The sequence below is a fragment of the Leptolyngbya sp. CCY15150 genome, from assembly GCF_016888135.1.
Taxonomy (GTDB): Bacteria; Cyanobacteriota; Cyanobacteriia; order RECH01; family RECH01; genus RECH01.
On record NZ_JACSWB010000113.1, the window covers coordinates 57,672 to 106,048 of the forward strand.

Genomic DNA, 48,377 nt, shown 5'->3' on the forward strand with positions numbered 1-48,377 from the left:
CTAGACGGTTCATGGGCGATAGCTCGTGGGTGACGATGGATGGTTCCTCTATAAAAGTGCTGGGTTATGATCCATGATGCAGCAACCAGGTTACACAAGAGACGGATCAATCCTGAAACGCCTAGGCAAGGTGCAGTTAGTCATGAGTCCTAGCTGAATCATATTTGATACGACTTATAACTTCAATATCAACGAAGCGCCAAGTTTTTATGAAGTAACTTTACTTGATCTTTAAACTAGACCTACCGTAGTTCTACTTAGTGTGAGGAAAAACCTGTCTTCTTGCTGGTTCTTATGCGAGATTGAGCCCAAGGCTGTGTGAGGTTGAGCCATAAGATAAGGGCTGGGCGATCGCCCTCGGGACAATCCGGGGGGTGTTTAGGTAAAGGCACTAGTCCATAGGCTGGTTTCTAGAAGCCTGCATGTCGGTCTCAATGACATCTAGAGTCTTCATGGCCAGACGTTTTGCCTCTAGTTTCCAGCCCCAGCGCTGCACGGAGAAGGCTACGTAGAAGCCAATGCCCGTCGCTAAAAAGTCGAGGGGTTGGGAGGCAGAAATGCCAAAGAGCAGGCCTAATCCGCCAATGCCCCAAAATGGGAGTGCGACCAGTTGGCGGTTGTTTTCAACTAACTTGGCCGGCAGACTTGTGGGAATCTGGGCAGCGATCGCCGCCCGCACGTCTTGCTGTTGAGGATAGGGCACGGTTAACCCAAATTTTGGCCGTAGTTTTTCGATTTTGCGTGCTTCAGTGCTGTATTCGGTCAATTCATCCTCAGCCATCATGACGAGCTGCTGTGCATAATCCATGGCGGTATACCAAACCCTTTGCATGACTATCCTAGGGCTGAGGTGCCCCATCCTTCAAGCGTTAAGCGGAGAGGCTGCGAGATAGAATAGACATGGACGCAACCCCTAGTTTTAGCCCATGATCAACAACACAGACTGATGCAATGTTCAGAAAGGTCGTAATAACACGTATGAACTTCTTGCAAAACTAAGTCAAAATTAATACAGACATAGTTCCTGATTTCATTCGCGACAAAGCTTTATCATTAGCATCTGCGCACCTATCCCAAGCATTGCCTATCATCACAGTAAGCTGATCATGGGCTTATAAAGATTATCCCTTGAACCCCATACCTGATGACCTGCTTGGCATCATCAGGATTCCTGTATAGTAGTAAGACTACGTAGGAATTTAGGGGCGATCGCCACCCAGATTGTAAAGCCGTGACACGCTGCTTCCATAGTTGTACTGATTTATAGATGAGGGCAGTTGTATCAAAACTGGTTGCGTACAGCGTTTAGTCTATCAACCCACTACGATTGTAGAACTACCATCTGCGTGACGTGTTTGCGGCACCCTATATACTGATTGTCCTTGTTTATGTCTGATTTGCACTCCCATTTAACGGCTGACATCCTCGTGGTGGATGATATTCCCCATAACCTTCGCCTGCTCTCTAGGATGTTAGACATGCAAGGCTACAATGTCCGCTGCACCACGAGCCCTCGCATGGCCTTACAAGCAGCCAAGACCAAGCCACCTGACCTATTGCTGCTGGATGTCAAAATGCCGCAGATGAGCGGCTATGACCTATGTCAACTGCTGAAACGGGATGAGCAAACCCAGACAATTCCGGTCATCTTCATCAGTGCGCTGGATGAGCTGGCTGATAAGCTGCGGGGGTTTGAGGTGGGAGGGGTTGACTATGTGACGAAGCCGTTCCATGAAGCGGAAATCCTAATGCGGGTGAAAACGCAAATTACGCTGCAGCAGCAGCGGAAACAGCTTTTGGATCAAAACCAAAAGCTCACCCAGGAAATTCAGAAACGGCAGCAAACGGAAGTGTCGCTGCAGGCCAGTGAAGAGCAGTATCGAAATCTAGTCGAGCAGACCAGTGACTGGATCTGGGAATGTGATGCAAATTTGCAGTTGACCTATACGAATGCTCAGATTGCTTCTATCCTGGGGTATTCACTGGAGAGGGCAATCGGGCTTTCCTTCCACGACCTAATGGCGGAGGATAGCTATGAGAGCTTTGTGGATGCCTTGAAGCACTTATCGGGCGATCGCGCTTCGACGCAGCTTGAGGTGGGTGTACGGCACGTTTCAGGCGATATTGTTGAATTTGAAACCAGTGGCTTGATGCGACTCGATCCCCAGGGAGTTTTACAGGGCTATCGCGGGATTGCTCGCGATATCAGCCGCCGCAAGCAGGTGGAGCATGAAATTCGCCAGGCACTCAGCCGCCAGAAGGAAATCAACGAGTTTAAGTCTCGATTTGTGTCGGTGATTTCCCACGAATTTCGCACACCGCTGACGGTGATTCAGTCGTCAGCCGATATCCTGCAAAATATTCCCTGCACCGAGAGCGATCGCGAAGAACTGCTGACGCGGATTCAGGCGGCCGTCAACCATATGACGCTGTTAGTGGATGATGTTGTCGTCGTCGGGCAGGCTGAGGCCGGCAAGCTAAAATCTGTGCCGACCCGGTTAAATTTAGAGCAATTTCTGCGAGATCTACTGCGGGAGTTTGAGGTGTTGACCCAGCCTAACCACAGGATCGACTTTTCTAGCACGTCGGCGTCAATTGAGCTCTCCGTAGATCAAAAGCTATTGCGCCAGACGATTACGAACCTGGTATCTAACGCCATTAAGTATTCTCCCGGCGGTGGGGCGATCGCCATTCATCTCAAGCGGCAAAACCATGATGCCATCATTGAGGTCAGCGATTCTGGGATCGGTATTCCTCCTGAGGATCAAGAGAACCTGTTTGAATGCTTCCATCGAGCTCAAAACGTGGGCACCATTCCCGGCACTGGCATTGGTTTGTTTATTACGCGGGAATGTGTCCGTTTACACCAGGGTGATATTGACGTGCGCAGTCAAGTAGGACAAGGCACAACCTTCACCATTCGGTTTCCCATGGAGCCAGATGATGTTCCAGATGATTTAGTTTAGCTCTCTGTCTTTAGGGGGTGGTGAAAGATGGATGGTGATTTTTCTTTGAGCCCAGAAATCTGGCTTGACTTCACCTCATCTTCATAGTGCAATCGGTCAATCATCCGGCGTTGCCTGATTAAGACGATGAAATTAGGGTATTGCTGAACCAGGAGGTGAACCTCCTAACTACAGGATCTAAACCTCTAGGCAAACTATTGCGGAATCATCCTGCTATTCAGCAAAGGTGATGTCAACGTTGACTTGGGATGCTTGAAAGATTGTCCTGGAGCCAGGTTCAACATGACATCGCGATTGGTATTGGCTAAGCTTTGACCATGGTCTGGTATGGATCATGGCTAGATCTGGGTACCCTTCTAAAGAATCGACGGATAGAAACGGTAGGAAACGTTCATGGCAGTCATCGTCGGGTTGATTAAACTAACGCTGTATGGGCTGGTCTTCTGTACTCCCATTCTAGGAGTATGGTTGGTCTCCTCCTTGGTCGCGTTTACCAATGGCCCCATGGGGCTCACCATTTTTTCTGGACTGCTCTTTTTTCCACTGCTGCCTATTCTCTGGGATTTATGGGCTCAGCGCAAACGGCGATCGCAGCCCGGTATTCTCACATGGGGCGATCGCATTACGCTGCGTACCTTGGTGTTAAATGTCGTATTCATCTCAGCATTGTTGGCGTTAAGGCCAGAGACGGCTTTCCTCGCCCTTGCTACTCGGGGTGATTGGATGCTCGATGGGCGATCGGGGCAGCCAGTAGAATGGGTGCGGCAATCGTTGTTTAAGACAGCCGGTGGCTTGGAATGGCTTTACTCATCCGTGCGCCAAAATCCCTATCACCAAGATGCGCCAACGATTCGCCCTCGCCCTACGGACTTAGGACAGACCACCTCCCCAAGGCAGCCTACCAGTTCAGAACAGACCGCCTCCCCAAGTACACCGTCGGTGAGTCAAGCTGCCTCGAACTGGCCTTGGACTGGGATGGGTTTACATCCAGCAGTTGCCCAGATGCCAGCCAATGTTGAAACCTCGATTGCATCTGTAGCTCAATACATTGCTCAGCAAGAACCTGATCCCATGCTGCGCATCAAGGCTCTCCATGATTACGTTGCTGATCGGGTTGCCTATGATGTGCCTGCATTGCGGAATCCTAGCACCCGCCCGCCCCAGGATGCGACTACGGTGTTTCAAACCCATAAAGCTGTCTGTGAAGGTTATGCCAGACTGCTGGTTGCCCTAGGGGAGGAAATTGGCGAAACGATTCTCTATATTTCAGGAGATTCTCGCAGTTTGAGTAACGACTTGAGTGGTCAAGGTCATGCCTGGAATGCAGCTCAGATTAACGGCAATTGGTACCTTCTAGATGCCACCTGGGACAGTGGTTTTGTGGATGATACGACCTTTACCAAGGCCTATAAAACAGATTATCTATTTCCGCCGGCAGATGTGATGGTGATGAGCCATTTACCAGAAGATCCAGCTTGGCAACTGTTGGCTAAACCCCTATCCATTGGCGAGTTTTTACGCCAGCCGATGCTGCGCCCTAGCTTCTTTGCCCAAGGACTACGCTTAATCTCTCCCGATCGCTCCCAGTCCCATGTGGAACGAGAGGCCACGATCCAGCTCGAAAATCCTGACCAACGCTGGATCATGGCGTCCTACCGCCGCAAAGGCAGTCAGCAGCAAGAGCGATGTAATGATGAAACTTCCCAAGGGCCAACGGTTACCTGTGCCTTACCCAGTGCTGGGACGTACCACGTTATGCTATTTGTTGGCGATGAAGCCTATGGATCGTATTCATCTGTTGGACAATTTGAGTTTAACCGCCAGTCTTAATCCTTGATCATTGGGTCGTGCTCAAACTTAGTCAGGATAGTGGAATGAAATCTCTGATTCTTAAGGTTTCCAGTGATAGACAGCATGACATCTTGAAGACCGATCGGCTAAGTGATGGGTGGAAAACAACGAGGATCATGCAGGCTAGCCTTTTCTGGGGCGCGGGGAAACCAAAAGGCGGTGCGTTTGCAAACTTCTACCAGCATCAGCATGACGGGCACTTCAATCAAAACACCAACCACCGTTGCCAGGGCAGCTCCGGAGTTAAGACCAAATAGAGTGACGGCCGTAGCGATCGCCACTTCGAAGTGGTTGCTTGCGCCAATCAAGGCGGCTGGGGCGGCGTCTTCGTAGACCATATTCAGTTTCTGAGCCGCTAGATATGATAGCAAGAAGATAAAATTAGTTTGCAGAAATAGAGGAACTGCAATCAGTACGATATGAAAAGGATTGCGAACAATCAGATCGCCCTTGAAGGCAAAGAGTAAAATCAGCGTGATCAGCAGGGCAATAACGGCAATGGGGCTGAGGTAGTTCAAAAATACCTGCTCAAACCAGGCTTTGCCTTTATGACGTAAAATCCAGGTGCGAGATAGGGCTCCTGCCAGCAGCGGCAATCCCACATAGATCAGCACCGATAAGACAATCGTTTCCCAGGGCACCGTCAGGTTATTGGCGGCTAAGAGCCAGCGTCCTAGGGGAGCATATAGGAACAGCATAGCCAAGGAGTTGATGGCCACCATCACTAGGGTATGCCCCTGGTTGCTAAAGGAAAGATAGCCCCACATCAGCACCATGGCCGTACAGGGGGCGATGCCGAGAAGAATCGTGCCAGCGATATAGGAGTCGGCGATCGCTAGGGGCGTGCCTCGCACCAGTTCTGACCCTTCGATCAGGGGACGGAACAGCCAGCCTAGAAAAAATTGGGCGAAGGCTACCATGGTGAAGGGCTTGATGAGCCAGTTCACAACGAGAGTGAGCATTACAGGACGAGGGGTTTGGGCTGCTTTCTTGGCCTGGGAAAAGTCAATCTTCACCATGATGGGATACATCATGAAAAAGAGGCAGATGGCAATGGGCACAGAGACTTGATAGATACTCATCGCGTCGAGAGCCTCGGCGATCCCTGGAAAGACTCGTCCTAGGGCAATTCCAGCCCCAATGCATAACAAAACCCAAAGGGTGAGATATCGCTCAAAGGCGTTGAGGCTACCCCCAGCCTGGACGGCAGGGCTTGGACGATCCGGTTTCTCTGTGGTCATGCGGTCACCCATGATATAAACGATCCAACATCATCAAGCGGTAGCCCCAGGTAGGGCCGTCGATCGCTTGGCAGCAAACGTTGCGATCGCTGCCGATTACAACCAGCTCAGCGATCGCTTACTCTTAGTCAAATCAAAAAAAGTTGTTTTGTCAACCATGTCCCAACTTGAGAGCATGGGAGCACCTAGGGAGAACGGCAGTCTGCTCCTCGGGTTAATCATCGCTGCAGGATCGAGAGGGGCGCGGGGTAGCCTGTCTTAGGTTGGATAGATACTGTTCTAGTCGGGCAATTTCAGGGAGGTTGAGGCTGTAGTAGCTCCATTTACCCTCTTGCCGCGATCGCAGCAGTCTGGCTTCTTTCAAGGTTTTGAGGTGGAAGGATAGTTTAGACTGGCGCACCTCTAAGCGATCGCATAAATCGCATACGCAGAGTTCTTGCTGGCGCAGTAAATCTATAATCTGGAGGCGTAGGGGATCAGAAAGGGCGTGAAACCCTGAACAGGCACTGGTGTTGAGTTCAATGAGGTCTGACATAAGCCCATTTTCCCGACGATAGCGTCTCTATCCTAAACGTCTTTATCCCAATCCCACCGCCCAACATGCTGCCCAAAAAACAGCGATCGCCCTGGAGGTGCCAGAGCGATCGCTTGAGGTTATATCACAACCCGATGATGCTTAGGAGGCGGCTGCCGCTTGGCGCTCCTTAGCTTCCTTAATCACCTCTTCTGCCACATTGCTGGGGCAAGGTGCGTAGTGATCAAAGGACATGGAGAACTGACCGCGACCAGAGGTCATGGTACGCAGGTCGCCGATGTAGCCAAACATTTCGCTCAGCGGTACATCTGCCCGAATCCGAGAACCCGTGGGGGTGGGGTTTTGGGACTTGATCATGCCCCGGCGACGGTTTAGGTCACCAATCACATCACCCATGTAGTCTTCTGGCGTGAAGACATCCACATCCATGATCGGCTCTAGCAGTTGAGGGCCAGCCTTAGGAACGGTTTGGCGATAGGCAGCTTTAGCCGCAATTTCAAAGGCGATCGCCGACGAGTCAACTGGGTGGAAGGCTCCATCGGTGAGAGTTACCTTCAAATCTACGCAGGGGAACCCTGCCAACAGACCCTTGACAATGCTGGTCGCAAAGCCTTTTTGAACCGCTGGCCAATATTCCCGAGGTACGTTACCACCGGTCACCTTCGATTCAAACTGGAAGCCGGTACCCGGTTCACCCGGTTCGATGATGTAGTCGATCTTGCCGTACTGACCAGAACCACCGGACTGCTTCTTGTGGGTGTAGCTGTCGGCAATCTGCTTGGTGATGGACTCGCGGTAGGCCACCTGAGGACGACCCACTTCCACCTCAACACCATAGGTACGCTTGAGAATGTCAACCTTAATGTCAAGGTGAAGTTCACCCATCCCTTTAATGATGGTTTCACCACTCTCTTGATCGGTTTCCACTTGGAAGGACGGATCTTCCTGCACCATCTTGCTCAGGGCTAAGCCCATCTTCTCATCACCACCCTTCACCTTGGGCTTCACGGAGATGGAAATCACCGGCTCAGGGAAGACCATGGGCTCAAGGGTGGCAGGATTTTTGGGATCGCAGATGGTGTGACCGGTCTGCACGTTCTTCATGCCCACGATCGCCACGATGTCACCAGCTTGCGCTGTATCGACTTCTTCACGAGAGTTGGCGTGCATTTCCACCAAGCGACCAATCCGCTCGGTTTTGCCGGTAGCTGTGTTGAGGATGGTGTCTCCCTTCGACAGCCGACCGGAGTAGATGCGCGTAAAGGTCAGGGCCCCAAAGCGGTCATCCATAATTTTGAATGCCAACGCTCGCAGGGGTTTTTCGTCATCCACAATGGCAAACTTACCGGTTTCATTACCCTCAAGATCAACCTCAGGCTGAGGCGGCACTTCCATCGGGTTGGGCAAGTAATCGACCACGGCATCTAGGATGAGCTGCACACCCTTGTTCTTAAAGGAGGAACCGCAGTAGGTGGGGAAAAAGGCCAGCTCACGGGTGCCCTTACGAATACAGCCCTTGATTTCATCAATGGTCAGCTCTTCACCCTCTAGGTATTTCTCCATGAGAGTGTCGTCTTGCTCAACCGCCAGCTCAATTAGGGCTTCCCGGTAGGTTTCGACATCATCCACCATATCGGCAGGCACGTCTTTGATGTCGTAGTTCTTGGGATCGCCAGAGTCATCCCAGATCCAAGCCTTGCGGGTGAGCAAATCAACCACGCCGCAGAATTCAGTTTCTCGGCCGATGGGCAGCACCATCACCAACGGCTTAGCCGCCAAAATGGTCTCAACTTGCTTGACGACGTTGAAAAAGTCAGCGCCGGTTCGATCTAGCTTGTTGACATAGATAATCCGAGCGACCTTAGAGTCGTTGGCATAGCGCCAGTTGGTTTCAGACTGAGGCTCTACCCCACCTGATCCGCAAAATACACCAACCCCACCGTCTAGAACCTTTAGGGAGCGGTATACCTCAATGGTGAAGTCTACGTGTCCAGGGGTGTCAATAATGTTGAGCTGGTGATCCTTCCAAAAGCAAGAGGTTGCAGCCGACTGAATCGTGATGCCGCGCTCTTGCTCTTGCTCCATGAAGTCTGTGGTTGCCGCACCATCATGCACTTCACCAATTTTGTGGATTTTTCCCGTGAGACTCAAAATTCTCTCGGTCGTGGTGGTCTTGCCCGCATCCACGTGGGCAAAGATACCAATATTTCGATAGCGCGCGATGTCTTTCTTCATGTCTGATCTCTAGTTCAGTGCGACAAACGATTGTAGGCTCACAGTTAAGGATGACTTAAACGGAGGTTAGGGTGCTTCCATAATCAGCAGAGGGTAGGCTGTAGACGGTAAAAAACCGGCAGCCCGATCCGGCCTTCAGCAATCGTATGAATTATTAAATAATTGTAATGGAATCAAGGCACATCAGGGCTGTTTTCACCGCTTTGGGTCAGCAATCTGAAATGGGTGACCCTAGAACAACGGATACTCGTTAACCGTGAGCGTGTCTAGATACTGGGGAACCATGGGAGGGGGTATTTTTCGCATACTCTTTTATAGTAGCGGCCCATGGGAAAAACGGCGAGGGTCTGCCGTGTCCTGGCGTGATTTTAATATCGAGTAGGCTGAACTCCTTCTTTGCTGTACTATCGTAGACCTTGCTGGTTTACAGGTTTTGGGATGCTGTAATGTTCAGCGTCTCTCAGTATACAGACTATTGGATAGGTAGCCATTACCAATGCTTGGATTTGCCGTCATTTTGGTGGGCTCGCTATGTTTGGCGGCGCAGAACGTATTACTACGGGTTATTTTCTCTGAAAGTCCTATTCTTGGGCAAGGGGTGTGGGGTGGCTTCATTCCGCCGACAGTGGGCAATTCGGTGCTGGTGCTCCAGATGCGATCGCTGCTGATTTTGCCGGTGATGCTGATCCTGGCCCCATGGTTTTATCCGGGTACCCAGCAGGCCTTGAAGGCCTTGGTGAAGCCTGATCAGCGATCGCTCCTGTGGCGATCGCTGATCAGCAGTACATTTTTATTTCTGTCCCTCACCTTTTTGTTTATTGCCATCGCTACCATTCCCGCCGGGACAGCCACGGTGCTGTTTTTCACGCATCCGGTGATCACCGGGCTGGTTTCTTGGCGGCTGTTTGGCGATCGCCCCAGTTGGATACGGTTGACTATGACCGGCACGGTGCTCATGGGTAGTGTGCTGGTGGTGCCGATAGCCGGCGCAATCAGTCCTGACCAAATGTGGCTGGGCGTGGGTGCAGCGCTGGCAGCCTGCGTGACCTACTCGATTCAGGGCGTCTTGGCCCAGACCTGCTTCCGGACAATTCACCCCGTGCCGTTTACCGTGGTGAATTTTGTGGTGATGGCGGTGCTCTCTACCCTGGGGTTACTGCTGGTGACCATTGACGTGCCCGCCGAGTCCTGGGGTGTCCTGTGGGGCATTAGCGCCCTAGCGTCGGCCCTGACCCTAGCAGGGCAGTTGCTCTACAACGTCGGCATTCATCTGGTGAGTGCGGCTCTGATGTCGATTGTGGCGGTGAGTAATCCGGTGTCCACCACGTTGATGGCCTGGATCTTTTTGCAAGAAACCCTCACCCTGCGCCAGGGTATGGGCGTGGGCATCGTGGTTTTGAGTATTGCCATTTTGGGCTACGAAAAAGCCCAGCAGTCCCAGGTACGTTCCAAGGGCTAGGAAGACAGGGGCAGGCCGGCCTGGCAAAGCGGACATTGATCCGGGGCGATCGCGTCCATACCCTCTAGGGGCATGAGAACCTCTACAGGACAGCCCAGATTGACCTCAAACAGACCTTTGGTGACTAAAATGCCGACTCCTACCGGCTCGGCGTCCGCCTGCCTGACAATCTCCAGCAGTTGCTTAGCGGTGCCGCCGGTGGTGGTAATGTCATCCACAACCAAGACGCGATCGCCCTGGCTGAGCTGAAAACCATCAATCAGGTGATAGCGGTGCTGGGTTTGCCGGGCGATGACCACCGGTACCCCCAAGCGCTTGGCCACCTCAAAAGCCAAGATACTGCCCGCCTCATTGGCTCCCAAAACCCAATCGAGGGGGCGATCGCTAAACCGCTGGGCCAAGGCATCGAACACAAACTGCACCTGATCTGGCTGCTGGAAGAGCTTAATGCAGCGAAAAAAACGGCGGGCATGGAGACCACTGGCAAGCTGAAAATGCCCCGTTTGCAGCGCTCCGGTTTGTGCAATTAACTGCTCTAGTTGCACCCTAAACTCTGGGGTCATCAGCATCTCCTAGCAATGAAGGTATAAGGAATAACGGCCGGGCCCGTGGGGGAGACATGCAGGCCAGCACCGCTCAACACCATACCCTAAGACCTATGTGGGGCCAACCTGCTGGCTGCCCTGCTTTGAGAAAGCCTCAACTAAAGGTAATGCTGAATACAATTCCATCCGCCGTTCAAATTCAAGATATGGGGAATAGTTTTGTCGGGCAATCACGATGACGTGGCCTGGGCACAAAAGCAAATCATTGTACGAACAGGTGAGCGGTTAATTCCTATGAAATTGAGTCAACTTCGGCTTCGCAACTGGATGGCATCGGGTCTAGTCATTGCTGCTCTGGCAGGGGTCTCTGCATGCCAAACCCCGACAGAAACGCCCACAGCCGTAGAGGATACGGAAGCCACCACCGATACGGCGGAAGCGACGCCAGAATCGCTAACCACGGTTCGATTTACCCTATCTTGGCTCCTGCAAGGCGTGGATGCACCTCTCACCCTGGCGATCGAGCGTGGCTACTTTGCTGAAGAGGGCTTGGATGTACAAATTGAGCGGGGGTATGGCTCAGCAGATACATCGAGCAAAATTGCCGCCGGTCAGTATGACATGGGCTTTGGCGACATGTACTCGATGATTGAGTTCAACGAGCGCAACCCTGACGACAAGATGATCGTGGTGGCTGTGCCCTATAACAAAGCACCCTTTGCGATTGTTACAACTCAAGATAGCGGCATCAACTCCGTCCAAGACTTAGCTGGAAAAACCCTAGGAGCACCAGCAGGGGATGCGCCTCGTCGCCTATGGCCGGTGCTGGCGGAGGAAGCCGGCATTGATCCCAACTCTGTGGAATGGGTCACCATGGAGCCCAAGTTACGAGAAACTTTCTTGCTGCAAGGCAATGTAGATGCGATCAGCGGTTTCATCTATTCCATGATGCCGTCCCTGTTAGCCGGGGGCAAAACGATGGATGACCTGAATATCTTTTACTACAAAGACAACGGACTTGATTTTTATGGCAACGTTGTTTTGTTGAGGGAAGATTTTCTATCGGCTAACGAAGAAACGGTGCGGGCCTTCTTGCGCGCCTACATTCGCGGCATTCAAGATATGCTCGTTGACCCAGAAGCTGGCCTAGCAAGTGTGGTGGCAGCGGGCGATGAGCTTATGGATCCAGATGCAGAAAAACTCCGGCTGCAAATTGCTTTGGATGAACTGCTGGTGAATGAGGAGGTGGAATCTCTGGGCTTAGGTGCGGTGGATCCAGCTCGTTTGGAGGCTACCATTGCCCAAACCGTGAAGGGATTTGAACTCACGGCTACGCCAGATATTGATACTGTCTTTACGGCCGACTACCTGCCGCCCCTAGAAGATCGGCAAGTGCCACCTGCATCAGAGCGTCAGCCTCTAGAGTAAAACGTTAGCGTTGGGATCACGTACAGCCCCGGTCTAGGTTGTGGCTACTGGGGCTGTCGATCCATCAACCTCTTCCCAAACACAGCAGCGATCGCGTCCTTTTGCCTTGGCTTGGTAGAGGGCGCGGTCAGCCCGCTCAAAAATGTCTTCAACGGCTTTATCCTGAGGATTGTAAGCCGCAATGCCAATGCTCACGGTGAGGGAGATGGGATCAGTTTTGGTGGGAATCGAAAGCTGGCTAGAGATGGTGCGGAGGCGATCGCCTACCTGTCGGGCTATGTTGAGCGGGCTTTCTGGAAGCACAATCACAAACTCTTCTCCGCCGTATCGTCCGAATTGATCCACCTGACGGAGCGATCGCTGAATTGCTTGCGTGAGCGACTTTAAAACCTCATCGCCCACCATATGGCCGTAGGTGTCGTTGATCCGTTTGAAGTGATCGACGTCCAGCATCAGTAAGGTGAAGACTGATCCATAGCGCTGCGATCGCTCAAACTCCCGCTTGGCAAGGTCAAACAAACATCGTCGGTTGAGCACCCCGGTTAATGAGTCGATGGTCGCCATGCGCTGAACCTCTGAAAGCACGAGCTGAAGTTGGTCTCGGGTGTGCTTCAGCTCTAGATGGGTGCGGACGCGGGCCAATAATTCGGCGGAACTAAATGGCTTGGTGACATAGTCCACAGCGCCTAGTTCAAACGCCTTGAGTAGGTGATCTTGCCGATGGCTGGCCGTCAGGAAGATAATGGGAATCTCTCGAAACTCTGGATTAGCCTTGAGGGTTCTACAGACATCCAAACCGCTCATATCAGGCATCATTAAGTCTAGGACAATCAGGTCAGGGCGTGCTGCCTGCACACGCTCTAGGGCTTGAGGGCCGGACGTAGAAAAGGTGGTACCATAGCCCGCCTCATCTAACATAGTCCCTACAATTTTAAGATTTTGGCGGAGATCATCGACAACCAACACCAGAAAATTCTGGGGTTGGAAGGAGGAGGTGAGGGATTCTAAATCGGGACTTTGCATCGTCTTAACCCAAACAGCAGGCACTGAGGCGGAACGGTAGACTATCTATTGTGCCATTTCCGCCACTGCCTTGTCCTGCGCCTCTTCGCTGAACGAGCGGGAGACACAACGGGCCTGACTAGAGTAGGTAATATCCTAGACTATGACTAGAGAGACCTAGTCTAAAGCATCACGGGTCTATACTGTCCGCACTGAGGGGAACCATTTCATCCGCCAGCGTCAGCCCCAACAGCATGGGTTCATGGGGAGCAATATCTGCACCCGTGAGCCAGCAAACCTCTGGTCGGCGGGCGATCGCAGGGACAGTGAAGCGAATCTCGCCCTGCGATCGCGGCTTTGGAGGACGATCTGCCCGCTGTTGAACGTAGTCCCACAAAACGTCTCGAATGAGTGCCTGATAGCCCTGTTTATCAGCCAGTTGCTTCAGACGCTCTTTTAGATCGCGTTCAAGACGAATACTGGTCACCTCCATGTCTGTGGTAGAGGTGCGGTGTGGGATAGGGTTCACAGAATGCATGAATGGACGTTACCTCACGGTGGTTCAAAGACTGGGTTTGTATTACAAGTGTAGTATCTTTGCGGTGAAATGCAAGTAGATGATAGCTGGTTGCCAGGATAGCTCGTTGATCAGAGGGCACTGAACTGGATCAACAGCCTTGTGTCGAGAGTACCAGACTATCCATCTGAAGGATCATGGTTGCGATCGCCACTCTGCTTATCTACATCATTTTTAAGTAAGATAACTTCAGTTCGGGTTAAGGGAATTTTTCAGCTTGTTGGACGAAAGAATCAAGCTCTTAGTCTACGAGAGAATGAGGCTTTCAGCTTATCCCGAACTCAGGTTAAGATAATCAGCCTAGGCAATGTTCACCTCTTCATTCTTCGTTCTTCGTTCTTCATTCTTAGCGCATCTACCCCGGAATCCCAGTAGTTTAACTCGATACCCGTCTACCAGATTCGATTTGCTCCGTGGGATGCAAGATAACGATTTCTCCCTCATCTAATCCCGATTGGATTTCTACCTCAGTGCTGCGTTGTCCAATCGTGACAGCGCGCTGCTGGGCTCGGTTATTATCCACCACAAACACACACCAACCAGGCGTATCAGGCTCGGAGGAGGGGCGATCGCACCGTAGCAGAGCACTCACAGGCACCTGCAAAACAGATTCGCTCTCCCACACCACAATTTGGGCATCCACACGATAGCCATCACCTAGAGGCACAGCCTGATCAAAATCAGCAATAATATTCACCCGCTGCTCCTCCACCCCTAGGGCAGAAACCTGAGTGAAGGCCGAGGGTTCAACGCGGCGCACTGTGGCGGTAAGTCGATCGGGGCCACCCCAGCGATCGACCCATACGGGCGCACCCACCGGCACGCGCACTGCGTCAGTGGACAGCACGTCAATCACCAGTTCAAGCTGTTGCGGATCTCCTAGCTCTAGCAGGATCGTGCCAGCCTCCACATAGCCTGCACTTTCCTCAAACACCCTCAGGATGTGCCCGGTGGTGGGTGCTGTGATCCGCGTGCGATCGGCGGTGTCGGCAAGGTTGGCGAGTTCCGCCTCCAGGCTAGCGATCTGGGCGCTGTAAACATCCACCAAGTAGTCTGGATCCTGTTGCTCAGCTTGGAGAATCATCAACGTATCTTGGGCTGCGGCCACCTCGGTGCTGGCTGCTTCAGCTTCTCGCTGCAGGGCTTCTAGTTCCCGAGCCCTAGTAGCCTCTAGCAAGTCTGCTGATTCCAAATCCTGGCGAGCGATCGCCCCCCGTTGGTACAAATCATCCGCCCGTTGGCGATCGCGCTGGGCCTGTTCCAGAGCTGCTTCAGCTTGAGCAATGCGGGCCTCGGCCTGGCGTTGAACCGCTTGGGCCCCTTGGATGCGGGCCTCGGCTTGCTGCAGCGCAGCCGGTTTAGTTCGTTGGGTATCAACCCCGGCGAGCTGGGCCTGCAGTTCCCGCAGGCGGGCTTGGGCAGACTGCACTTGGCTATCGAGGGGAAGGGGATCAATCTGGGCTAGCATTTGCCCCTGCTGCACCACATCCCCAGCCGTCAGATCGATGCGGAAGAGGCGACCAGCGATCGGTGTGGATACTCGATAACGCGATCGCACCCGAGTTTTTCCCTCTTCGCTGACGGTGACGGCCATGGGGCCGCGATGGGCCACGGCTACCGTCACCGGCACGGGAGCGGGTCGAAATAAGAGGACGAGAAGGAAGGTGATCGCTACGCCAGCCAAACCATAGAGCAGTCGCCGCAGAACGGGCTTGAGTTTCATAGGCTACTCCCGAGTTTTGAGTACTGCAATTAAATCCAACTGATTAAGCTGTCGGCGAATCAGCCAGCCAGATAAGACGGTGGCGACCAGGATCACACCGACGGCAAAGAGGTAGGTAGCCTGATTGACCACGAAGGGCAGCCGGTAGAGTTCAGAGTCGTAGGTGGTAGCCAATAGGGCAGCGAAGCCTAAACCGATAGCTATCCCCACGGGAATGGCTGCTAAGGTGATCAAGGCCTGTTCTCCGAGTAAGATCAAGGCAATTTCTCCTCGGCTAAATCCGATGATCCGCAGGGTTGCCAACTCTCGCCCCCGTTCGGACAGGGCAATGCGGGCAGCGTTGTAAACCACCCCAAAGGCAATCACGCAGGCAAAGATAACCAGCACACCGGTGAAGATACCTAGGCTAGCGGCGATGGTGTCTTCAAACTGATCGATGGTCGTTTGGCGCATGGCCATACTGGCGATCGCTGGGGTGTTTTTCACCTGCTCATAGAGGTGATCCAGGGCATGGCGGTCTACAGCTAAATAGGCTCCTGAAATGGTCTGTCCTTCGCGCATCAGTTGATTCAACGCTTGGATGTCCATATAGGCGGCCACTCCAATAAACTCATCGACTAAGCCCATGACCTCGACCTGGTGAATGGAGCGATCGCCCTCCAGCACTTCTACGGTGAGGCGATCGCCCGGTTCAACGCCTAGCATTCGTCCTAGGGTGGCCGTGAGCAGCACGCCGCTGGGAGGTAGCTGCACAGGACGGAGCTGGCGATCGACTAAGTGGCGCAGCTCTCCCTGGGGATCTAGACCCATTAGCCCAGTGCGGTGGGTGCGATGTTCATAGCGCAGACGGGCCGCTACGCTGCGAAAGGGTTCTGCTTGCAACACACCGGGCAGATGATGGAGGGCATAGCGGGCCCGAGCTGGGCGAGGTTCGTTAAACACCAAGGTGACGTCCTCTCGCTGCACCTGGCGGAACTGGACATCAATGATGTAGAGCACCGCATCCCCCATGTAGCGGCCCACCATGAGAATGGCGATCGCTAAGGCAATTCCCAACATCGATAGCAGGGCTTGCATGGGTTTGCGTTCCAAGTTACGCAATATAATCCGCCCTGAAGCCGGAAACATGCGTTGCAACCCCCAGCGTTCAATCAAGGTAGGACGGAACTGGGGCGGCGCTTCTGGACGCATGGCCTCCGCTGGCGGCAGGGCGATCGCTCGCCTCACTGCCGTAAAGGCTCCCAGCAGAGCAGCACCAATGCTGACCCCGATGGTAGTTAGGATCAGACCCGCTCCGGCTTCATAGCGCAGGATAGGAAACTGGAAAAAGTTAGTGTAGTACTGGGTGATGCTTGACCCAAACCAGAGACCTAATCCTGTGCCAATGGCGGCTCCTAGGAAAGTGATCCCTAAAACAAGCTTAAAGTAATGCAGTCCTAAGACAGAATTACTGTAACCAAAGGCTTTGAGAACAGCAATTTGATCTCGCTGGGTGCTAATAATGCGCGACAGAACAATATTCAGCAAAAAGGCCGCAATGCCTAGAAAAATAGAGGGTAAAAAGACGGCAGTGACCTGGAGTTGATCGATTTCGTCGGTGAGAAATCGATGGGAAAGCTGTTGATCGCGATCGTAGGCTCCCAGCCCCCCGTAGCGCTCTAGGGATTGATCAAGCTGAAATAAGACCTCCGGCATGTTGGCCGCTGGGGTTAAGGACAGGGTGACATCATTGAAAGCTCCTTGCATATCAAAGGCTGCGGCTAGGGCCTCTCGTCCCATCCAAATCACCCCAAACCGTTGATTATCTGGCACCAGATCCGTGCCGCGAATTTCATAAACATATTCTGGCGATAGGGCTAGTCCTACGATCTGCAACGTCTGCCAACGGCCATTGATCACCGCACCCACCCGATCGCCCAGGGTGAGATCATTAGCCTTGGCGAAAGCTTCACTGATCAGCACTTCATCACGACGACCTGCCTCAAGGTAGCGCCCCTCCCGAAGGAAGAGATCATTGAGCATGGGCTGGGGCTGTTCTGGAATTGAAATGATGCGTCCCGTGGCAGGTTCATGGCGACCGGGTATATCCAACGTAACATCAACCACCACACGGGTTTGCAGTTGGCTTACACCCGAGATCTCCGCCAACTGGGGAGCGATCGCCTCCGGTGCCCGTTTGAGAGACACAAAAACATCGGCAAATCGATATTGGCTGTAATAGTTGGCCTGGGATAGTTTCAGGGAATGGTAGGCACTCATTAAGGTCACCAGCCCCGTGATGCCACAGGCCACAATCAGCATAATGGCGATCACTTGACCCCGCAGATGGAGCAGATCGCGCAGCAGCTTTCGATCTAATGCCTTCATCTACCACTCCAACTCAGCAGGAGAAACCTTGGTTTCATTAACGTGAATGCTGGCAATCTGCCCACTTCGCATCGAGATCACCCGATCGGCCATGGCGGCGATACTGGCATTGTGGGTGATGACAGCGGTGGTGGTACCGAGGTCACGATTGGCATCAGCCAAAGCATCGAGCACCAGCTTGCCCGTTTGTACATCTAAGGCTCCGGTGGGTTCATCACAGAGCAACACTTCTGGGCGTTTGGCGATCGCTCGGGCAATGGCCACCCGCTGCTGTTCACCACCCGAAAGCTGGGCGGGAAAGTGATCGAGGCGATCGCCCAAGCCTACCCGCTGCAAGGCTTCCTCCGGCGAGAAGGGGTGGGCAGCAAGTTCCGTGACCAAGGCCACATTTTCGCGGGCCGTCAAGCTGGGGATGAGGTTATAAAACTGGAAAATAAACCCCACCGACTCTCGCCGAAAGCGGGTGAGCATGGCATCGGTGGCGGTAGACAAATTGCGATCGCGAAACCACACCTGGCCGCTGGATGGTAGATCCAGCCCACCCAAAATATTTAACAACGTAGACTTACCGCTGCCCGATGGCCCCAGCAGGACAACAAACTCACCTTCATATAAATCTAGGGTCACGTTCTGTAGAGCATGAACCTCAACCTCCCCCATGGGATAGATCTTACTCACATCCTGAATGTGAAAGACCTCAGAGGATGGCGAATATTGGACGGATGCATGCAAAGGTTGCTTCTGGGGATGTCCCATAACCTAACAGTCCTCAGATCCACGATAGATCCACGATCGGGCATTCATCTGTGATCCATGGGCTCTATGAAGGGAGCGCTGACAGCATCTTGAAGGCACTACCTATTTATCCTAGGCAGTTTGCAGGGCGATCGCCTAAAACTTCATACTTCTTTTGGGGACGGGGAATGAAGGCATGGGAATCCTCCTAGGTTTAGCAACCAAGCTCAACAACTCGCGCAGGGTGAGCTACTGCCCACTCAACCCTCACCTAAGCTGACGACGGCTGTACTAGTCAGCAACGCCGGCAGGAGCGATCAGGGCTATGAGCCGGGCCAAGGCAATTTGATTAATCTCGGCGATCGCTTGTTGGTACTCTTGTTCTGGTGTATGGGTAAGGCGAGTGGCAAAGGCTTGCAAAATGCTTTCCTTAGTGTGGTGTTTCACGGCCACAATGAAGGGAAAGTTGAAGCGCTCTCGATAGGCCTGATTGAGGTGCTGAAAGCGATCGTACTCGTGGGGGGTGAGCTGCTGTAGCCCAGCGCTGGTCTGCTCTTGAACCGATGCCTCAGCCATGGCAGTCCGGCTACCCAAATCTGGATGCGCCTGAATCAAAGCAAGCTGCTGGTCATGGTTCATAGCCTGTACAATGGTCACCATGCATTCATGAAGAGCAGCGCAATCACGAAAAGGGCGATGTTGCCATGCTTGGTGAGCGATCGCTGGCGTATGCTCAAAGACGTCCCCTAAAACCTGGGTAAAGTCTGCCTGAGACATGGAGTTGAGCTGATCAATCGTGTAGGACATGCGGGGCCGATCTAGGGAGATTCGATGGACAAGATTACGCAGATGATACGCTTACGGGCAGTCTTGTACTGTTCGCGGCAGGCTGCACATGGAGACACTTTAGGCATTCACCTAGCACCCTAGACTGATGGCAATAGTCAATCGGGTCGAAGCCTGTCCTAGATGAGCGTTCAAACCTTGGGGCGTTGCTAAAGTGCGATAGGATTTGCGCTGAGGAACCGTGAGCGAGAGGCCCACACGACCTTGATGGTGCATGAGGTATGAGCATCTTGCTTCCATGCCGATGTCATAGCCTCATTCAGCAACGCCAACCTTGGAAGGTTGCCAGGGTTTCTTGACGTCCTCACCGATGAAACGATAGCCATAGCACTATGGATAGCCTTCATGGGACTCATGGGCATGGCATTGGCAATCTGTTGTGGTCAGCGATCGCCCTTGATCAGGTTCATGATTGGCCAAACCATCGTGGGAAACTTTTTGCCAGAAAACAACCTCCTATGGTGTAATGGCTGTAATAAAAGTCAATAGTAATTTTTGTGAGGTGGTGTACTTCATTGCTGAAAATCTGGTGGTCTCCGGTAGTGTGACCCATGAGGTCTTGCCCTGGTTCGGCATAGATGGGTAACGAAATAGATGGGTAACGAAAAGCAGGTATGAGCCATGGCATCTCATGGCCGTTCTGAGCAGTAGGAGTTCACTCCTGAAGCTTAGCATCGTCGATAGTGTTTCAAGACTGGCAACGTTGGGTGCTACATCGTAGCGTAGGGACGACCTTCAATGATCTTCAGTTCTCTCCAGTTTGTATTTCTCTTTTTGCCCATTGTGCTGGGCGTGTTCTTTTTGATTGGGCATCGGGGCTGGCATCAGGCTGCGTTAGCTTGGTTAGTCATCGCATCTCTATTCTTTTATGGTGTATGGAATCCCGCCTACCTGATCTTGATTCTATTATCCATTGCTATCAACTACGCCTTAGGACGCCTCATTCAAGAATCGAGAACTATTCGCCCTCAATCAGCATCGTTTCTAACCGTAGCAGGGGTTTTGCTTAATCTTGGACTGTTGGGCTATTACAAATACGCCAACTTCTTTGTGGATAATTTCAATACTCTGCTAGATACAGATATTGTCCTGAAGACCATTATTCTTCCCCTCGGCATTTCTTTTTTCACATTTCAACAAATGGCCTACATCATTGATGTATCAAAAGGTCATATTAATGACAACAACTTTTTGCGCTATTGCTTATTTGTCACCTTCTTCCCTCAGCTGATCGCCGGGCCCATTGTCCACCACGATGAAATGATGCCCCAGTTCGCCCAGCGGGATATTCTCAAGCCTAGTATGAGGGCGATCGCCATTGGGCTCACGCTATTCACCCTTGGGTTATTCAAGAAGGTGATGATTGCAGATACCATCGCAGGCTATGGAAATTCTATTTTCCGCGCAGCCATGATGGGTGAAGAACTCAGCTTCTTTACGGCATGGTTGGGAGCGATCGCCTACACCTTTCAGCTTTACTTCGACTTTTCTGGCTATGCAGACATGTCGATTGGCATTGCCTACATGTTGAAGATTAAGCTACCGCTGAACTTCTTCTCGCCCTACAAGTCTGTTGATATTATTGACTTCTGGCGACGTTGGCACATGACCCTATCGCGGTTTCTCAAAGACTACATCTACATTCCTTTGGGCGGTAATCGCAAGGGTAAAGTGCGGCGGTATGTCAATCTATTGACCACCATGCTTCTAGGTGGACTCTGGCATGGTGCTGGATGGACATTTGTAATCTGGGGTGGATTACACGGAATCTATTTGGTGATCAACCATGCTTGGCGAGGACTAGAAAACCGGTTTGGCTGGGCTGTGGGCGAGTCAGTACCAAAGTGGCGATCGGCCCTATCGATTGGCGTAACGTTTATAGCTGTGACTGTTTCTTGGGTTCTGTTTCGAGCCAATGATCTATCGGCGGCTGGTGTCATGCTCCAGGGAATGATCGGTCGATACGGGTTTGATTGGGTGACATCTAGCTCGTTTCTAGAGCTTGAATGGGTCACAACGCTGGTGCTGTTGGCAGCGATCGGATTAGCGTTCTTCTGCCCCAATGCTTACGAATTACTAGAGCGATATCGTCCAGCCCTAGAAACCTACAGAACGTCAGCATTTTCAACAGCTAAGACGTGGTTTCATTGGATGCCATCTCAGGCTTGGGCCATCATCATGGGGCTTATGTTTGGGGTCTCTATTTTGGGCATGTCGAGAGTAAGTGAATTCCTCTACTTCCAGTTCTAAAGCACAGGGCTATGAAACTATCAAACTCTGCTTACGTTCGAAACTTTTTGTTGTCAACCCTAATTTTTGTTGGAGTAATAGCCAGCTTTAATTTCATAGTTGACCCCTACGGACTGTTTCGAATCGTAGATATTGAAGGCTTCAATACGCTGAAGCCAGAATTCAACCGTAACTTGATTCATAGTAAAACAGCAGCTATTCGATATGTAAAACCAGAATCTATTATTTTGGGAACCTCTAGGGCTAATCAGGGCTACGATCCCGATCATCCAGGTTGGGGTGATGAAGCCCCGTATCCTCGGTTTAACCTAGGAACGCCCGCTGCCAATATCTATCGCATGTACCGTCTCGTCCAGCATTCTCAATCCGTTCAACCTCTAAAACAGATTATATTTGCTCTAGATTTTTTCAGCTTTAATGCCTATAGAGCCAACGACGGCGGTATTGACAGCTATGTCGATGTTTCTTACGAGGGAAAGCCTCAACCCTTTGCTCATCTGAAAGGGTTGTTTCCAGCCTTCATCTCCTTTGATGCGATATCGTCTAGTTTCAAAACCATTGGAGATCAAGATCTAGACAAGGTTCAATCGACCTATTTTTTCAATGGATTTCAGTACAAAGCAGGCCGAGCTTATCAAAATCGAGTTCATTACCTAAGAGGTTGTGCGCGATTTGTAAAATCAGTGTATTTTCCGCCACCTCGTCGGCTCTATGATTTTTATGACGCCCAGACCCAGCGAGATAGCTTCGCGCTCTTTCGTGAGCTAGTGTCTATGGCCTACACGAATCAGATTGATCTCAGGTTCGCCATAAATCCACCCCATGCCTACTTAATGGAGGTGATTTCTAGAGCAAATATTTGGGATAAATTTGAAGAGTGGAAGCGCGCCTTGGTAGACATCAACGAAGAAGAAGCTGCACGTCATAACGCTGAGCCTTATCCTATTTGGGACTTCAGTGGCTATAATTCTGTCACAACTCAGGAGATTCCAGATGAGCAGACTCTAGATACTGGTGACTTCTACTACCATGAAGCATCCCACTTCAAGGCTTTGGCTGGAGACATGATCTTGGATAGAGTGCTTGACTATCAAGACTCCGAGCGAGAGGTTCCTGATGACTTTGGTGTTCGTCTTACCTCTGAATCGATTGAGCAACATCTTGCTCAAATTCGCGCAGATCGAAGATTTTATCGGCGAACTCATGCGGAAGAAGTTAATGACGTTAAAGAGGTCATTGAAGCGCCGCTGAAGTTGGTGAGACGAGTACAGCGCGGTGCCAGAGAAAACCAAAATACTTTGGAAGAGAGTCTACCGACAGAAGACTAACGTAAAGGTTAAAGACCTACTAGGGTATGTTCTTCCCTTTAGCTCTCTTTACAACCTTGAAACATGAATTACTCTTAGCCCGTCTCCTGAGGGGGAAGGGCTAAGAATAGTAATATTCTCGTTTAGACGTTTATCTAGGATATGGCTCAACCAAACTGGCTGCAGCTATATGTCTAAAAGCTAACGCTAGCTTAGAATAAACTGAATATAGGGTGAAAACAACTCAGGCTCTAGCAGAAATGCATCATGTCCCTTATCAGAGTGAACCGTAATGTATTTAACATTGACTCCATCGTGTTTAAGTGCTTGAGCGATCGCTGCCTGTTCTTCTGGGTAAAAGCACACATCTGAATCAATGCCAAATACTAAATACTGTTGATGGATGCATGAGCTAAACAGTCCTTCGGTTGGTGACGGAAAATGTAATCGCTGCCACATGTCCATAATTCTGAGATAACTGTTGGCATCGAAGCGCTCCGCAAATTTTTGCCCTTGATAATACATGTAGGATTCGATGGGATGGGACAGGTTGTAAAACTTTCCAACCGGTTCCTGCACTGTAATCTCTTGTCGCGCTCGATGTTCCATGACATTCAGAGAGATGAATGTTTTGTGGGAAATCATGCGAGCTAAGATAACTCCAGATTTCGGTGGTTCTGCATCATAGTAATCCCCGTTGTTGAAGTTCGGGTCATTGCGGATAGCCAGAATTTGTTCAAAATTGTGGACTCGATGCAGTGGCGTTGTTTCCAACCCTGTGGCAATAGGAATCACGGTTCTCACCCGTTGGGGGCAGCGTGTCGCCAGCAATAGAGCCAACATACCGCCAAGGGAGCCTCCAATGACACCATGAAGACAATCTATTCCCAGGTAATCTAGCAAATGCAGTTGGCTCCGCACCACATCCCATGCGCTCACTTGAGGAAATTTACTGCCATAGGGTCTACCTGTTCTAGGATTCACAGACCGAGGCCCTGTAGAACCATAGCAACTGCCCAGGTAATTTGCACAAATGATGAAATAGTGGTCAGTGTCTAAAGCCTTCCCAGAGCCGATGAAGTCATCCCACCATCCCAACACGCAGTCATCTGTCCATAATGGCTGTATTCCTGGAACAGAAACATTGGTACCAGCAGCATGTTGACTGCCTGTGAGTGCATGGAAGACCAAGATAGCATTACTTGCATCAGCATTGAGCGTTCCATAGGTTTCATAGGCTAAGGTAACAGATTCCAATCCTTCACCAGACTCTAGTTGAAAGGGATTTTCGGCTGTCAACTGAAAAAATTGAGTTTTAACTGGACCAATACTCATGGCAAATGGAAAAGCTATGCAGATGGGTAAGCTGGATCGTGAAAGGCGATCGGGGATCAGATGGATATGACTAGGGAGCGATCGCTTAGATGAGTGAACCTAAAGAGGCAAATCGTAGTACAAGTTAATCATCGGCGTTGCTGAATAGCGGTATGACTCCGCAACTTTTGCAGCAGGTTTCAGTCTTCCTAGCTCCAGGTTCATATCCTGATTCAGCAACACCCACGTCAACCATCCAGCGATCGCCCCTTCCTCTCAATCGTCTAATCGATATCCTTCAGTCTATGTTGTAGCGTGTTTTAGCGCTTGTTGCAGATCCATCATGATATCCTCAACATCTTCAATCCCAATGGCTAAGCGCACCAACTCTGGCGCAATTCCGGCAGACAGTTGATCCTCAGGGGATAATTGGGAGTGGGTGGTGGTAGCAGGATGAATGGCTAGGCTTTTAGCGTCACCAACATTTGCCAAGTGAGAAAACAGATTCAGATGTTCAATAAAGCGCTTCCCAGCTTCCGCACCGCCCGTGATACCAAAGACAACCATCGCCCCAAAGCCCTTCTTTAGATAGCGTTGAGCCACAGGATAGGTTGCATCCGTCTCCAGACCAGGATAGCGCACCCATTCGACTGCCGGATGCTTCGCCAGGGCTTGAGCCACCTTAAGAGCATTTTCACAATGGCGCTGCATCCGCAAATGCAAGGTTTCAATGCCTTGAAGAAATAGCCAGGCATTATCAGGAGCGATGCAAGCTCCAAGGTTGCGCAGGGGCACCAAGCGTATCCGCAGAATGAAGGCTAGGGGAGAGAGATCGCCTAGATCATGGGCATAGCGCAAGCCGTGGTAGCTAGAATCCGGTTCACTCATCAGCGGGAATTTGCCCGATGTCCAGTCAAATTTTCCTGAATCCACCACAATACCGCCAATGCCGGTGCCATGTCCACCTAGCCACTTGGTGAGGGAATGTACTACGATGTCTGCACCATGTTCAATGGGACGCAGGAGATAAGGTGTCGTAAACGTACTATCCACAATCAGCGGCAGACCTTGCTCGTGAGCGATCGCAGCGATCGCGTCTAGATCGCAGACCTCCAGACCAGGATTACTCACCGTTTCGCAAAAGACGAGCTTGGTTTGCTCCGTAATCGCTCCACGGAAATTTTCCAGATCACGGGGATCAACAAAATGTACCTGAATGCCAAACTGCGGCAGGATGTCTTTGAACATCGTGTAGGTGCCGCCGTAGAGATTGCTGGACGATACCAGGTGATCACCAGCTTGGCAAAGGTTGATAATGCTATAGAAAATGGCGCTGGTGCCCGAGGCCAGGGCTAGGGCCGCCACACCACCCTCCATCGCCGCCACGCGTTTTTCGAGAATGTCTTGGGTGGGGTTACCGAGGCGGGTGTATATGTTGCCCAATTCCTTTAAGCCAAACAGATTGGCCGCATGTTCCGTATCCCGAAACGTGTAGGAACTGGTGCGGTAAATGGGGACTGCCCGCGATAATGTCGTGGGATCTGGCTCTTGACCAGCGTGCAGACATTGGGTTCCAAGTCCATAGGTTGTGTTCATCATCTTGCTCCGCAACAAACAAATAGCTTGGAAATTCTATCTCATGATTAGCCCAAACCTGAAACCTTACGGATTGTTCTTAGGTCTTAACAGAGTGCAGCCATCAAAGCCCATGCACAGAGTCTTGAGAGACACCAGAGATGTAACGATTTAGCAAGATAGCCTAGATTGGCTTTTTTCCTATCTTTTCCAAGCAGTAGTTCTTTAACTTTATGCCGTTGAGCAGATAATGTCGTTGGATAGCTGATCATGTTGCTGGCCATGCTTGAGGAACCTTCACTAGTCTACCGTTGCCATTGAGCGCTACCGAATGGATGAGGTCAATAGGTATGATGGGACATCATTCATCTGTAACATCATGGATAGACGAGCTAGACTGAATGCGGCGATCGCTTAGTTGGATCAGGATGCGATCGTGGACAGGTTTACTGATGGGATAGAAGACCACCAACACCAGACCGCCGATCAGCACAACACTGGGGATCGGCCCCACTAACCAGCGAATGGCGTTCAGGGCCGTATCGGGCTGGAGCGCCGACTGGGAGCCCGTTGTTGACACAAAACCTGCCCAATCTAGGGTCTTGCCGACCAAAAAGAGAGCGATCGCCACGGCAATTTTCTGAAGCTGTACCACAAAGCCGTAGAAGACACCCTCCCGCCGCTGGCCGGTATTGAGTTCATCTAAATCCACCACATCAGGCAGCATCGACCAAGGTACGATATAAGCGGTAGCCAGGCCAAATCCAGCTAAAATACCGAGTCCATACATGCCAGCAACCTGTCCTGGCTGGAGCATAAATAAACCACCTTGAGCGATAAGCGTCAGGGGAATACCCATGAGGTAGATAGCCTGTTTTCCAATGCGTTGCCCCAGCCAACCCCAGAGGCTCATCGCCAGAAATGCGGTGCCCTGCACTGCCAGCGCCATCTGGGTAAAATGAACCTCGGAGAGACCCATGTAGTTGACCACAAAGTAAGGCAAAATGGCAGCAGTAACCTGTACGCCTAGCCAAGAACAAAGGTAAATACCCACCACAAACCAAAATGGCCCCGTTCGCAACGCACTCCAAACATTAGGGAGCAGAGCTAAGCGAGGCGGTGCCTGCACTGGCGTACGCACCTGCTGCATCCACTGAAAGCGCGATCGCGTTCCCCAAATGCAAACGTAAACAGCAAGGCAGGCGATCGCCCCGCAGATGCCGCCCAATAAGGCATAGCGGAGGAAAATATTGGGCACTGCCCCTAAGATAAGCTGGGCTAAGACTAGAGCAAAAATGCTGCTGCCAATACTGAAAGCGGCTTTGAAGCTAATCAGATGGGTGCGTTCATGGTAGGTCTGAGTTAACTCTGCTCCCAGGGTGGAAAAGGGTATCACCACCATGGTGTAGGCCGTGTAGAATACCATCGCGATCGCGATATAGTAGCCGAACAGCCAGCCTTGGTTAGGTAGGGGTGGCACTAACCAAAACAGAAAAAAGCTAATCCCCAAGGGTAAGGATCCCGCCAGCATCCAGGGATAGCGCTTGCCCCAGGGTGACTGGGTGCGATCGCTCAAGTAGCCCACCACTGGGTCTAGTACTGCATCCCAGACGTTAGCCACGAGCAAGACACTACCTGCCAAAGCAGGATTTAGACCCGCTACATTCGTTAAAAAGAATAGAACAAAAAACGTTAAAATACTGCCGGGCACTTCACTCGACAGTTCGCCGGTACCATAAGCCAGCTTAGTTTTGAGGTTCAGGGCAACAGGAGACAGGGTCGGCGGCAAGGACGATGGCGTCATAGATTTCGCTCAACAAGGGTAAAGCACTTGGGAACTCAATAGACAACCTGTCTCCCTCTGCCGTCCTTTATCCATCCGACCGAGGCTGAGACAAGTCTAGAAAATCATAGAGGATTTCATCGGGTTCGTCGTCATAATCATCGTCGTCGTCAGCATCAGCGATCGCTGACGTCATGCCAGGGTCTCGGGGCAGTTCTGGACTCCAGCCCGACGCTGCCCAGCGCAGGATGGATTGTTCGAGCCGAGTCAGGCGATCGCGCAATACGGCTATCTCGATGGGCAGGTGGCGATCGCTCTCCAATGTGTCGAGGCGATCCCGTAGCTCCTGAAGCTCTTGTCCAACCTGAGGGGCAGCCGCCGGAGCTGCCGTTTGTCGCAGTCGATGGGCGATCGCCTCTCCATAGGAGCAATCGAGCCGTTGGGCAAGGGCTTCAATCTCCTCTGCCCAATCTGCCGCAACCACCACCTGAATCGCATCACCTGGCTGCAATCGTCCCATGTCAAGCCTCATGTTGATTGACTTGATCATAACAGTGACGTGATCACAACAGTTGGCGGTAAGCTAGGTGAGGGCGTTCATAGCGATTCAACATGGCAACGATTAATAACCATTACCTCAAACTTAAAGCTGGCTACCTATTTCCTGAAATTGCACGCCGGGTGAATGCGTTTGCAGCAGCCAATCCGGATGCCGCGATCATTAAGCTAGGCATTGGGGATGTTACGGAACCCCTGCCCGAAGCCTGTCGCACGGCCATGATCCAAGCCGTTCATGACATGGGCGATCGCTCCACCTTCCACGGCTATGGCCCCGAGCAAGGCTACCTATGGCTGCGGGAAAAGATTGCCGCTCAAGATTTTCAAGCCCGCGGCTGCGATATTGATGCTTCAGAAATTTTCATCTCCGATGGCTCCAAGTGCGACTGCGGCAACATTCTGGATATTCTGGGCAGCGACAACACTATTGCCGTCACCGATCCCGTTTATCCCGTCTATGTAGACACGAACGTGATGGCGGGACATACTGGCCCATCTAACGATCAGGGTGAATATGACGGACTCGTCTATCTGCCGATTTCCGCAGACAATAACTTCACGGCTGAGATTCCAGAACAAGCGGTGGATCTGATCTACCTCTGTTTTCCCAACAATCCCACCGGAGCCGTGGCCAGCCGCGAGCATCTGCAGGCCTGGGTAAACTATGCCAATGCCCACGGCTCAATCCTGCTCTTTGATGCCGCCTACGAAGCCTTCATCACCGATCCCACCATTCCCCACTCCATCTACGAACTGGAGGGCGCTCGCACCTGTGCCATCGAATTTCGCTCCTTCTCCAAAAATGCCGGGTTCACCGGCACCCGTTGCGCGCTGACCGTGGTGCCCAAAACCTTGAAGGGCAAGGCCGCGGATGGCTCCGAGGTGGATCTCCATTCCCTATGGAATCGTCGCCAATCCACGAAGTTCAACGGCGTATCCTACATTGTGCAGCGAGGGGCGGAAGCCGTCTATTCTGAAGCCGGTCAAAGTCAGATTCAGGCCTTGATCAGCTTCTACATGGAAAACGCCACGATCATTCGCGACCAGCTCACCCAAGCCGGTCTGAGTGTCTATGGCGGCGTTAATGCGCCCTATGTATGGGTGAAAACACCCCATGGTTTAACCAGCTGGGACTTTTTCGATAAACTGCTGAGCCAATGCCACGTAGTGGGCACCCCCGGTTCCGGCTTTGGGGCTGCTGGGGAAGGCTATTTCCGGATCTCGGCGTTCAACAGTCGTGACAATGTCAACGAAGCGATGGCGCGCATCACCGCGACCTTCCAAGGATAAACTCGTGACCCAACCATGACCTCTCAATCCCCCCTTGAACCGGGGGGATCGGAGCTGTTGATATCGATTCCACCCTAAGCCGTGATCAGTGGGAGGATGTAACGATTGGCAACGATATGGCAAACAGTCTTTAAGCTAAGGGAGTATACCTTCCCCCCATCGTTGTCCCAGAGGTAACATTTATGCAACGTTTGCTCATGCATAGTCCCATTGCTGTAGCATCTCTGTGGATTGTGGCTTATCTACTGATTTCCCTAATGCCATTAGGGGTGCTACTGCTGTATCCGGCTCCACCGGGACGAGGCTTTTGGCTAGAATTTTCTGTAGCTCTGGGCTTCATTGGGCTAGCCATGATGGTGCTTCAGTTTGTCCTCACGGCCCGGGTCAACCGTATTGAGTCTTCCTACGGACTCGACCTTTTGCTCCAGTTTCACCGCTATACGTCCTTGGCGGCATTTTTGATGGTGCTCGTGCATCCGATCATATTGTTTATCAACGATCCAACAACCTTGGAGCTGCTCAACTTTCCTGAAGCTCCTTGGCGGGCACGGATGGCCGTCATTGCGATTCTAGCTTTTCTGATCATGGTCGTGACGACCATCTGGCGGCAGCCCCTCAAGATTCCCTATGAACCCTGGCGGGCTCTCCACAGTGTTTTAGCCTTGGTGGCGGTGGGGTTTGGATTTGGCCATGCTCTGGGCGTGGGATACTACATGAGTTTCTTCTGGAAGGTGGTGCTGTGGTCGTCTCTGATTCTGGTGGCTCTATGGCTGATTCTTTATGTGCGCCTAGTGAAGCCATGGCTGATGATAAAGCGCCCCTACCGGGTGGAAGCGGTGGAACCCCAGCGCGGTGATGTTTGGACGTTGGTGCTGCGACCCGTGGGCCATGAAGGGTTTTCCTTTCAGCCTGGGCAGTTTGCTTGGCTCACCCTGGGTATTCACCCCATTGGTATGAGAGAGCATCCGTTTTCCATGTCGTCAAGTGGCGATCGCCCCGATCGGCTTGAGTTTGGCATCAAAGCTCTAGGCGACTTTACCCGCAGCATTCAAACGATTAAACCAGGTACCAAAGCCTATCTCGACGGCCCCTACGGTGTTTTTACCACCGAGCGATATTGGGACAGCGCAGGTTTTATCCTCATTGCCGGAGGGATTGGCATCACGCCCATGTATAGTATGCTCCTCACAGCGGCTGAACGCCAAGACGATCGCCCCTTCCTGTTAATGTATTCAGCATCGTCCTGGGAAGACTTTACCTACCGCGAGGGGTTAGAAGCTCTGAAAGATAGTATTGACCTTACTATCGTCTATGTGCCCCGTCATGGCCATGAGGGTTGGGATGGAGAAACGGGGTATATCAATCAAGATCTGCTGGCGCGATATATTCCTCTGCATCGGGGTAGCCGCCAATACTTAATCTGCGCTGCTCCGGTGATGATGGATGCTGTTGAAACAGCTCTGTTTGATCTAGAGGTACCCATAACCCATGTCCACATGGAGCATTTTAATTTGGCCTAAGTCATGGGACGTTCCAACACTCTTTTAGTTTTACTCAACCTTGGTTTAACCCATGCGCTACAACATCATGCTGCAAATCGTTGTCAGCACAACCCTAATTCTGGTTGGAGCCGGCACCTTTTTTGCCTGGCTGCAAAATCGCCCCCAGATGGACAGGCTAGAGGGGCATGATCGTGAAAACACAACCATTGGAGATGAACTTGTCGGCAGCCAGATCCCGTCCAACCCCGTGGAGATGACAACAGCCATACCTTAAAGGCCCACCCCTAGGGACGTTACAGAACTTATCGCAATAGCGATCGCTTTCTTAAGACCATGGGGCTTCCTCCATTCCCCCCCGATAATCCGTGGTAGACCTATTCTCACCCACGGACAGCAGACCATGACGGTTTACATTAACGACACCACGCTACGGGATGGAGAACAGGCAGCGGGCGTTGCCTTTAGCGTTACCGAGAAGGTGGCGATCGCTCGCCAGCTCGATCAGTTAGGCATCCATGAAATAGAAGTCGGCATTGCAGCCATGGGAGGCTCGGAGGCCAGGGCGATCGCCGAAATCACGACCCTGGGGCTGCAGGCCAAGCTCCTCGGCTGGAATCGTGCTGTTCCCTCGGATCTAGAGGCATCCCTCGCCTGTGGTTTGCGCCGCGTCCACATTGCCATTCCCCTCTCCGATGTGCAACTTCAGGCAAAATTTGGGGGCGATCGCCAGCGATTAATGGATCAACTGCGGCAGTGCATTGGCCTGGCTAAACAGCATGATGTTTTTGTCAGCGTTGGCGGTGAAGATGCGTCCCGCACCCCAGTTGCTGAGGTGATCGCCATGGCTCGCCAGGCGGCTGATTGGGGAGCGCAGCGCTTCCGATTTTGCGATACGGTGGGCATTCTCGATCCCTTCACCACCTACGATCGGGTGCAGCAGCTCGTCGCGGCTCTGCCGATCCCCCTGGAAATGCACACCCATGATGATTTAGGCCTGGCTACTGCCAATGCGATCGCCGGCATTCGGGCGGGGGCGCAATCGGTGAATACCACGGTGAATGGGTTAGGAGAACGGGCCGGCAATGCGGCGCTCGAAGAAGTTGTGATGGCGCTCAAGCGTTTATACAACCTGGATCTAGGCATCAAAACTCAGCAGTTGACCAGTCTTTCCCAACGGGTACAGGCGGCCTCCGGAGATGTGCTGCCCCGCTGGAAAGCGATCGTCGGACAAAATGCCTTCTCCCATGAAGCCGGCATCCATGCCCATGGTGTGCTCCGGCAGCCCGATACCTACCAAGCCTTTGCGCCCCATGAGGTCGGCACCCATCACCGGATTGTGGCCGGCAAGCATTCCGGCAGCCATGGTCTGCGTCATCTGCTGGAACAACAGGGAATTACCCTCGCTGCGCCCCAAGAGCGATCGCTGCTGGAAGCCGTACGGGAATGGTCGATTCACCATAAGCGTGACCTCACCGCTGCCGAATTGAAAACCCTCGCCCATCGGTTACAACTGCCCGTATCCAGCCCACAGTCGGTGATGCCAGCCATGCCAGACCTACAGTCTTAGCCCTGGTTTCGTCCAGCTCTGCTGCTGGTGCTGCCCGAGCTGAGGGTGGAGCGTTGACCTGGGATGGATTAGACCATCGCTCCACGGCATCTGCACCTAGGAACCAACAGGGCTACAATGGCCAGAGCGCTCTCAACGAGGAAACTTCAGAGGAACCTGTGGTTGAAGCCATCGCCTGGTTAACGGACAAATCTTGTTGCTTCGGCTGGGTTGGGCAACCTGAAACCCAGTACCAGCTTAGATTCTGTTGGGTTAAGCTAATACTAACCCAATTTACGAGAGAATCAAGATTGCAGGAGTTTTGTCAGTCCACCAAGACCATCATCCCTAGACGTTCCAAGCGATGCTTCTCGGTAGCGCTACCTTATCTGCACTATATTTAACCTATGCGATCGCCCATTCCTATTCAACTGATTACCAAAGAACAGCTCACCCAGCTCCCTCCCAGTCAGCAAGCTTGGCTGAAAACCACAGGTTTCACCGCCGAACCGGGCACCTACGGTCTCATTCCGGGAGACGATGGTGAACTAGAAGCCGTCGTGGTGGGCAGACCCGATCCGCTCGACCTGTGGACTCTGGGAACCTGCGCCCAAGCCCTACCGCCCCACACCTACAAGCTCGATGATGCCCTCTCCGCCGATGAGTCTACCCAGCTAGCCCTGGGCTGGCATCTAGGCCAATACCAATTTACTCGCTACAAAAAAGGAACACCCCTACCTAGCCTGGAGTTTCCTAGCGGGGGCGATCGCGCCTATGTGGATGCTGCCGTAGAAGCTACCACCCTCGTCCGCGACTTGATCAACACCCCAGCAGCCGACTTGGGGCCAACCCAACTGGAAGCCCAAGCCCGTAGCCTGGCCAACACCTACGATGCTCACCTCACCGTGATTGGTGGTGATGATTTGTTGACCCACAACTATCCCATGATCCATGCGGTTGGCAAGGCCAGCGTCGATGCCCCGCGTCTGTTGGATCTGCGCTGGGGACAGGCCTCTGATCCGGCCGTTACCCTGGTGGGCAAAGGGGTTTGTTTTGACACCGGTGGTCTGGATGTCAAATCCTCCGCCGGCATGAAAACCATGAAGAAAGATATGGGCGGCGCGGCGCAGGTGCTGGGCTTAGCCCTCATGGTCATGAAGCTGAAGCTGCCAGTTTATCTACGGGTGCTGGTGCCCGCTGTTGAAAACAGCATTGCTGGTAATGCCATGCATCCCCTCGATGTCTTATCTAGCCGCAAGGGGCTAACGGTGGAAGTGGGGAACACCGATGCCGAGGGGCGTCTGGTGTTGGCTGATGCCCTATGGGAAGCCAGTCAGGATAATCCTAAGCTGATCATCGACTGCGCGACCCTCACCGGTGCAGCGCGGGTGGCTCTGGGGACGGAATTACCTGCCTTTTTCTGCAACCATTCTAAGACAGCCGAGATTCTAAAGCATCTAGGGCAAAAAGCCCAGGATCCGCTGTGGGAGCTACCGTTACACAGTCCCTACCGGGATATGTTAGCTAGCAAAGTAGCTGACTTGAATAATATTTCCAATGCATCCTATGGGGGAGCCATTACCGCAGCGTTATTCCTCCAAGAATTTGTGAAGCCTGGCATTCCCTGGGTTCATATTGACTTAATGGCCTGGAACCTACGCAGCCTGCCTGGTCGTCCGGAAGGGGGTGAGGCCATGGGGATGCGATCGCTTCTAGAACTCATCCGCAGTGCGATCGCCTTGCGGTAATGGCTGTTTAAGAAACGTTGGTCACTGGAAGAGGTTAGGCTAAGATCACGTTGAGTCTAACCTCTCTAGGCTACTTAGGCGTAGAGAGGTTAGACATTCTGATCAAGAATGAGTCCAATCCTGATTAAGATAATCCCCCATGAGTTGAGGACATAACTTGAGGACATGGATTGAGATCATAGTTGGGTCAATAGCTATCACGCTAGGTTGAGGAGCGATCGCTCCTCCCATAGGCTATGGAACAAACCTCACAATTTCTGCGGATTTAACTAGCGGCTGTTAGTATATGATAAAGTGCTGATCAAAACTGTAGCAATCCTAACGGGTAGGCTGATCTCAGGGCATAGCGTCATTGGGCAGCGATCGCTCCCATCCACGAGGCATGTCTTCTTGAGGTGAGTTCACAGAAAACACCTCCCTCGTTCAGGAGAGAGCTACGAGTTTATTTATAAGTTGAAGAGCAACGATGGTCAAAAAGTCGGACTTTGTTCTGGCTCCCTACATGACGAGCAACGACTGGCGAGCAACGTATCAACTGCTCAACACCGTAGTACCCTACATCCTGTTGTGGATCCTAGCAGCCCGAGCGGCATCGATGGCATGGTGGTTGCTCCCACCCATCATGGTTTTGATCACCCTGTTTTCCGTGCGCTGTTTTTCATTAATGCACGATTGTGGTCACTATTCCCTCTTTCGCTCAAAGCGAGTAAATCGGGTGGTGGGATTTTTCCTAGGCGTCATCAACGCCATTCCCCAATACCCTTGGTCTCGTGGTCATGCCTACCATCACAAAACCAATGGAGATTGGCAACAATATCGCGGCCCATCAGCCATTTTGTCCACAGAAGAATTTGCCAACCTCAGTCCATCAGGGCAACAGCGGTATGAAACGCTGCGCCATCCGATGATGCTCTTCCCCGGTGGTTTTTTCTACCTGGCTCTTAAGCCCCGACTGGCCCTGATCCTCGGTGCCTATGGATTTGTCGTGCATCTCGTCACCTGTCTACGGCAGCGTCCGGGCATGGGGCTCGGCAAGATGATCAGGTCGTATCAATCCAAAACCTGGTACACAACGGCGGAATTCTGGGACTTGCTCCTGAACAATATCTGCGTGGTAGGCAGTTGGATTGCTCTCAGTTATCTCCTCGGAGCGGGCTTTTTCCTAAGCGTCTATTCCATCACCCTCACCTGTGCCGCCGCAATTTTTATCTGCGTCTTCTTTGTTCAACATAACTTCGATACCTCCTACGCCCACACCACAGAAGGCTGGGATTATCTATCAGGGGCGATCGAGGGCAGTAGTTATCTGATGTTGCCGACGATCCTTAAATGGTTTTCCGCAGACATCGGCTACCACAACATTCATCATCTGTCGTCACGCATTCCCAACTATCACCTAGAAGCCTGTCACCAAGCGAATGCTCATCTCTTAAAACAGGTTAAACGATTGAGAATGGCAGATATGCCAGACTGTTTTAAGTTTATCCTCTGGGATGCACCGTCTAATCGCCTCGTCTCCATTGCCGAGTTTCGACAGATGGAACAGAGGGCAGCGGATGCAGCTGTTCCAGCCGATAGCCTGCCCTACGCAAGCACCCATCACTAGGCTCTGTTTTAAAACCTGCTAAACCCCTTGATCTTTCGTACAAGAGAATCAGGGTTTGGGTGAGTTTTAAAACACGCCCTAGATCTGCTGACTGCTGAGCAAGTCGTGGGAGCAAGTCGTTGTTTTCAGGTTTGTAACCTCCGGAATGGCTGAGAGGAAGATGGTAGTCTACCTGTAGATGTGCATCCAGGCATAATACCAATTCTTGGATGGCTCGCTACATGTTGCCCTCACCCTCAATCCCTCTCCCAGAGAAAGAGGGACGTTGAGGCCTCTGAAGCTATGTAGCGACAGGTTGAAGAATTGATATAAGAACGCTCTGGAATGCAGGTCTTGGCTAGGTTAGAGGGTCGTTGAATGATGCTACAGTACTTAGTTTCTATTGTGGTCAAGTCGATTCTAGCCTGTGTTGTTGTGGGATATATAGCGATGAATGAACAGGCAGGGCAAGCCCGCGTTGGGCAACATCAAACCGTACAGGGGCAGATGATGGCTGATATCCAATCGTCGTCGCCTACGGAGCCGCAAGGGATTCGTGGACGAGTTGTCCAATTAACCGGAAATTTTATGCCTAGAGGGGGGCGATCAGGCGATCGCCAGAGCCAGCAGCCTGTACAAACAACGGTTTGGATCTTTTCAGGACAGATCTCCGGCGATAGTCCTCGCTGGGCAGTGCAAGAGGCTGAGCACCATGCGCAACTGCTTGGCCAGGTGACGAGTGATGCCCATGGTGAATTTTGGGTGGAGCTACCTGCGGGTAGCTATACCTTGATGGCTCAGTATGACACTGATCTTTATCTTAATTCTTTTTCCGGCGATGGTTACTATACCTCCGTTGACGTCCGCCCCGGAGAGGTGGCGGACGTGACGCTAACCAATCATGAACAGGCTACGTTTTAGCCATGACCTCCTCCTCCCGGTGTTTCAATGACGAAGGTGTCCCCTGCATTCATAGCCACTTCAGCATTGCCGGGCAGATGTTCAATGGCACCATCACAACGTTCAACCCAGTTGTGTCCCAGTTGCCCTGGCTCTCCTCCATGCAGACCAAAAGGTGGAATACGGCGATGCCCTGATAAAATAGCTGCGGTCATCGGTTGACGGAACTGGATGCAACGCACGACCCCATTGCCGCCAGTGTGACGCCCCAGACCGCCACTGTGGGCGCGAATGGAGAACTCATTGATCAACACCGGAAACCGCCATTCTAGAACCTCTGGATCCGTTAACCGTGAGTTGGTCATATGAGTTTGAACGGCATCGGTTCCGTTAAAATCTTTCCCTGCACCTGAACCACCACAGATGGTTTCATAGTATTGATGCTGAGCATCACCAAAGGTAAAGTTATTCATGGTTCCTTGAGCAGCGGCCATAATGCCCAGCGCTCCATAGAGGGCATTGGCGATCGCTTGAGAGGTTTCCACATTACCAGCAACCACCGCCGCTGGGTAACAAGGGTTGAGCAAGCAGCCTTCGGGGATGGTCATGCGCAGAGGTTTCAGACAGCCAGCATTCAGGGGAATCTGATCATCCACTAAGCTGCGAAAGACATACAGCACCACAGCTTTAGCGATCGCTAGGGGAGCATTGAGATTGGTGGGCTGTTGGGGAGAGGTGCCGGTGAAGTCAATATGGGCAGTGCGATCGCGATGGTTGAGGGCGATCGCCACCTTGATCTGACTACCATCATCTAGCTCATAGGTAAATTGACCATCGCTTAACCGTTCAATGACCTGTTGCACCGAAGCAGTAGCATTATCCTGAATATGCTGCATATAGGACTGCACAACCGATAAGCCATAGTGATCGACCATGCGCTGCAGTTCGTAGCTGCCTCGCTCATTGGCGGCAATTTGAGCTTTTAGATCGGCGATATTCTGGATAGGATTGCGGGCGGGGTGAGATCCGGACGTGAGCAGGTCCAAAATCTCCGCCTCGCAGAAACGTCCCTGATTCACCAATTGCACGTTATCCAGCAACACGCCCTCCTGATCCAAATGGGTGCTGTAGGGAGGCATGGAGCCGGGGGTGATGCCGCCAATGTCAGCATGATGCCCCCGAGAGGCCAGGTAAAATAATGGCTGATCATGATTTAGAAATACAGGCGTGATCACGGTAATATCTGGCAAATGGGTGCCGCCGTTGTAGGGATTGTTGGAGACATACACATCGCCCGGCTGGAGGCGATCGCCTTGGGCGCGCATCAAACTGCTGACGCTCTCACTCATAGAGCCCAGATGAACTGGAATATGGGGAGCATTGGCAACAAGCTGACCTTGGGCATCAAACAGGGCACAGGAGAAGTCGAGGCGCTCTTTAATGTTGACGGAATAACTTGTATTTTGCAGCGTAATTCCCATCTGTTCCGCAATGGATTGGAAGAGATTGTTGAAAATCTCCAGGAGTACAGGATCAGGAGTAGACGTTGTCTCGTGGTCTAGATCTAAGGGTTCGGCGGCTACAGCAGCAACCTGGCGCAGAATCAGAGCGTTATGCTCTGTTAAACATGCCACCCAGCCAGACTCCACCACATTGGTTCCCGTCGCTTCAATGATCAGAGCTGGGCCAGGAATGGTGTCGCTGGGGCACAGATCGGCGCGATGGTAGACGGGCGCAGGATGCCACTGATGATGGCTATATACTGTTACAGTGGCGATCGCCTGGAGGGGACTGTCACGTTGGGTAGACACCTGAGATTCCGCTAAGGGAGGCGTCTGACCAATCACCTCGACGGAAGCAGCTTCAATGATTAAATCTTTATCTGGCATGATAAAGCCATAGCGCTGCTTATGCTGCTCTTCAAACTGCGATCGCATCTCATCTATACTGCCAGCGGTCACGAGGAGTGCTGAATCTGTGCCTGCGTAGCGCAGATGGGCTTTACGGATAGACTGCAAGGTATCCTCTGTCATCCCCTGGCCAATCACCTCCGCCATCGCCTCCTGCTGCAAGGTATCCAGAAGTTGAGATAACTGCGGTAGCATATCCGGTGATAAGGGCTGTTCTACAGCCACCTCTCGCAGACTGCGCACATCTGCTTGACCAATGCCATAGGCGGAAAGAACGCCGGCGTAGGGATGGAGAAAAATCTGAGTCATGCCCAAGGCTTCGGCAATTAGGCAAGCGTGCTGGCCACCGGCACCCCCAAAGCAGCACAGGGTATAGTCTGTGACATCATATCCTCGCTGCACCGATATTTTTTTGATCGCATTGGCCATTTTATCAATGGCGATAGCTAGATAACCTGCTGCCACCTGTTCTGGTGTGCGGCGATCGCCCGTTTGTTCCTCAATTAGAACTGCTTGTTCCGCAAAGGCCTGCTGAACGCCCTCCCGGTCAAGGGGAAGATTCCCGTTGGGGCCAAAGACTTGAGGAAAGAAATCAGGCTGTAGTTTACCTAGCATAATATTGCAGTCTGTGACCGTCAGCGGCCCGCCCTGGCCATAGCCGGCTGGCCCTGGCTGTGCTCCGGCGGAGTCTGGCCCAACGCGATAGCGGGCTCCGTCGAACGATAGAATCGAGCCACCTCCGGCTGCCACAGTATGGATCGACAGCATGGGAGCCCGCAGCCGCACCCCGGCGATCTCGGTTTCAAAGGTGCGTTCATAGTCACCCTTAAAGTGCGATACATCGGTAGACGTGCCGCCCATATCAAAGCCAATGATGCGATGGAACCCTGCCTGCACGCTTGTTTTAACGGCACCGACAATGCCCCCAGCCGGCCCTGAGAGTAAGCTATCTTTTCCTTGAAATAAACGAGCATCGGTTAATCCACCATCCGATTTCATAAATTCCAGCCTTGGACGTAAGGCTCCTGGTTCCTCAGGTTCCAGAGCTGCAGCAACTTGGTCTACATAGCGGCGGAGAATAGGAGATAGATAAGCATCCACAACCGTTGTATCCCCACGACTCACCAGCTTCATCAATGGACTAACGCTGTGAGATACGGAAACCTGGGGAAAGCCCACCTGATGGGCGATCGCTGCAATAGCCTGTTCATGGTCGGGGTAGCGATAGCCGTGAATCAATACGATGGCACAACTGCGAATTCCGTCATCGTAGGCCGCCTGCATGGCTTGGGTGACGCGATCGATTTCAGCAGCATTGAGGGGAAGATATTCTTCGCCCTCGGCCGTGTAGCGCTCATTCACCTCTAGCACCTGGTCATAGAGCATATCGGGTAAGACAATCTCACGGGCAAAGATATTGGGACGGTTTTGATAGCCAATGCGCAGAACATCCCGGAATCCACGAGTGGTGACGAATAGGGTGCGATCGCCTTTCCGTTCCAATAAAGCATTAGTCGCTACAGTCGTTCCCATTTTCACCCGCTGCAGTTGTCCAGCAGGAATAGGTTCGTGGGCAGCCAGTCCTAGAATATCGCGAATGCCCTGAATGACAGCGTCTGCATAGCGATCGGGCTGTTCTGACAGCAGTTTATAGACAATCACCCACTGCTGATGGGGCAAAGCTGTTACTTGAAAACGACGTTGGCTGGAGAGGCGTTCAGCGATCGCGCTATCATCTGTTACTGCTACAAGATCCGTAAATGTTCCACCGCGATCAGCAAAAACGTTTAACATACTTAAAACTCCTGATATGTGTTCGAAAAATTTGATGACGCTCAGAACAGCCTCTTGCATTCTCATACTATGAGGGGCTTGATCTTATCTCTCATTATCCTCATACTATAACCTGAACCCTAACAAGGCTTGCTTGCATTATATCAAATCCAGTTAGACGCACAATTGCATTCAAGGCTTGGGCAATCCAGATGTCTGTAGCTTCTTTGCTAAAGTAGCAGCGAAGAGGGGAATTGAATATAGGCTTTTACCGTCATGAATATTCAACCGGATTTGATCATACAACTTTCGCCATGGGGTACTAGCAGCCACAGCCACCACTACTTGCTGCGTCTTCTTCTGCCTTAAAAATCTGCTTCAAATCATCCAAGACTCCCCCGGAAAGCACAGTATACCCATAAAGGGCAAATCGCTGCGCGAGATTGTAGGCATCGTGGTTGTTCTTGATATCTATCAGTGTTCGAATACCCCAACGGGTACGACCACCAGGTACAAAACAGCATAGAGTAGCAATGCCAATCGATTGATGCAGAACTGTGAAGCTGCTCATATCTGAAATTTGAATACCCAGAGACTGCTCAACAACTGGTATCCATATTCCACTAAAAATCGTTATGAAGATAAAGTATCCCAAACTTTTTCCCATACAAGCGGCCCATCCTTTCATCAACAGTTTTTCTTGCTCTAGGGATCCTTGTAGACCATTCATGTCGTATTGACTGACTCGCCGTAGATCTTGTAGGGATGGAGTTAGACAAACCTGTTGCATCAATTGTCGTTCTAGACTAGTTGCTTCAGGTGGCAACCACTTTGCGATAGCAAAAGTTCGATGTCGGACATTGAGATACAGATATCCTTGATATACCAGTTGCATAATCGCTAAGTCCACAGCTCGTGCTTTCCCACCTTCTAAATAAGCCATCTGATATATATCCAGTTGAGGTCTTTGGGGTTGTTGGTCGGGACTTCGGATTATATAGCGTACTATCAGTCCAAGGATGGCAGAGCTACAAAGAGCAACAACAGACGGATTCATAGATACATAACTTGCCGCCGGTTCAATGGTAGACCCTTGTGCCGCACTGATCCAGCCAATGGTCACGAGGGCAATGATGCCAATGATGCTCAGAAGTTGGGCGAATTTTAGGTAAGAATATTGCTTGGGAATGACCCAATGATCGTTTAAGCTCACTCGCTGCATGTTGAGTTCTGTGCCAAACCGCACATCGGCTGGTGACCAAAGGTCAATGGGAGGAGAACCCCAAACCTGCTGATAGCTTGCGATGGTTTGCGCGTAGAGGCGATGGAATTCTGCGCGCTCTAACCGTCCTCCCCGTGCTGGATGATGGTGTAGTGTCTTCCCCAACACCTTGGGGCAAAACTCGTTCCAATAGGACTGAGTGAGGAGCAAATGGGCGTGCCATACCTGGTCTACCTGATCAGAGGGTACCACTTGATGCTTAGCAACGACCGTGAGAAAGGCAAACTTTTTATACTCTGCGATCGCTCTCTGGGTGTAGGTTAGAGACCAACCCTGGTTTCTCATGAGCTGGCGAGTAAACCCAAACTCGTGGTTTGGGTCGTCTAGTTCAAATGCTTGTAGCCGCTGATAAAGGGCTGACTGGAACGTATCTAGCATAGTTGCTAAACTTGGTGATAGGCTATAATCATCTTAAATTGCATCCAGAGATGAGTAAATATTGTGACTATGTAGTGAAGTGTAATCAAGTGTAAGGGAGCTCCTGAATATCTTCTTTGCTTTTGTCTGTTTTCAAATGGTGACTGATTATGAGTTGGACGTCTTTTTTGGAAGCACTTTGTAATTGTCAAGAGTATGGATTGACACCTCTTGAAGCGGAAGTAGTCATGTGTCTTCAAGAAGCTCAATGTCAAACTAAACGTGAATTGCTAGAATTCTACATGCAGTCATACTCGACAATTGAAGAAGAAGCTTTTACCCAAAGACTGAAGAATATCTATAAAAAGTTTCAAATTGATGGGAAAGGGCATAAACTTCCGCAACTTCATAAGCGTTTAACTGAACAGTATCTTCAATATCAAAATAATGATATTTTCTTTTCAGAGATAGGCTTGAATTACATTTATCCAAGTTTTCCTAGAGATGTCTTTGGAAAAGCCATTGATGATTTAATCAAATCAGATGCTTCAGACCATAAGCAAGTAGATATTCTCCAAACCTTTGCACCCAATTTGAATGACTATTCTGACCATCTCATCCGGTGTCTTCAACATGGCGTTCAGATCAGGATATTACTAGCTTGGCCCTATTCTGAAGCAGCCAAGCTGAGAGAAGAAGTTCTGAGAAGATATGGTAATAACAGCATCGAGAATGAAATTAATATTCAAGATTGCGTGATTGCCAATCTGGAGACATTAGAAAACATCATCAGAGTTTCAGGCACGTCTAAACCTATTGACATTAAGCTGTATGATACACTTCCTTCCCTAGCCATTTATCGCGCTGGTAGCTATATGTTGGCATCACCTTTTCTGCACGGATCGCTTGCTATCAATACATTCCAGTTAGAGCTGACGCTAAACTCTGCCAATCAACTCATCACGCATACCTTACAAAAGGATTTTGAGTTGATGTGGCACGTTGCTCGTCGCTTTTATCCATATCCAAATCAAAATTGGAGAAACGATCTGAAAATCTTATTTACAAGTTGAACATTATGATTGAAACCCTCAATGATTTCGAGATTTCCTTAATTGCAAAGTTTAGAGCTCATCCATTGTTTAGTCAGATTGACGCGATCGCTTGGAAAGATTTACTTGCGGTGCTTATCCAGCGACGCTTTTTGTCCCTTTCTATCGTCAACCTTTACGAATTTGTGATTGATGCTCTGACTGATGAGCAGATCAAGCGAACGGTTAGAGGGATTCTGAATGAAGAATTTCCACGCAATACAAAAGGGGTTCCCCTACCTTCTCATCGCGAGCTACTTTTTCAAGATCTGCTCAATCTAGGTGCAACGTCTGACATGATATTAATAACGCCGGAAACATCGACCACTCAAAAGGTTAGACATGAGAGCTATCAGCAGCTAGTCAGTTGTCTGGGAAAACAGCATGGTCAGGTGGGGCTGGTTGCATTTCTTCGCTTTTGGGCTGAGGTGCTGGTTTCAGTTGAGTATTCCTGTCTCTGGCAACGCATGTCTGAACGCCTATCCAACGGACAGTCACGACATAAAATTAGATCGGAATTTTATTATTTCCATATGATCCATGACAGCAGACATTCAGATATTGGACAGGAAAGCATTCTAGGAGGGTTGACCCATTCTCAAGAATTGGCCATTCATTTAAAGAGACTTATTTCATCTCAAGAAGCTCTAGCTTACTGCCTGAATCTTCAAGAGAATGCCTATCAGCTTAAATGTCAATTTTACGATCAGTTCATCAACGAGCGTCCCAACTTGCATCTTGCATACGCACAAACGTGAGGCGGTTCAATGGGCTTGTCGCAGCTATGAACATTCAACCGGACTTCATAGTCCAGCTGCATCGCAACCAGGTTAGTGGGTAGGTGCTGGCGATCGCCCTTGCAGATCGAATCCATCCCATCATCGCCCATACAGACACGCTGGTGACTAGACGTCGCGCCCATACCAGCAAAACCCGTCTGCGTATGAAGTCCAGTGAGTCGGTGACGGCTGGCTTAGACTGTATAGCCGTGCTTTTAAGCACCTAGCCTTTATGTCTTGCCAGTCCATCAGGCTGCATCGTTAACCCAGACGCGATCGCCTCTTGATGCATGGTTGCCATGTGCAGTTCCACCACCGCCTGTCCATCTAACCTATGGTGCCACACCAAGAGCGATCGCCCCTCGAATCGACCAACAGCGGCGCAGTTGAGGGGTAGCCCTATCAATTGATGGGGGGGCGTGGGGGTGATCAAGGGAACTAGGTCAGCAAGATGGGCCGCAGGGTAGGCGATCGCCGTTAACCAGGGCAGCGATCGCACCCAACTCCCAGCCGTTGCCGCCTGAAGGGCCGCGATGAGGGCAGATTCGTCCCCCTGCCAACGGAGGCGAAAGTTGTTTTCACAGAGCCGTAGCAAGCTGCCGGATGCGCCCTGCCACTGCACAGATGTGGACTGAAACGGCGCAATGCGATTCACCTGGGAGCCAAAGAGGGCGATCGCGCCCTGCAAACCATCCTGTCCGGCTAGATCAATCAACGGCATTTGACGTAAATCAACGGCTGCGTAGGTCATACCCGCACTCGACTTTTTTTAGGATCAAACGCTGCCAAGGGGCCCACCGTCGCAGCAATGCGGCGCTTCATGCCGTCCATCACGCCCACCTCTAACACCGTGCCATCATCGGCATAGTCCGGCACAATCTGGGCCATGGCAATACTGCGGTTGAGGATGGGCGAAAACGTGGCGCTGGTGACCTGGCCAATCCGACCGCGATCGCCCCGTGGGTAAATACACTGACCATGACAGGCCACCTCATGACCCTCCAGCACCAGCCCCACGGCTACCCGAGGCGGATAAGGCTTGATCCGTTCCAGCGCTGTACGACCGATAAAGTCGGGTTTAGATTTCATTGCCACCGCCCAGCCAATGCCCGCTTGATAGGGCGACACCAGCTCATCAAATTCAATCCCTGGTGCCAACAGGCCAGCTTCAATGCGGGCTCGATCCAGGGCCGCCATGCCCATGGGTAAAAGATCAAAGGGTTGCCCGGCGGTCATCAACCGCTGCCATAGATCCGCGCCGTGGCGGGGATGAACAAAGAGTTCATAGCCCAGTTCTCCTGTGTAGCCGGTGCGGGAGATCACCACGGGGATTCCACTTACCGTGGCCGCAGCAAAGCGGAAATATCCTAGGTTTTCTAGGGACGTCAGCCCACTAGCAGGGGCAAACTCCGTGAGCGATCGCAGCAGATGGCGCGACTCAGGGCCCTGCACCGCTAGATTATGCCAGCGATCGCTCACCGGCTCCACGGTTACCCGTAGCCCCAACTGCTCCGCCACCCGCCGCAGGTAGTCCCCATCGCGATCGCAGTTGCCCACATAGCGAAACTCGTTTTCTCCTAGGCGAAACACAATGCCATCGTCCACCATGCCGCCGTGGCGGTTGAGCAAACAGCCATAGCCCGACTGCCCCACAGCAAAGGCTGCTACATTGCGGGAAAAAACCTGCTGCAGGAACGGTAGAGCATCTGCGCCAGCGATCTCAAATTTGCGCAGGGCCGACAGATCCATGAGCACCACCCGCTCCCGCAGCGCCCAATATTCATCATGCACACCGTGATGGGCAAAGCGATTGGGCACCCAAAAGCCGTTGTAGTCCGAGAGGTCTTGGGTGAGGCGCTGAATGCAGGGGGTAAACGCGCTGGGTTGGGTGAGGCGCAGACCCGACTCCGCCGTGGCGCGGCGGCCAATGGCCTTTGGAAAGGATTCCCCTCGGTCATAAATACGTACATGGATCTCCGTCGGCTGCCAGCCATTGGCCGGATCAATGTCATCAGGGCAGGCGGAGCTAGCACAGAGCAGATCCTCATGGGCTCGCAGCAGCACATAGTCCCCCGCCCGCGACCAGGATTCTCCGGACGCGATCGCCCCAGAATCATCCACAGCGGTATTAAAAAAGAAGTTGATCGCCGCCCAGCCAAGACGGGGCGCAATGCCGTAGGGCTGCAGCACGCTGTTGAAATTATCGCTACAGCTTGGATGACCGGGATAACCCGCATCTTCGTAATATTTCGCCGTGCAGGCCAGGACAAAGCTATCATGCCGACCACAGGTATCCTGAATCACCTCCACCAAGGGACGCATTCGGTTGGAGAAATACTTACCATGTAAGCCAATGGTGGGAATGGCTAAGTTATTCAGGGTGCGGGTGACCGTGCTATCTAGCTCCTCGCTCATATCCGCCGCCGCAAAGGCCAGGAAATCTGAACATTGTGATCCTCGCACATCTAAAATTTGCAGATACTGTCCTGCTTGAACAGGATAGGCGATCGCTGTTCCTGGGGCAATGCGATAGTCTGCCACCACCTGTCCTAGGGGTGCGAGGTTGTCACCTGAGATGGATTCTACGGTTGCTACCATTCAATATCTCCTGCTCTGGCAGTCTCAGACGATTGAGCGATCGCTACGAAATTTTCAAACAGGATACGAGCATCGCGGGCCATGGCGGTAGCCTGATCATAGACAGCCTGATGAAACGCCTCCCGTCCTGCCACGCCAAGCGATCGCTCTAGCTCTTGCCGATAGTCGGGAATGGAGACCCAGCGATCCATCACCGCCGGGGTGACTTCACTGTGAAACTGTAGACCAAAGGCGCGATCGCCCACCGCATAGATCTGGACGGGGCACTGGGGTGAACTGGCTAACACCGTCGCTCCGGGTGGCAGGTGCAGCACCGCCTGGCCATGCCATTGAAAGACGTTGGGTTGCACATCCAGCCCTTGGAGGAGGGGATGCTGTTGCCCGGCTGGATTGAGGGTAATGGACAACAGGCCCACTTCGGGCTGGTTTATGAATCCCACCCGTCCCCCCGTGGCTGCGGCTAGCATTTGCGCGCCCAAACAGGTGCCAAAATAGGGCAGCCCCATTTGCACCGCCCTTTGGATAAACGCCAGTTCATCGGCAATCCATGGGCAATGCTCTACATCCTCCACGTTCATCGGCCCGCCCATGACCCATAGGCCGTCGTAGAGTTGGGGATCGGGGAAGCGATCGCCCTTGGCTAGTTCAACGTAGTCTACGTCAATGCCTGCATCGAGACAAAACTGTTCATAGATACCGAAGCCTTCCGACCTCGTATGTTTGATCACCAGAAATTTCATAGCCGGTCTAGTCCATGCGATCGCTTCCTACCCTAGCGCAACGATCCACAAAAAACTGTCAGAATGAACAATATCCTAGAATCAATCCCTAGAAGGAATTTGGGGCGATCGCGCCGAGTTGGCTACGGCTAGGATCTTCGGGGAACACGGGACAGCCTTCGGCAGTGCAAGCAGATCGTAGGCGATCAATGGAAAGTCCAGTGAACTGAGCAATTGAATCCAGCTCAGAATCAATCAAATAACTCGCACCACGCTGGATTTCTTCCGCCCGCTCTTCAGTCATGCCAGGAGGTTTTTTTGTGTCCGTACTTCCACAGGTTGATGTCAACACCCCGGCCACAAAATTGCAGCGGCTGGGGGTGAGGTAGGGCGATTGCTCACTCTTCGGCGCAACCGACTCAACAAACCGAGTGAGGCTATCAATCAAATCTTGGGCTTCGGGGGACACGGACTCTCGCTGCAGCAAGGGACGGACGCCATTCATGGGTGGTGGATCACACGTCCGCAACAATCTTTCCCCATGCTCTTGGTAAAACCGTCGCGCCTCCATGGGGTCGGCTACAATCCGCTCCACTTGGTCTTCTGGAATCCCCCAAGCCTTCGACCATTCCGTAATAGTGGCTGCCTTGGGCGATCGCTGCCTCCCACTCAAGTAGCGAGAGAACTGCGATGGGTTCATCCCTAGCGCTCCAGCGACGACCCATTGATCGTCGTGAAACCGAAAATACCGAAGCAACGCAACCAACCCTTCTGCAGCCATACATGTACCTCTCTGGTCAGAAAAAATCGTAAGGCGTACAAAAAGAATAGCCGTAGGACAGGAACGTCCAAGCCTGAAATAAGCCATCAGGAAAAAACGAAAGGGAGCTACTTAGCTCCCCACTAGGGCGTGTTTTAAAACCTTTTGGCATACTGGTAAGTAGTGTAGCTACCTGATAGATGTCCATGACTAACCAATCCCTCAGAACTATCCGCCGAG

Annotated in this window: 36 protein-coding genes; 15 read left to right on the forward strand and 21 right to left on the reverse strand. The window is 51.8% G+C overall.

What is annotated here, in order from left to right; all coding sequences use genetic code 11:
* Nucleotides 1–391: 391 nt before the first annotated feature.
* Nucleotides 392–808: a hypothetical protein gene (locus tag JUJ53_RS01720; RefSeq protein WP_204150257.1), complete on the reverse strand. Its 417-nt coding sequence runs from the start codon at nucleotides 806–808 to the stop codon at nucleotides 392–394.
* Nucleotides 809–1,388: 580 nt separating this feature from the next.
* Here JUJ53_RS01720 and JUJ53_RS01725 point away from each other — a divergent pair.
* Nucleotides 1,389–2,966 (forward strand): ATP-binding protein, encoded by a 1,578-nt coding sequence (locus tag JUJ53_RS01725; protein WP_204150258.1) that lies wholly within the window; start codon nucleotides 1,389–1,391, stop codon nucleotides 2,964–2,966.
* Nucleotides 2,967–3,359: 393 nt separating this feature from the next.
* Entirely contained in the window at nucleotides 3,360–4,796 is a 1,437-nt protein-coding gene (locus JUJ53_RS01730; protein ID WP_204150259.1) for a transglutaminase domain-containing protein, read from the forward strand.
* Nucleotides 4,797–4,903: 107 nt separating this feature from the next.
* Here JUJ53_RS01730 and arsB read toward each other — a convergent pair whose 3' ends face one another.
* The 3 genes from arsB to fusA form a co-directional block, all read right to left on the reverse strand.
* Nucleotides 4,904–6,058: an ACR3 family arsenite efflux transporter gene (arsB, locus tag JUJ53_RS01735; protein ID WP_204150260.1), complete on the reverse strand. Its 1,155-nt coding sequence runs from the start codon at nucleotides 6,056–6,058 to the stop codon at nucleotides 4,904–4,906.
* A gap of 214 nt (nucleotides 6,059–6,272) precedes the next feature.
* Nucleotides 6,273–6,593: a metalloregulator ArsR/SmtB family transcription factor gene (locus JUJ53_RS01740; RefSeq protein ID WP_204150261.1), complete on the reverse strand. Its 321-nt coding sequence runs from the start codon at nucleotides 6,591–6,593 to the stop codon at nucleotides 6,273–6,275.
* 141 nt (nucleotides 6,594–6,734) lie between these two features.
* Nucleotides 6,735–8,828: an elongation factor G gene (fusA, locus tag JUJ53_RS01745; RefSeq protein ID WP_204150262.1), complete on the reverse strand. Its 2,094-nt coding sequence runs from the start codon at nucleotides 8,826–8,828 to the stop codon at nucleotides 6,735–6,737.
* Nucleotides 8,829–9,324: 496 nt separating this feature from the next.
* Between fusA and JUJ53_RS01750 the strand changes: the two genes are divergently transcribed.
* Entirely contained in the window at nucleotides 9,325–10,287 is a 963-nt protein-coding gene (locus JUJ53_RS01750) for a DMT family transporter (RefSeq protein ID WP_204150263.1), read from the forward strand.
* On the opposite strand, the gene JUJ53_RS01755 is transcribed toward JUJ53_RS01750, so the two are convergent.
* Nucleotides 10,284–10,850, reverse strand: coding sequence for a phosphoribosyltransferase family protein (locus JUJ53_RS01755; RefSeq protein ID WP_204150264.1), 567 nt, complete (start codon nucleotides 10,848–10,850; stop codon nucleotides 10,284–10,286). The genes JUJ53_RS01750 and JUJ53_RS01755 overlap by 4 nt on opposite strands.
* A gap of 276 nt (nucleotides 10,851–11,126) precedes the next feature.
* On the opposite strand from JUJ53_RS01755, the gene JUJ53_RS01760 reads away from it, so the two are divergent.
* Entirely contained in the window at nucleotides 11,127–12,260 is a 1,134-nt protein-coding gene (locus tag JUJ53_RS01760; RefSeq protein ID WP_204150265.1) for an ABC transporter substrate-binding protein, read from the forward strand.
* A gap of 33 nt (nucleotides 12,261–12,293) precedes the next feature.
* On the opposite strand, the gene JUJ53_RS01765 is transcribed toward JUJ53_RS01760, so the two are convergent.
* The 6 genes from JUJ53_RS01765 to uraD form a co-directional block, all read right to left on the reverse strand.
* A complete protein-coding gene (locus JUJ53_RS01765) occupies nucleotides 12,294–13,283 on the reverse strand; it encodes a diguanylate cyclase (RefSeq protein WP_204150266.1) in 990 nt (329 codons plus the stop codon).
* A 169-nt stretch (nucleotides 13,284–13,452) separates the two neighbouring features.
* Nucleotides 13,453–13,800, reverse strand: coding sequence for a ribbon-helix-helix domain-containing protein (locus JUJ53_RS01770; RefSeq protein ID WP_204150267.1), 348 nt, complete (start codon nucleotides 13,798–13,800; stop codon nucleotides 13,453–13,455).
* A 415-nt stretch (nucleotides 13,801–14,215) separates the two neighbouring features.
* Nucleotides 14,216–15,562, reverse strand: coding sequence for an HlyD family efflux transporter periplasmic adaptor subunit (locus JUJ53_RS01775; RefSeq protein ID WP_204150268.1), 1,347 nt, complete (start codon nucleotides 15,560–15,562; stop codon nucleotides 14,216–14,218).
* 3 nt (nucleotides 15,563–15,565) lie between these two features.
* Nucleotides 15,566–17,929: an ABC transporter permease gene (locus JUJ53_RS01780; RefSeq protein WP_204150269.1), complete on the reverse strand. Its 2,364-nt coding sequence runs from the start codon at nucleotides 17,927–17,929 to the stop codon at nucleotides 15,566–15,568.
* Nucleotides 17,930–18,589 carry an ABC transporter ATP-binding protein gene (locus JUJ53_RS01785; protein ID WP_239124693.1) on the reverse strand — a complete coding sequence of 220 codons (660 nt, stop codon included), beginning with the start codon at nucleotides 18,587–18,589 and terminating at the stop codon, nucleotides 17,930–17,932.
* 366 nt (nucleotides 18,590–18,955) lie between these two features.
* Nucleotides 18,956–19,471 (reverse strand): 2-oxo-4-hydroxy-4-carboxy-5-ureidoimidazoline decarboxylase, encoded by a 516-nt coding sequence (gene uraD, locus JUJ53_RS01790; RefSeq protein WP_204150271.1) that lies wholly within the window; start codon nucleotides 19,469–19,471, stop codon nucleotides 18,956–18,958.
* 777 nt (nucleotides 19,472–20,248) lie between these two features.
* On the opposite strand from uraD, the gene JUJ53_RS01795 reads away from it, so the two are divergent.
* On the forward strand, nucleotides 20,249–21,760 hold the full coding sequence (locus JUJ53_RS01795; RefSeq protein ID WP_204150272.1) for an MBOAT family O-acyltransferase: 1,512 nt from the start codon (nucleotides 20,249–20,251) through the stop codon (nucleotides 21,758–21,760).
* An 11-nt stretch (nucleotides 21,761–21,771) separates the two neighbouring features.
* Nucleotides 21,772–23,088: a hypothetical protein gene (locus tag JUJ53_RS01800; RefSeq protein WP_204150273.1), complete on the forward strand. Its 1,317-nt coding sequence runs from the start codon at nucleotides 21,772–21,774 to the stop codon at nucleotides 23,086–23,088.
* 186 nt (nucleotides 23,089–23,274) lie between these two features.
* On the opposite strand, the gene JUJ53_RS01805 is transcribed toward JUJ53_RS01800, so the two are convergent.
* From JUJ53_RS01805 to JUJ53_RS01820, 4 genes are all read right to left on the reverse strand, one after another.
* Nucleotides 23,275–24,402, reverse strand: a complete 1,128-nt coding sequence (locus JUJ53_RS01805) for a homoserine O-acetyltransferase (RefSeq protein ID WP_204150274.1) — start codon at nucleotides 24,400–24,402, stop codon at nucleotides 23,275–23,277.
* 282 nt (nucleotides 24,403–24,684) lie between these two features.
* Nucleotides 24,685–25,977: an O-acetylhomoserine aminocarboxypropyltransferase/cysteine synthase family protein gene (locus JUJ53_RS01810; protein WP_204150275.1), complete on the reverse strand. Its 1,293-nt coding sequence runs from the start codon at nucleotides 25,975–25,977 to the stop codon at nucleotides 24,685–24,687.
* A gap of 340 nt (nucleotides 25,978–26,317) precedes the next feature.
* Nucleotides 26,318–27,760, reverse strand: coding sequence for an MFS transporter (locus JUJ53_RS01815; RefSeq protein ID WP_204150276.1), 1,443 nt, complete (start codon nucleotides 27,758–27,760; stop codon nucleotides 26,318–26,320).
* A 67-nt stretch (nucleotides 27,761–27,827) separates the two neighbouring features.
* Nucleotides 27,828–28,259 (reverse strand): hypothetical protein, encoded by a 432-nt coding sequence (locus JUJ53_RS01820; RefSeq protein ID WP_204150277.1) that lies wholly within the window; start codon nucleotides 28,257–28,259, stop codon nucleotides 27,828–27,830.
* A gap of 92 nt (nucleotides 28,260–28,351) precedes the next feature.
* On the opposite strand from JUJ53_RS01820, the gene JUJ53_RS01825 reads away from it, so the two are divergent.
* The 7 genes from JUJ53_RS01825 to JUJ53_RS01855 all read left to right on the forward strand — a co-directional run bounded on the left by JUJ53_RS01825 (nucleotide 28,352) and on the right by JUJ53_RS01855 (nucleotide 36,889).
* A complete protein-coding gene (locus tag JUJ53_RS01825; RefSeq protein ID WP_204150278.1) occupies nucleotides 28,352–29,587 on the forward strand; it encodes an LL-diaminopimelate aminotransferase in 1,236 nt (411 codons plus the stop codon).
* Nucleotides 29,588–29,769: 182 nt separating this feature from the next.
* A complete protein-coding gene (locus JUJ53_RS01830) occupies nucleotides 29,770–31,107 on the forward strand; it encodes a ferric reductase-like transmembrane domain-containing protein (RefSeq protein ID WP_204150279.1) in 1,338 nt (445 codons plus the stop codon).
* Nucleotides 31,108–31,159: 52 nt separating this feature from the next.
* Nucleotides 31,160–31,363: a hypothetical protein gene (locus JUJ53_RS01835; RefSeq protein ID WP_204150280.1), complete on the forward strand. Its 204-nt coding sequence runs from the start codon at nucleotides 31,160–31,162 to the stop codon at nucleotides 31,361–31,363.
* Nucleotides 31,364–31,489: 126 nt separating this feature from the next.
* Nucleotides 31,490–32,656 carry a homocitrate synthase gene (gene nifV, locus JUJ53_RS01840; RefSeq protein WP_204150281.1) on the forward strand — a complete coding sequence of 389 codons (1,167 nt, stop codon included), beginning with the start codon at nucleotides 31,490–31,492 and terminating at the stop codon, nucleotides 32,654–32,656.
* 386 nt (nucleotides 32,657–33,042) lie between these two features.
* Entirely contained in the window at nucleotides 33,043–34,383 is a 1,341-nt protein-coding gene (locus JUJ53_RS01845; RefSeq protein ID WP_204150282.1) for a leucyl aminopeptidase family protein, read from the forward strand.
* A gap of 466 nt (nucleotides 34,384–34,849) precedes the next feature.
* Nucleotides 34,850–35,989, forward strand: coding sequence for a fatty acid desaturase (locus JUJ53_RS01850; protein WP_204150283.1), 1,140 nt, complete (start codon nucleotides 34,850–34,852; stop codon nucleotides 35,987–35,989).
* 360 nt (nucleotides 35,990–36,349) lie between these two features.
* Nucleotides 36,350–36,889, forward strand: a complete 540-nt coding sequence (locus JUJ53_RS01855; protein ID WP_204150284.1) for a carboxypeptidase-like regulatory domain-containing protein — start codon at nucleotides 36,350–36,352, stop codon at nucleotides 36,887–36,889.
* Here the strand turns inward: JUJ53_RS01855 and JUJ53_RS01860 are convergent.
* On the reverse strand, nucleotides 36,886–40,572 hold the full coding sequence (locus JUJ53_RS01860; protein ID WP_204150285.1) for a hydantoinase B/oxoprolinase family protein: 3,687 nt from the start codon (nucleotides 40,570–40,572) through the stop codon (nucleotides 36,886–36,888). The genes JUJ53_RS01855 and JUJ53_RS01860 overlap by 4 nt on opposite strands.
* A 301-nt stretch (nucleotides 40,573–40,873) precedes the next feature.
* Nucleotides 40,874–42,211: a TIGR04222 domain-containing membrane protein gene (locus JUJ53_RS01865; RefSeq protein ID WP_204150286.1), complete on the reverse strand. Its 1,338-nt coding sequence runs from the start codon at nucleotides 42,209–42,211 to the stop codon at nucleotides 40,874–40,876.
* Between the two features lie 149 nt (nucleotides 42,212–42,360).
* Here JUJ53_RS01865 and JUJ53_RS01870 point away from each other — a divergent pair, with 149 nt between their 5' ends.
* Both JUJ53_RS01870 and JUJ53_RS01875 read left to right on the forward strand, forming a co-directional pair.
* The gene (locus JUJ53_RS01870) at nucleotides 42,361–43,263 is read left to right on the forward strand and encodes a hypothetical protein (protein WP_204150287.1); all 903 of its coding nucleotides are present in this window, start codon (nucleotides 42,361–42,363) and stop codon (nucleotides 43,261–43,263) included.
* A gap of 5 nt (nucleotides 43,264–43,268) precedes the next feature.
* Nucleotides 43,269–44,039 carry a hypothetical protein gene (locus JUJ53_RS01875; RefSeq protein ID WP_204150288.1) on the forward strand — a complete coding sequence of 257 codons (771 nt, stop codon included), beginning with the start codon at nucleotides 43,269–43,271 and terminating at the stop codon, nucleotides 44,037–44,039.
* A 244-nt stretch (nucleotides 44,040–44,283) separates the two neighbouring features.
* Here JUJ53_RS01875 and JUJ53_RS01880 read toward each other — a convergent pair whose 3' ends face one another.
* The 4 genes from JUJ53_RS01880 to JUJ53_RS01895 all read right to left on the reverse strand — a co-directional run bounded on the left by JUJ53_RS01880 (nucleotide 44,284) and on the right by JUJ53_RS01895 (nucleotide 48,077).
* Nucleotides 44,284–44,811, reverse strand: a complete 528-nt coding sequence (locus JUJ53_RS01880) for a hypothetical protein (protein ID WP_204150289.1) — start codon at nucleotides 44,809–44,811, stop codon at nucleotides 44,284–44,286.
* Nucleotides 44,808–46,658, reverse strand: coding sequence for a DUF1989 domain-containing protein (locus JUJ53_RS01885; protein WP_204150290.1), 1,851 nt, complete (start codon nucleotides 46,656–46,658; stop codon nucleotides 44,808–44,810). Before JUJ53_RS01885 ends, JUJ53_RS01880 begins: the two co-directional genes overlap by 4 nt.
* Nucleotides 46,652–47,398: a type 1 glutamine amidotransferase gene (locus JUJ53_RS01890; protein ID WP_204150291.1), complete on the reverse strand. Its 747-nt coding sequence runs from the start codon at nucleotides 47,396–47,398 to the stop codon at nucleotides 46,652–46,654. Before JUJ53_RS01890 ends, JUJ53_RS01885 begins: the two co-directional genes overlap by 7 nt.
* An 88-nt stretch (nucleotides 47,399–47,486) precedes the next feature.
* The gene (locus JUJ53_RS01895; RefSeq protein WP_204150292.1) at nucleotides 47,487–48,077 is read right to left on the reverse strand and encodes a hypothetical protein; all 591 of its coding nucleotides are present in this window, start codon (nucleotides 48,075–48,077) and stop codon (nucleotides 47,487–47,489) included.
* Between the last annotated feature and the right edge of the window lie 300 nt (nucleotides 48,078–48,377).

Excerpts from the sequence above, each read along its gene's own strand:
- JUJ53_RS01720 (WP_204150257.1), bottom strand. The coding sequence starts at position 808 with ATGGATTATGCACAGCAGCTCGTCATGATGGCTGAGGATGAATTGACC.
- JUJ53_RS01725 (WP_204150258.1), top strand. The coding sequence starts at position 1,389 with ATGTCTGATTTGCACTCCCATTTAACGGCTGACATCCTCGTGGTGGAT.
- JUJ53_RS01730 (WP_204150259.1), top strand. The coding sequence starts at position 3,360 with ATGGCAGTCATCGTCGGGTTGATTAAACTAACGCTGTATGGGCTGGTC.
- arsB (WP_204150260.1), bottom strand. The coding sequence starts at position 6,058 with ATGACCACAGAGAAACCGGATCGTCCAAGCCCTGCCGTCCAGGCTGGG.
- JUJ53_RS01740 (WP_204150261.1), bottom strand. The coding sequence starts at position 6,593 with ATGTCAGACCTCATTGAACTCAACACCAGTGCCTGTTCAGGGTTTCAC.
- fusA (WP_204150262.1), bottom strand. The coding sequence starts at position 8,828 with ATGAAGAAAGACATCGCGCGCTATCGAAATATTGGTATCTTTGCCCAC.
- JUJ53_RS01750 (WP_204150263.1), top strand. The coding sequence starts at position 9,325 with ATGCTTGGATTTGCCGTCATTTTGGTGGGCTCGCTATGTTTGGCGGCG.
- JUJ53_RS01755 (WP_204150264.1), bottom strand. The coding sequence starts at position 10,850 with ATGACCCCAGAGTTTAGGGTGCAACTAGAGCAGTTAATTGCACAAACC.
- JUJ53_RS01760 (WP_204150265.1), top strand. The coding sequence starts at position 11,127 with ATGAAATTGAGTCAACTTCGGCTTCGCAACTGGATGGCATCGGGTCTA.
- JUJ53_RS01765 (WP_204150266.1), bottom strand. The coding sequence starts at position 13,283 with ATGCAAAGTCCCGATTTAGAATCCCTCACCTCCTCCTTCCAACCCCAG.
- JUJ53_RS01770 (WP_204150267.1), bottom strand. The coding sequence starts at position 13,800 with ATGCATTCTGTGAACCCTATCCCACACCGCACCTCTACCACAGACATG.
- JUJ53_RS01775 (WP_204150268.1), bottom strand. The coding sequence starts at position 15,562 with ATGAAACTCAAGCCCGTTCTGCGGCGACTGCTCTATGGTTTGGCTGGC.
- JUJ53_RS01780 (WP_204150269.1), bottom strand. The coding sequence starts at position 17,929 with ATGAAGGCATTAGATCGAAAGCTGCTGCGCGATCTGCTCCATCTGCGG.
- JUJ53_RS01785 (WP_239124693.1), bottom strand. The coding sequence starts at position 18,589 with ATGGGGGAGGTTGAGGTTCATGCTCTACAGAACGTGACCCTAGATTTA.
- uraD (WP_204150271.1), bottom strand. The coding sequence starts at position 19,471 with ATGTCCTACACGATTGATCAGCTCAACTCCATGTCTCAGGCAGACTTT.
- JUJ53_RS01795 (WP_204150272.1), top strand. The coding sequence starts at position 20,249 with ATGATCTTCAGTTCTCTCCAGTTTGTATTTCTCTTTTTGCCCATTGTG.
- JUJ53_RS01800 (WP_204150273.1), top strand. The coding sequence starts at position 21,772 with ATGAAACTATCAAACTCTGCTTACGTTCGAAACTTTTTGTTGTCAACC.
- JUJ53_RS01805 (WP_204150274.1), bottom strand. The coding sequence starts at position 24,402 with ATGAGTATTGGTCCAGTTAAAACTCAATTTTTTCAGTTGACAGCCGAA.
- JUJ53_RS01810 (WP_204150275.1), bottom strand. The coding sequence starts at position 25,977 with ATGAACACAACCTATGGACTTGGAACCCAATGTCTGCACGCTGGTCAA.
- JUJ53_RS01815 (WP_204150276.1), bottom strand. The coding sequence starts at position 27,760 with ATGACGCCATCGTCCTTGCCGCCGACCCTGTCTCCTGTTGCCCTGAAC.
- JUJ53_RS01820 (WP_204150277.1), bottom strand. The coding sequence starts at position 28,259 with ATGGGACGATTGCAGCCAGGTGATGCGATTCAGGTGGTGGTTGCGGCA.
- JUJ53_RS01825 (WP_204150278.1), top strand. The coding sequence starts at position 28,352 with ATGGCAACGATTAATAACCATTACCTCAAACTTAAAGCTGGCTACCTA.
- JUJ53_RS01830 (WP_204150279.1), top strand. The coding sequence starts at position 29,770 with ATGCAACGTTTGCTCATGCATAGTCCCATTGCTGTAGCATCTCTGTGG.
- JUJ53_RS01835 (WP_204150280.1), top strand. The coding sequence starts at position 31,160 with ATGCGCTACAACATCATGCTGCAAATCGTTGTCAGCACAACCCTAATT.
- nifV (WP_204150281.1), top strand. The coding sequence starts at position 31,490 with ATGACGGTTTACATTAACGACACCACGCTACGGGATGGAGAACAGGCA.
- JUJ53_RS01845 (WP_204150282.1), top strand. The coding sequence starts at position 33,043 with ATGCGATCGCCCATTCCTATTCAACTGATTACCAAAGAACAGCTCACC.
- JUJ53_RS01850 (WP_204150283.1), top strand. The coding sequence starts at position 34,850 with ATGGTCAAAAAGTCGGACTTTGTTCTGGCTCCCTACATGACGAGCAAC.
- JUJ53_RS01855 (WP_204150284.1), top strand. The coding sequence starts at position 36,350 with ATGCTACAGTACTTAGTTTCTATTGTGGTCAAGTCGATTCTAGCCTGT.
- JUJ53_RS01860 (WP_204150285.1), bottom strand. The coding sequence starts at position 40,572 with ATGTTAAACGTTTTTGCTGATCGCGGTGGAACATTTACGGATCTTGTA.
- JUJ53_RS01865 (WP_204150286.1), bottom strand. The coding sequence starts at position 42,211 with ATGCTAGATACGTTCCAGTCAGCCCTTTATCAGCGGCTACAAGCATTT.
- JUJ53_RS01870 (WP_204150287.1), top strand. The coding sequence starts at position 42,361 with ATGAGTTGGACGTCTTTTTTGGAAGCACTTTGTAATTGTCAAGAGTAT.
- JUJ53_RS01875 (WP_204150288.1), top strand. The coding sequence starts at position 43,269 with ATGATTGAAACCCTCAATGATTTCGAGATTTCCTTAATTGCAAAGTTT.
- JUJ53_RS01880 (WP_204150289.1), bottom strand. The coding sequence starts at position 44,811 with ATGACCTACGCAGCCGTTGATTTACGTCAAATGCCGTTGATTGATCTA.
- JUJ53_RS01885 (WP_204150290.1), bottom strand. The coding sequence starts at position 46,658 with ATGGTAGCAACCGTAGAATCCATCTCAGGTGACAACCTCGCACCCCTA.
- JUJ53_RS01890 (WP_204150291.1), bottom strand. The coding sequence starts at position 47,398 with ATGAAATTTCTGGTGATCAAACATACGAGGTCGGAAGGCTTCGGTATC.
- JUJ53_RS01895 (WP_204150292.1), bottom strand. The coding sequence starts at position 48,077 with ATGAACCCATCGCAGTTCTCTCGCTACTTGAGTGGGAGGCAGCGATCG.